This window comes from Arthrobacter sp. P4_H3 (assembly GCF_056400885.1).
This window is the reverse complement of the sequence record NZ_JBFUKK010000025.1, coordinates 1-50,564: the sequence shown is the minus strand read 5'-3', so window position 1 is coordinate 50,564 and position 50,564 is coordinate 1. Positions and strand designations below refer to the sequence as shown.

Genomic DNA, 50,564 nt, shown 5'->3' with positions numbered 1-50,564 from the left:
GGGCAATTGCTACGACAACGCCGTCATGGAGAACTTCTTCGGCCACCTCAAGGAAGAGCTCTTCCACCGCGTCCGATTCCTCAACACGGACGCACTGGCAGCTGCAATAGGGGAATACATCCACTGGTACAACACCAAAAGGATCTCCACAAAGCTCGAGGGCCTAAGCCCGGTGCAATACCGTGCCCAGGCCCTCGCAGCTTAGGATCCTATTTGGCAGTCCAACTTCCGGGGACCAGTTCAGTACCTGCGCGTATTTCCTGAACGCTCTCTCAGCTGAGTGAGAGGATGGCACAATGAGTGCCCCTATCGCGCAGCCGTGGCTGTTCAGCCAGTCCGACCAGGATCCCCGTTCCGCCACAGGACGCACTCTGAGGTGGGGCGTGGTAGCAACAGGCGGCATTGCCCAGTCGGTGGTGCAGGACCTCGTCCAACTCGCCGATGCGGAACTCTACGCGGTTAGCTCCCGCACGCAGGCTACGGCTGATGCGTTCGCAGCCAAGTACGGTTTCGCCAAAACGTATGGTGACGATGCCAGCGGCACAGGCTACCAGCGGCTGTTGGAGGACACCGCCGTGGATGTGGTCTATGTGGCCACTCCGCACGCCCAGCACTACGAAGTGGCCCTGGCCGCACTCAATGCAGGCAAGCACGTGCTGTGCGAAAAAGCCCTGACCATCAACGCGCGGGAAGCTGCCGAGCTCGTGGCCCTTGCACGGTCCAGGAAGCTCTTCCTGATGGAAGCCATGTGGAGCCGGTTCCTGCCCAGCATGCAGCGGGCGTTCGACATCGCGGCGTCCGGGGAACTCGGAGCCGTCCAGTGGGTCACCGCGGATCTCGGGTTCCCGGCGGTCTACTCCCCCACCGCACGCATCTGGGCCCTCAAGGACGGCGGCGGCGCGCTCCTCGACCTCACCGTTTACCCGCTGTTGTGGGCATTGGGAACCTTGGGCCTGCCCCAGTCCGTCAGTGCCACAGGCACTGTAAACGACGACGGCGTGGATGCCCAGAACGCGTTGACGCTCGGATACCACCACGGAGCGCAGGCCCAACTGACATCGTCCCTCACGGCCTACGGTCCGCGAACCGCCACCGTCGCTGGAAGCCTGGGGTATTTGCAGTCCATCGGTTCAATCAATAACCCTAGGGAACTACTGGTAAGAATCGGCATGGAGGAACCGCGGATTGAACGCTTCGACGTCGTCGGCCGTGGCTACACCTACGAACTCCGCGAGGTCACCCGATGCATCCAGCAGGAACTCACGGAGAGCCCGGTCATGCCGCTTGAGGATTCGCTGAATGTCATGCGGCTGTTCGACGGCGTCCGTGCGCAGCTCGGCGTGGCCTACCCGAACGATGCGCGCTAACCCGGCCCGACGGGCATCGGAAAATAATCAATTCGCCGGACTACTAACCGAAAACTCTGGACTCCTGCTCTTTGTCGTGCCTAGGCTGTAGGCAATCGTCGATTTTTCGAGGAGCATCGGGGGGTGTCGCGGATGGAATCAGCACGTTCGCCATGGCGCACGCTCCGTCCCTTGCTCCTTGCAGGGGCGGCAGCAACGGCGTGGCTGGCACTTTCAGCCCCTGCTGCCAACGCCGAGTCGACACCCGATTCCGGTTCGCTGTTGGGCACCATCAGCTCGTCTGTTTCATCGGTGGCTGGCACCGCCGCCACCCCCGTCAACGACATCCTGGCCTCCGTCGGGCCCGCCGTCGCCGGACCTCCAGCCCAACCCGCAGCTCCCGAACCGGCCGGCCTGCTTCAGCCTCTTACCGGCGCGGCAACGGGAACCGTGGACTACTTTATCGATGCAGTTCCGGCGGTGAACCAGATAGTGCCCAGCGGGACCAGCGGCACGGTTACGTCACCGGTAATCGCGGCGGTTGACACGTTTGCGGCCGACGCCGCTCACACCGTTTTGCCCGCCGCGGGCGAGGCCCTGCCCGTTCTTGAACCGGTCCTTGAGCCGGTGGACGAGCTGCTGACGGGCACGGATGCGCTGCCACTCCCTCTTCCGGCTAGTGAAGCCCTGGCCCCGGGACTTGCGGCTGTTACGGATTCCCCCGCTTTCGACGGCGGTTTCGGCACCGAAGTCGGGCCAGCCCCGGTCGTGCAGTTGAGCGCCATCCGCCTCAATTACCGGTTGTCGCTGACGCCGCAGTCCACGCTATCGTTGCCGGCCGCCAACCTTGGCTCGGCGCGTCCTTCCGCTGCGCCTGCTTGGAGCCCTGAATCCCCCGGTAACGGCGAGGGCACTGCGGGCCCTTATGAGCTTCCGGCTGTTCCAGGCTCCGGTTCAGGGGCCAGCCAATCGTCCGGCGCGGGCCCCGGTGGCTCCGCCTGGCTTTCAACTTTCCACCTGGACGTTCCACTGACCGGTGTATTCCCCGTCAGCGGCCCCCTGCAGAATTCCCCCGCGCCGGTGTCTTTCGACCCCGGTTCATCTCCTGACTAGTTGGGCCTCCCCCGCGCCTATGCGCGGAAAACGGTCATTTGGGCTGCCTTGCGCGTCCAACAACAACTTTCAGGAGAAATCACAATGCACGCACATATCCGCAGAGGGCTGCTCAGCACCCTCTTTGCCGGAGGGTTACTAGCCCTCGGCACCACCGCTGCCAGTGCAGCGGATACAACGAGCGGGTCGGATGGTCTCACATCCGGCACTACCGCCACGGTCTCAGCGGCGGTTGCCGCAAACTCGTCGTTGGGCCTACTGGGTGACTCAACGCCGGAAAACACCACCACTGATCTGGGCGCCGTTGTCGACGTCAATCTCGGCACGGGCAGCGTCGGACCTGCAGGTACCGACACCACCACCGCTGACGTCGCGGCAGTTGTAGATCTCGGCCTCGGTACCGGTGACGTCGGGACAGCAGGAACCGACACCACCACGGCCGATCTCGCCGCCGTCGTGGACGTCAACCTCGGCACGGGCAGCGGCACCACGGGTACCGACACCACCACGGCTGACGTCGCGGCAGTTGTCGACGCCAACCTCGCCGCCGGCACCGGCACCACGGGTACCGACACCACCACCGCCGACGTCGCGGCAGTCGTCGACGCCAACCTCGCCGCCGGCACCGGCACCACGGGTACCGACACCACCACGGCCGATCTCGCCGCCGTCGTAGATCTCGGCCTCGGTACCGGTGACGTCGGAACGGCAGGAACCGACACCACCACGGCCGATCTCGCCGCCGTCGTAGACCTTGGCCTCGGCACCAACACCGGCACGACCACGGCTGACGTCGCGGCAGTTGTAGATCTCGGCCTCGGTACCGGTGACGTCGGAACGGCAGGAACCGACACCACCACCGCCGATCTCGCCGCCGTCGTAGACCTAGGCCTTGGTACCAGTGACGTCGGAACGGCAGGAACCGACACCACCACCGCCGATGTCGCCGCCGTCGTAGACCTAGGCCTTGGTACCAGTGACGTCGGAACGGCAGGAACCGACACCACCACCGCCGATGTCGCCGCCGTCGTAGACCTTGGCCTCGGCACCACCACCGGCACCACCGGAACTGATTCTGCTGTGGATCTGGGTGTCGACCTCGGTGTGGGCGGCTCAACCGATACGGGCTCCGGCACCACGGGCGACCTTGGGGTCGACCTCGGCGTTGGCCTGGGCATCGGCGGAGCCGCCACCGGAGGTCCTTCCACCGGAGGTCCTTCCACCGGAGGTCCTTCAACCGGTGGCACTGTCCCCGGCGGCTCCGTCCCGGGTGCAACCACCCCCGGTGCTGCTGCTACAGGCGTTGAGCCGGGCGGCAACGTCCCAGGCACCAACGCCCCGGGCATCAGCAACCCCGGCGGTGCGGCTACCGGAACCGGCGTGACTCCCTCGGCTGCCACGGTGACCGGCGCGAGTGCCAACGCCACGGCAGCCATTAATGCACCGATGCTCGCCAACACGGGGGCCAGCGTTGGACTGTTGACGGCCGCCCTGCTTCTCGTCGCGGCAGGCATGATCATCATGTTCGTGCTGTACCGGCGGAAGAAGGCCTAGTCCGGCAACGGACAGGATGACGGGCGCCGCCCGTGTCCTGTCCGGCCAGGCCCTGGGAATACCCATTGGAATGGCCCGGGAGGCGCTCAAGGCCTCCCGGGCCAGGCCGCTGGCCGCTGAGATTCCGGCACACGCACCAGAATTACCAAGCACCCTTATGAAAATGATGGCAGTCCCCGTATCATTCTTGGAGTGCGTTCCGCCGGAACGCTGAAAAGGATGGGACATCGTGGAGAGTTCGCCCAGTGATACGGCAGAGGTCCTAGGCGGCCGCTATCGTCTCGGCGAGGTCATCGGACGCGGTGGCATGGCTTCGGTCTACACGGCCAGGGACGAGAACCTCGGCCGGGACGTTGCGCTGAAGCTCTTTGCCCCGCAATCCGCCGACGCCGACGAACTCAAGCGCCAAGAGGCGGAGATCGAACTCCTCGCCACGCTGAACCACCCGAGCCTCGTGACTCTGTTCGATGCGGGCATCGATTCCCGCGTGCCTGAGGAGCCCCGCCCGTTCCTCACCATGGAGCTGATTGAGGGGCAGGACCTCCGGACCCGGATCCGGCACAGTCCCGTGCCGCTGGATGAACTGGCGGTGATCGGAGCCGGTGTGGCCGACGCCCTGGCCTACATCCATAACCTGGGCATCATCCATCGCGACATCAAGCCGGCCAATATCCTGCTGGTACAGGTCCGGCCGGGCGAGCCCCTGCGTCCCAAACTGACGGATTTCGGCATCGCCAGGATCGTCGACGGCACACGGCTGACCGCGACCGGGACCATGGTGGGGACAGCCGCCTACCTGAGCCCGGAACAGGCACGGGGCGCCGACCTGGGCCCCGCCAGCGACATCTATTCCCTCGGCCTGGTATTGCTCGAATGCATCAAGGGCGCGGTGGAGTATCCGGGAGGCGCCATTGAATCCGCCGTGGCGCGCCTGCACCGTTCCCCGGAGATCCCCGGCAATGTTCCCGCCGAGTGGTCCAGGCTCATCAGCTCCATGACCGCACTGAACCCCCTGGACCGTCCGGCGGCCGCCGATCTTGAGACCGCCCTTCGGCAGGCCCTGGTCTCACCGGAGTCCGCTCCCGGCACCATGGCTGAGGAGCCCACGCGGGTACTTCCCGCACCGCCGTCGCGTCCGCCGCTTGCCGTCCCGGAAAACATCAGGACAGCGGATTCGGAGGCCGGCCCGCGCACCACCGCTCCCTTGAAGACCACGGGACGCAACCCGGTGCGCACCAGCACCGCCCGGCGCCTTCGAACGCCGGGCAGACGAGGCAAGCTGGCTACCGCGCTATCCGTGCTGGCGGCACTGGCAGTCGCCGCTGTGATCATCCTCTCCGTCAATACGCCCGAAACACCGGCACCTGTTCAATACCCGGCGGTCACCGGCCCCCTGGGTGAACACCTCGACCAGCTACAGAAAAGCGTGGAACCGTGAGTTCATCGTCGATGCCCCGCCACCAGTTGTCCCACAAGCCCTGGCGGACAGTCCTGGCTGCGGGTCTGATATCGGCTGTTCTGGCTGGCTGCGGCACAGCAGCCCCCGACCTCCAAGAGGATGCCGCCCAGCAATTGCAGGCCAAGGTCCTGACTGTTTCCGAGGCCGCCGCCGGCAGCGATCGGGCTGCAGCCCTGAAAGCCCTGGACGAGCTCGTCGCGCAGCTTGACGCCTCGGCGGCCGACGGAGGCGTCTCCTTCAAACGCCACCAGACCATCATGAAGGCCATAGAAGCAGTCCGGGCCGATCTGGCAGCGGCGCAGGCGCAAGCCGAAGCGGCCGCGGCGGAAGCTGCAGTGGCGGCAGAAGCCGCAGCCGCCGCGGCCGCCCAGGCCTCGCAGGCCGCCGCTCAGCCGCCGGCGCAGGTCCAGGCTCCAGCGCCCGCCAAGGGAAATCCCGGGCCGGGCAAAGGCGAAAAGGGCAAAGACAAGGACGACTGAAGCCGGCGCGCCCGCCGCCGGACTTCAACCGTCCCTGCCTTGATCTGCCAGCGCGGAACCGCGCCCACATTCAGTGGGGAATCAGGACCCGGACGCCGGGAACCGCTCCCATGCCCGGTGCGCCGCCAGCAGCTCCTGAAGCCGCGGAACAACCTCTGCCGGGCCGTCACCAAAGGCCAGGCCGGGAGCATCCTGCGGAATGCTCGCGGCGTCCACGACGGCGGCACCTGCGCCCCAGCCGCCGATCGCCTTCGCGTGGCGGAACGTCTCAGAAAGCAAGAGGACCACCCGCGGATCGAGGGTTGCCCCGGGCTCACCGGCCTTGGCATCCAACCCCTGGTCGGCCTCCGGGGCCGGGTCAGCGGACCCGGCGACCAGCACGGCGTCAAACTCCGTGGAGCGAGCGGTGAGGTACGTGCGCTGGACGGGGATCCCGCCGTCGGACTCCGCCCCCAGGAACCCTCCCGACGGTGCGACCACCAACGGCACGATGCCCGCGGCGTCCAAAGCGGTGCGCGCGGCACGCACAGCTGCCAGGTCGCTGGACGCATCGGCCACAATACCCACCACGCGGCCCTTCACTGGCCAGGTTCCGCCGATCTGGGATAGCGCGGGGCTGGGGTCAGCGTCGGCCACATCGACCGAAGCTGCGGGCGCCGGCATGCCCAGGCCCGCGGCGACGGCAGCGCAAAGTCCGGCGTCGACATTGGCCAGGTTCCGCAGCTGGCGTTCCCGGATGGCTTCCTCCCGGCATTTGCCGAGTTCGAAAGTGTAAGCCTGGATTAAATGGTCCTGCTCCACCGGGCTCAGGCTCCTGAAGAAGAGCCGCACCTGGCTGAAGTGATCATCGAACGACGCCGGCGACTTCCGTTCCTTGACGGCCGCCGCCAGGTGCTCGGGAACGTCAATGAACGCGCTGAGGTCCGCCCCGGCGAGGAAGGGGCAGCCGCCGTCGAGCGAATTCGGGTGGTACGGCGCCGCTCCCCCATGGACCGCCTGCTGATGCATTCCGTCCCGGAGCATGTCGTTGACGGGCGCCTGCGGCCGGTTGATCGGGATCTGTCCGAAGTTCGGGCCGCCCAGCCTTGAGATCTGCGTGTCGATGTAGGAGAAGAGCCGCACCTGCAGCAGCGGATCATTCGTGACGTCGATGCCCGGCACCAGGTGGCCGGGGTGGAAGGCAACCTGTTCGGTCTCGGCGAAGTAGTTCACCGGGTTGGCGTTGAGCGTCATGAGTCCGATGGGCTGCACCGGGGCGAGCTCTTCAGGCACGAACTTCGTGGGGTCCAGCAGGTCGATTCCTTCGAAGAATTCCTCCTCGGTGTCCGGGAACACCTGCACTCCCAACTCCCATTCCGGGTAGGCTCCGGACTCGATCGCGTCGGCAAGGTCGCGCCGGTGGAAGTCCGGGTCCATGCCGTTGATGAGCTGGGCTTCCTCCCAGACCAGCGAGTGCACGCCCTGCCTGGGCTTCCAGTGGAATTTGACGAGCACCGTTTCACCGGCGGCGTTCACGAAGCGGAAGGTATGGACGCCGAAGCCTTCCATGGTGCGGTAGGAGCGGGGCAGGGCCCGGTCGGACATGTTCCACATGGTGTGGGCCTGGGCCTCGGTGTGCAGAGAGACAAAGTCCCAGAAGGTGTCGTGGGCGCTCTGGGCCTGCGGAATTTCGCGGTCCGGGTGAGGTTTGCCGGCGTGGATGATGTCGGGGAACTTGATGCCGTCCTGGATGAAGAAGACCGGAATGTTGTTGCCGACCAGGTCGAAGGTGCCCTCGTCCGTGTAGAACTTCGTTGCAAAGCCGCGGGTATCGCGGACCGTATCGGCGGAGCCGCGGGACCCCAGCACCGTGGAGAACCTGACAAATACGGGCGTTTCGACGTCCTTGGCCAGGAAGCCCGCGCGGCTGATGTTGGCGGCGGAACCATAGGAGCGGAACGTGCCGTGCGCTCCGGCGCCGCGGGCATGCACCACCCGTTCCGGGATGCGCTCGTGGTCGAAGTGGGTGATCTTTTCCCGCAGGTGGTGGTCCTGGAGCAGCACGGGACCGCGCCGGCCCGCCTTCAGCGAGTGGTCCGTGTCCTGGAGCCTCAGGCCCTGCGCAGTGGTGAGGTAGGCGCCGGACTGCGCGCGGGAGTGGGCCGGGGCGCCGCTCGGGGTTCCGGTCGGTGAGACGGCTTCGGGGCCCTGCTGGTCCGGCTTGGGCGGGAGCGGCTCACGTGGTTCGGTCGGCTCAGCGACACTGGGCGGTTCGCTCGAGACGGCACCGGGAACCTGGATGTTGCGGTCTTCTGGCATGGACATTTCTCCTCGGTATCGACAGTCCGCTGCTGCAACCGGCCTCAGGTCGGAAGCTAAGCATGCTTAGTACTCTAGGGAAGATGCCCCACAACCACAATGGAACGGCAGAATATTCATCAGCAAACTTACTATTTGGCATGAATGTCGCTAGGTTTGATTAAGCGCGCCCACGAAGCCCGCAACGAGATCAGAACCGCGGGCCACCGGCCCGCCAGCTGAAGGAGTGATGTACGCATGGCAACTGTCCAGGAATCAATCAACGTAAACGTCCCGCTGAGCCAGGCCTACAACCAGTGGACCCAGTTCGAGGACTTTCCGCACTTCATGAGCGGCGTGGACTCTGTCCGGCAGCTCGATGACACCACCGTTCACTTCAAAACCAGCATCGCCGGCGTCAAGCGCGAATACGACGCCCGGATCACCGTCCAGCAGCCGGACCAGCGCGTGACCTGGGAAAGCCTGGACGAGCCGCACAACGCCGGAACTGTATGGTTCGAAGCACTCAACCCGACCGAAACCAGGGTGAGCGTTGAACTCGTCTGGGAGCCGGACTCCGCAGTGGAGAAGGTCGGGGCCGCCGTCGGGCTTGATTCGCACCAGGTGGCCTCCGACCTCAAACGGTTCAAGAAGTTTATTGAAGAACGCGAAGTGGAAACCGGCGCCTGGCGTGAACGCGTCAGCGACAGCGGGGTCAGCGGCGGTGCCGCCGGGACCGGCACGAACGAAATTCCGCTTGCTGCCACCACCGCGGTCCCGCTCGAAGAGGAAGTGGGCTACGACCCGGAGCCTACGGAGCGTCCCGTGAACACGGACCCCGACATGGCAACCGAACCGCCGTTCGGCAAGCACGTTCAGCGCTAAGGCCAGGGCGGCGCCAGGGCGCAGTCGCCGCGTGATGGCGCCGCCGAGTCGCCGCGGCACGGGCGTCGCGGCACCGCTGCGAAGGCCACGCAAAACGCCCCGCCTCCCGTGAAGGGAGGCGGGGCGTTTCGCGCTCTGCGGGTCTGGCTACTTGGCCAGTCCTGACAGCACTTCAGTGAATGTCGCGGACGGACGCATCACCGCGGCAACCTTGGCCACGTCCGGGTGGTAGTACCCGCCAATGTCCACCGGGGAGCCCTGGACTGCGAGCAGCTCGGCAATGATGGTGTCCTCGTTCGAGGTCAGCGCTGCGGAGACGGCTGCGAAGTCGGCGGCCAGTTCGGCGTCGTCGGTCTGCTGGGCCAGTTCCTGAGCCCAGTACTTGGCGAGGTAGAAGTGGCTTCCGCGGTTGTCCAGCTCTCCCACCTTGCGGCGCGGGGACTTGTTCTCGAGCAGGAACGTGCCGGTGGCGCGGTCCAAGGTGTCGGCGAGGACCTGGGCACGCTTGTTGCCCGTGGTGGTGGCGAGGTGCTCGAAGCTGACCGCGAGGGCCAGGAATTCACCCAGGCTGTCCCAGCGCAGGTGGTTTTCGTTCAGCAGCTGCTGGACGTGCTTCGGGGCGGACCCGCCGGCACCGGTTTCGAAGAGGCCACCGCCGTTGATCAGCGGGACTATGGAGAGCATCTTGGCACTGGTGCCCAGTTCCAGGATCGGGAACAGGTCCGTGAGGTAGTCGCGGAGCACGTTGCCGGTGACCGAGATGGTGTCCTCGCCCTTGCGGATGCGCTCCAGCGTGAAGGCCGTGGCCTTTTCCGGGGACATGATTTCGATCTGGAGGCCCTCGGTGTCGTATTCCTTGAGGTATTCCTTGACCTTGGCGATCAGGTTGGCGTCGTGGGCGCGCTCCTCGTCCAGCCAGAATACGGCGGGGGTTTCGGAGGCGCGGGCGCGGGTGACGGCCAGCTTGACCCAGTCGCGGATCGGCACGTCCTTGGCCTGGCAGGCGCGCCAGATGTCGCCCGGTGCCACCTGGTGTTCGATCAGGACGTTGCCCTTGCTGTCCACGAGCTGGACAGTTCCTGCGGACTGGATCTCGAAAGTCTTGTCGTGGCTGCCGTATTCCTCGGCGGCCTGCGCCATGAGGCCCACGTTCGGGACGGTGCCCATGGTGGTGGGGTCGAAGGCGCCGTTGGCGCGGCAGTCGTCGATGACAACCTGGTAGATGCCGGCGTAGCTGCTGTCCGGGAGGACTGCGAGCGTGTCGGCTTCCTTGCCGTCCGCGCCCCACATGTGGCCGGAGGAGCGGATCATGGCGGGCATCGAGGCGTCAACGATGACGTCGCTGGGAACGTGCAGGTTGGTGATGCCCTTGTCGGAGTCCACCATCGCCAATGCGGGGCCGCCTTCCAGGCCCTTCTTGATGGCAGCCTTGACGCCTTCGCGGACATCCTCGGGAAGCTCTTCGAGGCCGCCCAGGATGGAGGCCAGGCCGTTGTTGGGGCTCAGGCCTGCCGCGGCGAGCTGTACGCCGTACGTGTCGAACAGTTCGGTGAAGTAGGCCTTGACCACGTGTCCGAAGATGATGGGGTCGGAGACCTTCATCATGGTGGCCTTCAGGTGTGCGGAGAAGAGCACGCCTTCTTCCTTGGCACGGGCAACCTGGGCAGCCAGGAATTCATCCAGGGCGGCGGCGCGCATCACGGTGCCGTCAACCACTTCGCCGGCCAGGACGGGGAAGCCGCGCTTGAGGACCTTGACGGTGCCGTCTTCCTTGACCAGCTGGATCTTGATCGTGTCGTCAGCCTCGATGACCACGGACTTCTCGTTGGAGCGGAAGTCTTCGGCACCCATGGTGGCCACGTTGGTCTTCGACTCCGGGCTCCACGCACCCATGGAGTGCGGGTTCTGGCGGGCGTAGTTCTTCACGGACAGCGGCGCGCGGCGGTCCGAGTTGCCTTCGCGCAGGACCGGGTTGACGGCCGAGCCCTTGATCTTGTCGTAGCGGGAGCGGATGTCCGTCTCGGTGTCGGAGGACGGATTGTCCGGGTAGTCCGGAAGGTCGTAGCCCTGGCCCTGGAGCTCGGCGATGGCCGCCTTCAGCTGCGGAATGGACGCGCTGATGTTGGGGAGCTTGATGATGTTGGCTTCCGGCTTCTTCGCCAGGTCGCCGAGTTCGGCCAGGGCATCGCTGATCCGCTGCTCTTCGGTGAGGTAGTCACCGAACACGGAGATGATGCGGCCAGAGAGGGAGATGTCGCGCGTCTCCACTTCCACACCGGCAGTCGACGCGTAGGCTTCGACGATCGGCAAGAACGAATAGGTGGCCAGCATGGGCGCTTCGTCAGTGTGGGTATAGATAATCTTGGCCATTGCTTGGGCGTCTCCTGAAGGTATATACATCTGGAACTCTCGCGTTATTTCAACATGCTTAACTTACCCGAGTAGGGCGGGTCGACGCCCATCGGGACGCGTAGAAGCCCGTAGCATGACCCCGCCCGCTGCGGTGAGGGGACGGGGCAGCCCGCCCGTTAAACAGGAAATACAAGAGTTGTGTATCTCTTTACAAAGTTGTCACGGCTGGGTAGGTTCATCTCCACTAGCGGCGGCCACCATCTGAGGCCGCCGCATCACGACTGGTTAGGACAACCATGACGAAATCGAAGACTCTGGCTACCAGCCTCTTGAGCCTCACCGCCGCGGCACTGCTTGCGGTCTGCGCAGCCGGCGGGGCGACTGCCTCACCCGCATTAGCCCGGGACGGCGAGCAGGTCGCCAGCCAGCCGGTGGACAGCGCGAACGTCGCCGGCTACTGGACAGCGGACCGGATGCGCGCGGCGGTTCCCGGCGACGTGTTGGCCAGCAAGGCCCTCCAGCGCGGCAACGCTTCGTCCGCCGCTGCGGTGGAAAAGGGCTCAAGCACCAGGATTGCCGGCAAGGCAGGCAAGGGCAAGACGCCGCTGCACGCCGATGAGAATCCGGTGTCCCACATTGGCAAAGTCTTCTTCACCATGGCCGGTGGGAACTACGTCTGCTCAGGCAACTCCGTGGTTTCCAACAACAAGAACACCGTGTCCACGGCCGGCCACTGCCTCAACGAGGGACCGGGTGCGTTTGCCACCAACTTCATCTTCGTCCCCGCGTACCTGGACGGTGCCGCGCCGTACGGCAAGTGGGCCGCCAAGGGCCTGTACACCCCCACCCAGTGGAGCTCGTCCGGGGATATGCAGTACGACACGGGCTTCGCCGTGGTGTCCCAGCTCAACGGCCAGAACCTGGCCGACGTTGTAGGCGCATCGGGCGTCCAGTTCAACGCTGCCCGCGGCCTGGCCTACAAGTCCTACGGCTACCCCGCCGCCGCCCCGTTCGACGGCGCATCACTGGTGAGCTGCACCGGGCAGGCAAGCAATGATCCGTACAGCCCGCAGTTCCAGACCCAGGGCATCCCGTGCGACATGACCGGCGGTTCCTCGGGCGGTCCGTGGTTCATCGGCACCGGCTCCAGCGGCTACCAGAACTCCATCAACAGCTACGGCTACGGCAGCCGGTCCGACGTTATGTACGGACCGTACTGGGGCTCAGTCATCCAGCAGGCGTACTCGAGTGCATCGTCAGCGAACTGACAACCCGGAGCCTGCTGACCAGGGCGTGAGCCACAGCAGCACCAGCCAGGCCCCGGAGGAGATCCTCGCCTACTGGACGCCGGAACGGATGGCCGGAGCGAAGCCCCGGGAGATCCGGCTCGCAGAGCCGGCCGCCAGCCCGGACGGTGACACGGAAGCCGCTGTGGACTAACTGAATGAACGACGACGGCGACCGTCCCCTTTTCGGGGGCGGTCGCCGTCGTACGTGGTGGTGCGGTGGGCCCACGCCGCCCGGGTTCCCTGACCGAGCGCAACGAGGTTAGGGAGGCGGTGGGGACTAGTGGAAGAAGTGGCGGGCGCCCGTGAAGTACATGGTGATGCCGGCGGCGTTGGCCGCGGCAATGACCTCGTCGTCCCGGACGGAACCGCCGGGCTGGACCACGGCGCGGACACCGGCGTCGATCAGGATCTGCAGTCCGTCGGCGAACGGGAAGAACGCATCGGAGGCTGCCACGGCACCGCGGGCGCGTTGCGGGGCGGTGCTGGCGCCTGTTGCTGTCGTTCCGACGTTAGTGGCACCGCCGGCGCCCTCAACGTCGGACTCCACCGACACCCCCAGCGTGTTGGCGCGTTCCACGGCCAGCTTGCAGGAGTCCAGGCGGTTGACCTGGCCCATGCCGATGCCGACGGCGGCACCGTGATCGGCCAGCAGGATGGCGTTGGACTTGGCCGCGCGGCAGGCAGTCCAGGCGAACGCGAGGTCGGCCAGCGTGGCGGCGTCAGCGGCTTCGCCGGCTGCGAGGGTCCAGTTGGCGGGGTTGTCGCCGTCGGCGTCCACCTTGTCGGAAATCTGGACGAGCACGCCGCCCGAGACCTGGCGGATTTCAGCCGGGTAGCGGCCGTAACCCTCCGGCAGGGACAGGAGGCGGATGTTCTTCTTCTTGGAAAGGATCTCCACGGCTTCCGGTTCGAAGCCGGGCGCGATGACCACTTCGGTGAAGATGCCGGCCACGGTGCTGGCCATGCCGGCGGTGACCGTGCGGTTGGCTGCGATGACGCCGCCGAACGCGGAGACAGGATCGCAGGCGTGCGCCTTGGCGTGGGCGTCGGCGATCGGGTCGGCGGCATCCGCGGCTCCGACGGCCACGCCGCACGGGTTGGCGTGCTTGATGATGGCCACGGCGGGCTCGGCGAAGTCGAACGCGGCGCGGAGGGCGGCGTCGGCGTCAACGAAGTTGTTGTAGCTCATCGCCTTGCCGTGGATCTGGTCGGCCTGGGCGATGCCCGCGGGAGCTGCCTTGTCGACGTACAGTGCGGCCTGCTGGTGCGGGTTTTCGCCATAGCGGAGGACCTCGGAGCGCTCCAGCGCGAGGCCGGCGTAGGCGGGCCAGTCGATCACGCCGTCGCCGTCCTCATCGAGGAACTGGCTGGCGGTCCAGGTGGCCACGGCGTTGTCGTAGGTGGCGGTGTGCGCGAAGGCCTTGGCAGCCAGGCGCTGGCGGGTCTTCAGGTCGAAGCCGCCTTCAGCCGCGGCGCGGACAACGTTGCCGTAGAACGTGGGATCCACCACAATGCTGACGGCAGCGTGGTTCTTCGCTGCGGAGCGCACCATGGCGGGGCCTCCGATGTCGATCTGCTCCACGACGTCGTCCTGCGCGGCACCGGACTTCACGGTCTCGACGAACGGGTACAGGTTCACCACGACGAGGTCGAAGGCCTCGATCTCCATGCCGGCCAGCGTTTCCATGTGGGCCGGGACGCGGCGGTCGGCCAGGATGCCGCCGTGCACGCGCGGGTGCAGGGTCTTGACGCGGCCGTCCAGCATCTCCGGCGAACCGGTGACTTCCTCGACTTCCTGCACCGGGATGCCTGCGGCGGCGATCTTCTTGGCGGTGGAGCCGGTGGAGACGATCTTGACGCCTGCTTCGTGCAGGCCCTTCGCGAGCTCCTCCAGACCGGTCTTGTCGTAGACCGAGATCAGGGCTCGGCGGATGGGAACACGGTCTAGCTGCGTAAAGCTCACAAAGGTCTCCGTCTTTTGACACGGTGGGTGCCGCGGTTGGTGGGGATGTGGTCAGTTTATCGTGTCCGGCGGGCTGCCCTCCCTGCGCGCCCGACTGTGAAGGCTCCGCCCGGACCCCGGAGGCCTGCGCCCGGACCCCGGAGGCCTGCGCAAGGACCCTTCCGTGCAACGTAGAGTTTTCTCAGGAGGCCGAGATGAATACTTACACCACTGTGCCCAGCGGCGAACAGGTGGTCCAGGAACTGCCGTGGCGATGGAAAGTCCAGGGGCGGATCTTCCTGATCGGCGGCCTGGGCTTTATGTTCGACGCGTGGGACGTGACGCTCAACGGGATCCTCATTCCGCTGCTGTCCACCCACTGGGCGCTCGCCCCCGGCGATGCCGCGTGGATCGGCACGGCGAACCTCATCGGCATGGCCCTCGGCGCGTTCGCGTGGGGCACCATCGCGGACACCATCGGGCGCAAGAAGGCCTTCACGGCGACCCTGCTGATCTTTTCCCTGTTCACGGTCCTGGGCGCCTTCTCCCCCGATTTCATCTGGTTCTGTGTGTTCCGCTTCATGGCCGGTTTCGGCCTGGGCGGGTGCATCCCGGTGGACTATGCCCTGGTGGGTGAATTCACACCCCGGAAGCAGCGCGGAAAAGTACTGACGGCGATGGACGGCTGGTGGCCGGTGGGCGCCGCGCTGTGCGGCTTTGTCTCCGCCTGGCTGGTTGCAGCGTTCGCGGACTGGCGGCTGACCATGCTGGTGATGGTGCTGCCGGCGCTGCTGGTGTTCTGGGTGCGGCGCAGCGTGCCGGAGTCGCCGCTGTTCCTCATCCGCAAGGGCCGCCGAGACGAGGCCGCCAAGGTCATTGACGACCTGGTCAAAGCCACGGGCGCTGAGCCCCGTGCCTACAGCCTCCCGGACGCGCAGGATGCGCCGCGGCTTTCCGCCGGCAGCGCCTGGCTCCAACTGGCACGCGTCTGGCGGTTCAACTGGAAGATCACCGCGGCGGCCTGGTCCCTGTTCTTCAGCATCCTGCTGGTCTATTACCTGTCCCTGACGTGGATGCCGCGGATTCTGATCGGCGCCGGATTCGAGGACTACAAGGCGTTCCTCACCACGGCGTCCATGGCCGCCGTCGGGCTCCTGGGCGTGGTGGTGGCAGCGGTGCTTGTGGAGCGGGTGGGCCGCAAGTGGATCCTGGCGATCACTGGGCCGCTGTCCGCGCTGACGCTGGTGATCGTGGCGTTCGTGGTGGACATCCCGTCCGCCGCCGTGTTCTGGCTGCTGGTGTTCGGGTTCATCGTACAGGTGGCGATTCCGGTGCTGTACACCTATGTCTCCGAGCTGTATCCCACGGATCTTCGCGGCACGGGCTTCGGCTGGGCGTCCACGTTCTCCCGGCTCGGCGCAGGATTCGGGCCGCTGATTTTCGCCTCGGTCCTGTGGCCGCAGCTGGGACTGGCGACGTCCTTCGCCATTGCCGGCGGGCTGGTCCTGCTGTCGGTGCTGTGGATGGCGTTCTTCTCCCCCGAGACGAAGCAGCGCACGCTGACGTAAGCGCGGCTCGCCCCGCCCCTCCCCCTTCCCATCCCCCAACTAGGTAGCAGCAGGTGTCGTTTTGAGGGCTCAAAACGACACCTGCTGCTACCTACTTGGGCAACCAGCCGCTGCTGACCAGCGCCGTACGGACCTTCGCCACCGCGGAGCGTGCACCGTTGACCATATGCCGCTTGGAGATCCGGACGAGGGTCCACCCGGCACGGCTGAAGTCCTCTTCACGGGCGATGTCCCGGATGATCTGTGCGGCCTCGGAATGGCCCTCGCCTTCGTACTCCACCGCCACTTTGTGTTCCGGATAGGCAAGGTCCGGTTGACGCACGACGCCGGGACTCAGCTCAGTGGGCGCGTTCAGTTGCGGTTCGGGGAGGCCGTCGTTCTCCAGCGCCAACCGGAGGCGCGTTTCCGGCGCCGAATCGGCTCCTACCCGTGCCTGGTCAAGGGCGAGTCGGGCCTTCCGGATCCCGGGCGTTCCCTTGTGCCGGTCCAGCATGTCCGCGAGTTCCGCCAGCGTGGCGTGCGGCTCCGTCCTACCCTCGAATTCGGGGCGCGGAATCCTCAGCAGGTGGTCTGCCACAACCGTCAGTTCATCGATGCTCATCTTCCGCGAGCAATCCAGCCAGGTCCGCGTCCGAGAGGTAATGAGCAGCCCGTCGAGAGCGACAATTTCGTCCCCAAAGAACTGGCCGCGGTGGCCCCGCACGCCGGTTCGCCTGGGGATGGCCATAGTGTCCGGACGGAAAACGTGAATGATCGGATCGTCAGCGCCCGGCAGGAACCCCGGAAACGACCAAAGTGTGAACGCCGTGGCGTGGGACGCGGCCGAGAATTCCGTGACCAAGGTAACGGGCCGGACCTGCCGCAGCAGTTCGGTGCCGTCGCTTTGCCAGGGTTGCCTGATCCCCCGGCTTGGCATGATCAGCGAGCGGTGCCGCAAGCGGCGGCGGGTCACACCGGCGTCGACCGCTTCTTGATACGTGAACGCTGCGGAACTGAGAGGTTCCGGAAGCGCTTGCGGGGTCTTCATGGCCCCATGGTGGCAAAGATTGCGCGACGGCGCGGAAGTTATCCACAGGCCCAATCCATGCAGCCCAACTAGGTAGCAGCAGGTGTCGTTTTGAGCCGCCAAAACGACACCTGCTGCTACCTAGTTGGGCAGGGCCGGCGGTGCCTACGCGGCGGCGAGCTGCGCCAGGGTCGAGACCAGGAGCCTGCGCTCCACCACCTTGATGCGTTCGTGCAGGGTGTCCTCGGTGTCGTCGTCGCGGATGGCAACGGCTTCCTGGGCGATGATGGGGCCGGTGTCCACGCCGGCGTCGGCCCAGTGCACCGTGCAGCCGGTGACCTTCACGCCGTACGCCATGGCATCGCGGACGCCGTGCGCGCCGGGGAAGGCCGGCAGCAGGGCGGGGTGGGTGTTGAGGTATTTGCCGTCGAACGCGTCGATGAAGTCCGGGCTGACGATCCGCATGAAGCCGGAGGACACCACCACATCCGGCTCATACGCGGCCACGGCCTCCGTCAGCGCCGCGTTCCAGTCCGCGCGGTCGGCGTAGGCCTTGAAATCCACCACGAACGTCGGGATTCCGGCGGCCGCCGAGCGTTCCACACCATAGGTCCCCGGCCGGTCAGCGCCGACGGCGGCGATCTCGACGTCCAGCTCGCCCGCCTTGACGGCGTCAATGACAGCCTGGAGGTTGGAGCCGGTACCGGACACGAGGACTACGATGCGCATGGCTCTAGCTTATGGGGCCGCTCGCGTAGGCTGGAAAACATGAACCCCCCGAAGGACCCCGCAAGTACCCAGCCGGCACGGCAGCCCCTCAGCGATGCTGCGAAGGCGTCACTGCTGAAGACCCACAACCTGTTCCGCACTTTCATTGTTACCGTCCTGGGCTCCTTCTTCGTCTACCAGGTGGACGTCACCTATCTGTGGCTGACGGCCATCCTCACGACGGCAAGCATCGTGCTCGGCATCGTGGTGCTGGTCCGCGCCATCAAGCTCAAGGAATCCAAGCTGGTGCTGTTCGGGACCATCTCGGGGCTGGTGGTCTCTGCAGTGATGGTGCTGCTGATCCTGGCCTCGGCGGTGTTCTTCAACCAGGTCCGGGACTTCCAGCAGTGCTCCCGCAGTGCGCTCACCCAGCAGGCCATGGCCCAGTGCCAGACGCAGCTGGAGAAGTCACTCCCCACCCAGCTTCGCTGAGCCGCCGGCAGGTCAGCCGGCTAATCATCCGAAGGTAGCGCCCGACGGCGGGACCTCCTAGGGCTGTGTCGCTTCCAGGTCCGCTTCGCGCAGCTTCTGCTGGCGTTCCAGCCAGGGTCCCGCGGCGTAACCGATGACGACGCCGATCCCCACCTCCGCGGCCAGCCACAACGAAGTGCCCAGCGGGTCCGGGCCGATGTCCGTGAGGCGGCCCAGCCCGGCCGATCCACGCGCCACCCAGGCCATGCCACCGGCCATCAGTCCCGCCGCAGCGCCGATGATCGCACCGAGCGCCAGGGTTGAGGCCGATGCTGTGAACCAGCGGGCCCGGACCTTGATGGACAGCCATTCGTCGAAGTGGTTTTCGCCTTCGCGCAGGAACCACCAGCCGGCCAGTGCACCGGCGAGGACCGGCACCACCAGCGCCACGAAGCCGTAGTCCAGCGGTCCGGCGGGCAGCGCCGCGAACACCGGGATGGAGGGCAGCGGGCCAACCGCTGTTCCGAGCGGGCCCGCCTGCGAGCCGACGCCCAGGGCGAAGCCGGAGCCGGAGGTCCACGCGAGCGCGAAGACGGCCAGGTTGGGGAGGAAGCCGAGCTGCGCAATGGTGAGCACGGCACCGCCCATGGCACCGGCGTCGAGCCCTTCGTAGACCGCAATCACAAGGTCCCAGTGGATGAACAGGTCCACGGCGAGCAGCGCCGCGGACATGGTGAACGCGGCCATCAGCGCCACGAATCCGGCTTTGATCGAGGACCCAAGGTAGGACCCGGCCCAGCGGGAATGCTGGCTGGTCCGGGCGATCCAGTTCGCGGCGTCGACACCGATGAGCCGGCTCCAGGACCCTGCTTCGCGCCGGGCACCCACCACCATGCCCAGCCCGAACGGAATCAGCGGCACGAGGCCGGCGAACCACAGGAAGATGGCGACGTCGTCCGTGCGGCACACGAAACCCGTGGCCATGCCGAACCCGCCATAGACCAGCCACGAACCCAGCAGCGCCTGCCACAGCTGGTCCGTATAGGAAGCCCGGGCCAGGCGCCGGCCGGCTCGCCACGCGAGCAGGAACGGGATGAGGGTGAGGCCCAGCGGGATCAGCGATAGCGTGCCCGACTCGGTCTGTGCCGCAGCATCCCCCGCCACCATCGTCAGGTGCAGCGGCACGCCGTGGATCAGGAGCCAGGCCTGCCCGCCAAGCCGTGCCAGTGAATCGAAATTATTGTTCTGGAATCCGGCCGTGGCCCACACTGCCACGATGGGTGCCAGCACCACCAGCGCGGAGATGACCGCCGCCTGCGCCGATTCAAGCGCTCCCTGCAGCCACAAGGGCATGGGAATGCCACGGTCTCCGGTCTGATCAGCGCGCAGTTTCATCGTGTTCCATGGTGTCACGGGAGGCGCCCGGGGCCCGGCCACGACAGGCTCAAACGACGGAGTTACCAGAGCTGTTACCAGAGCTCGTAGTTGTCCTTGCTGATCATGAAGCCGTGCCCGGTCCGAAGATGCGCGCAGGTCATGGCGCCCGGCGCCCGTTCGCACACCATATTGCCCAGCCGCACGGTCTGGCCGTCCTGGATCCACGGCCCCGGGAATGCCGGCCCGGCCACGGCCTCCGCCTCCATGGGGGACGTTCCGTTGCCGCACAGCCCGTACTGGGCGCCGCCGTCGAGCGTTACCACCGCATAACCGCCGTAGTACTCGCTGAGTCCGGTGCACTGGCCCCTGATATCACCGGGCCGGGGTGCGACGTCAGTGAGCAGGTGGCACGCCGCGCCGTCCGCGTCGATGGAGCACTGCATGTCCTTGCTCGCCGACTGGACCACAACGGGCAGCGGCGCCGCCCACGGTTGCGCGTTAACCTTGGGCAGGAGCTGCTCGGCCCTGTTCAGCGGACGGGCGTTGGCCTTGGGGGCAGCCGGCGGAACCGCTTGGGAAGCAGCCCCGTCCGACGGCGGCTCCCCCGCCCCTGCCCCGTCCTCCAACGTCTCGCTCATTCTCAACGCACCGACAGCGGGGGCGTTGCCGGCAGGGACGGCCACGCTGCAGCCGGCGGCAGCCAGCAGCACAACGGCGGCCACAAGGGTTCGGAGAATCACGGTTACAGGGCGCATGGTCCTGCCAGTTCAGCAGAACGGGGCGGTTCTGTCGCTGGGCAGAAGTCCCCATGCCCCAAGCGCTTTTTTCATTACTCAGCCGTAAGATTGGTATGTCCGCAAACAGTGGTTGGAGGCAGAAAAATGACTACCGCATCCCCACATGCACACGGCGTTCACTTTGGTCGTACGGATGTCCAGAACGTTGGCATGGGTGTAGGTATTGTCCTGATGTTGGTGGGTGTTCTGGGGTTCATCCCGGGCATTACCCAGCAGTACAGCGAACTGAGGTTCCTTGGACCTGATTCGCACGCCATGTTCCTTAGCCTGTTCCAGGTATCCATGCTGCTGAACATTGTGCAGCTGGTCATCGGTGCAACGGGCTGGGCGATGTCCCGCAGTGGAATGGGCGCCCGGAACTTCCTCATGGGCTTTGGTGCGCTGTACATCGTCCTCAGCATCTTCGGGCTCAGTGTCGGAGTGGGATCGGCAGCCAATTTCCTGTCGCTGAACACTATGGATAACTGGACCCACATGGTGCTGGGCGTGCTCATGATTGGCGCCGGCTGGATCCTCTCGAGGCATCTGGCCGAGGACCGCAGGTAGCCCGGATCGCGTAACCCGGGACATAAGGAGCCGCTAATGAGGAACGATTCATAGCAATCTGAAATGTTTTAACCACCGGTTGGTGCAGTTGCCCTGCGTAGACGCAGGCGGCTGCACCAGCTTTTTGCGTTTAAGGGCCTTGCTGCGGGGGGATCAGCCGACGGCGGGTCGTCGGGGTGGGCCTGGAGCTCGCGGGCGGGCCCAGAATCTTCATTCCTGTAAAGATTTTCACTTTAATCAAGGAAAAAACATTGACTCGCTAAAAATCTTCACTATAGTTATGTGAGTCAGGTCACCCAATGAAGGAATCCCAATGACCACCGAGACTACGAACGGTGCACCGGCCGCCACAAGCGCGCTGCTTGCCACTGTCGGCAACAAGGTCCGCACCATGCGCAAGGAAAAAGGCATGACGCTGGCCAAGCTCTCGGAGATCACCGGACTCAGCCAGGCGATCGTCAGCCAGATCGAACGCGGCATGGCCAATCCTTCCTTCACCACCCTGGCGCAACTGGCCCACGGCCTGGACATTCCGGTGGGGAAATTCTTTATCGGGCAGGAAGCTTCCAAGTCCCCCGTGGTCCGTAAATCCGAACGGCGCAACCTCAAGGGCGTCACCCGCGAATCCGTCGGCGAAGCAGTGCACGAACTGCTCACCCCCGGCCTCAACGGCGGCATTGAAGCCCAGTGGATCATGACGCCGCCCGGACACGACACCAGCTCGAACCCCTTCAGCCACAGCGGCGAGGAGTTCTGCTACATCGTCTCAGGCCGGAAGGACGTCTACCTTGACGGCGTCTGCCACAGCCTGAGCGAGGGCGATTCGATCACCTATTCCTCGGAGATCCCTCACTGGTACAAAAACAGCTACGAAGAGGTATGCGTAGCGATCTGGGTTAACGCACCGCACGCGTGGTAGATCCGCCGACCCCAACCGGCCGTTACCGTCTTACACCCACTGTCCGGGCCTGAACCGTGCCCGCCGACAGTCCTTGCATCCTTCGCATCTTCCGTCCTGCCCCCAAGACATCGATGCGTCATACCCTCCCACGCCCTTTGTGGCGTAAGCGTAAGGACACTTCCATGCTCGACACACAAACGACAGACCCCCGAGGGACCGACAAAGCAGTCGCGTCCCCCTCCCGCACCCGCTCCTCCGAAAAGTTCTCCCCCGAGGTCCGCAAAGGCCTGCTGGGACTGGGCCTGGGCAACGCCCTCGAGTGGTACGACTGGATGGTCTTCGGCCTCCTCTCGGCCTTCATCGGCCCCAATTTCTTCCCCAACACCGATCCGCTCTCCGCCACCCTGAACGCCCTGGCCGTGTTCGCCGTCGGCTTCGCTTTCCGTCCGCTGGGCGGCATCCTGCTGGGCACCCTGGCGGACCGCGTCGGCCGCCGCCGCGTGATGCTGCTGTCCATCATGCTGATGGCCGGCACCACGCTGATCATCGCCGTCACGCCGAGCTACCAGCAGATCGGCGCCTGGGCCGGCATCATCCTCCTGGTCTGCCGCGTCCTGCAGGGCATCTCCACGGGCATCGAAGCCCCGCTCTCCACCTCCCACGCCGTTGAGCTGGTGCCGGAAGGCCGCGAAGGCTACGTGGCCGGCATCATGTCCTTCTACGTCAACATCGGCATCCTGCTGGCCTCGCTGGTCAGCTTCCTCTGCAGCCTCACCCTCGGCGGGGCCGTGATGGCCGACTGGGGCTGGCGCGTGCCGTTCATCATCGGCGCCCTCTTCGGCTTCGTGGTGCTCTACCTCCGCCGGTCCCTGCCGGAAACCCTCAGGCCCGAGGAAATGGCCACCAACACCCCCGGCGCCGTCTGGACCGGAGTCCGCAAGCACTGGCTCTCCGTCCTGGCCATCATCTTCGTGGTGGGCGCCGCCCAGGCCTACAACTACGCCTGGAACGTCGGCCTTCCCAGCGCAGCACGCAGCGGGTTCAAGGAAGATCCCACCGCGGTGTTCGCCCTGACCACCATCCTGGGCCTCATCCTGGTGGTGGGCAGCTGGATCATCGGCAAGCTGGCCGACGGCCGGTCCATGTCCCGCTGGTTCCTGATCACCCGCATCCTGGCCATCCCCTCCGTGTTCCTCATGCTCATGTACGTCCAGCCCGGCATCGGCGGCTTCGCTGCAGTCCTCCTCGGCGGCTCCCTGGTCCTGGTCCTGAACATGACCCTCTACAACGTGGTCAGCTCGTCCCTGATGCCCAAGAACTGCCGCGGCGCCGGAGTGGCCCTCGGCTACGGCATCGGCGTCGCCCTCTTCGGCGGCACTGCTTCCTACCTGCTGGTGTGGCTCCAGTCCATGAACCTGAGCTGGGTCTTCCCGGTTTACGTGGCCGTCCTGTCCATCCTCAGCATCATCTTCTACCTCGCCGCCCGCCGCACCAACGGCCTCTTCGTCGGAAACTAAGGATCCCTCCCATGACCTCCCCCGCAACATTCAGCTCACTGGACCTCGCCACCACGACGGCGGACCTCACCGCCCCCGTCATCTCCCGCTCCAACGTCCTCGTGGTGGGTGGTGGTCCCGCAGGTGTGGCCGCTGCCGTCACCGCGGCCCGGTCGGGCGCCAAGGTCACCCTGCTGGAACGCTACTCAGCACTCGGCGGCCTGGCCTCCGGCGGCATGGTCCTGGTGCTGGACGACATGATCAACGGCCAGGAAATCACGGTCGCCGGCATTGTGTCCGAATACGTCGAGCGCCTGCAGAAACTGGGCCTCGCCATCGTCCCGCCGGCTGATGACCGCAAGACCTCCGAGGAACTCTGGAACAAGTGGGGCCGCTACGGCACCTTCGACTTCCACTCCCACACCAACCCCAAGCCCATCTGCTACGCCGCGGCGTTTGACCCGGACGGCTGGAAGCGCGTCTCCAACGACCTGGTCCGCGAGGCCGGCGTGGACCTGCGCCTGCACTCCTGGTTCTCCCGCCCCATCGTGGACAACGGCGTGATCAAGGGTGTCATCTGCGAGACCAAGCTGGGCCCGCAGGCCTTCATATCAGACGTCGTCATCGACACCACCGGCGACATCGACGTCGCCTCCCGGGCCGGCGCCAGCTACGCCAAGGACAACTACCTCACCACGCTCGTCTTCCGCCTGGGCAACGTCAACACGGATGCCGCCGAGGCGTTCGAACAGGCCAACCCGAAGGAAGCCCGCGCCATCAACCGCAAGATCAAGCGCCTCCTCGGCGGCGCCTGGGAACTGTGGTGGCTCAAGACTCCCATCGACGGTGTGGTCTGGTGCAACGCCCCGCACATGACCGGCTTCGACGGCACGGACCCGGCGGACATGACGGCCGCCGAATTCGCCGCCCGCGACCGGATCTCCGAGGCCGTGGACTACGTCCGCGCCAACCTGCCCGGCTTCGAGAACTGCTACATGCTGGACGTCGCCTCCCAGATGGGCGTCCGGCAGACCCGGCTCCTGCAGGGCGAGTACGTCATGACCAAGGACGACGTCACCCAGCGCCGGCACTTCGCCGACACCGTGGCCCGCGGCCGCGACTACTACTACCCGTACCGCTCGCTGCTGCCCAAGGAAGTGGACCAGCTCCTGGTGGCCGGCCGCCACTATTCCGCCACCCCCGAGGCGCAGAAGATGTCCCGCGAGATCCCGCCCTGCATGGCCATGGGCCAGGCCGTCGGCGTTGCCGCAGCCCTCGCCGTCGAGAACGGCGTCCTCGTCCGCGACGTGTCCGCGCTGGACATCCAGCAGGGCATGCGCCGGCACGGCGCCGACCCGGGCGACGTCCCGTCGTCGAACGCCACCGTGGACACCGACGCGGCGGTGGCAGTATGAGCACCTTGACTTTGGAAACGACAGAGCCGGAACGCACGACGGCGGCACCCGCCGCCGCTGCTCCGGCACCGACGCCGCTCCCGCTCGACGGCATCAAGATCGTGGACTTCACCCAGGTGTTCATGGGCCCGTCCTGCACCCAGCTCCTGGGCGACTACGGCGCGGACATCATCAAGGTGGAGCGCCCCGGCGCCGGCGACATCTCGCGCAACTCGTTCCCGGACAAGGACGGCCAGGACAACCCGATCTTCCTGTCGATCAACCGCAACAAGCGCAGCGTCTCCATCGACACCCGCACCGAGGAAGGCCGGAACGTCCTGCACGCCATCATGGCGGACGCGGACGTGGTGGTCAGCAACTTCCGCTCCGGCGTGATGGAGCGGATGGGCTTCGGCTACGAGGACCTCAAGGCGGAAAACCCCGGCATCATCTGGGCCTCCGGCACGGGCTTCGGCCCCGTAGGCCCGTACTCGCACAAGGGCGGCCAGGACGCGATCGCGCAGGCCTACTCGGGTGTGATGTGGCGGCGGGAATCGGACGACCAGAAGCCCTCCATCTACCCCACCACCCTGTGCGACTACATCACCGGCATGCACCTGATGCAGGGCATCCTGCTGGCGCTTCGGACCCGCGAGACGTCCGGTGTCGGGCAGAAGGTAGAGGTGACCATGTACGACTCCATGCTGCACCTGCAGATGCAGGAGGCGTGCATGCAGCTCAACCGCGGCTACGAGGTCAACTGGGGCGCCATGCCGCTGAGCGGCGTCTTCGAAACCACCGACGGCGCCGTGTGCATGGTGGGCGGTTTCACCCCGGACCCGCTGGCCCGCATCTCCGAGGCTCTCGGCCTGGAGGAGGACCTCACGCTCCGGCCCGAGTTCGCCAACCTGGAGCAGCAGTTCGCGCACAAGCCGGCGCTGCAGGCGATCTTCCGCGAGCGCATCGCCACCAACACCACCGAGCACTGGACCGGCAAGCTCGAGGACCAGGGGCTGCTCAACGCCCCGGTCCACACCCTGGAACAGGCCCTGGCCGACGCCCAGACCGAAGCCAACGGCATGATCGTCGAGGCCGAACACCCCGGCGTCGGAACGGTGCGCATGCTCAACGCGCCCATCCGGCTCTCCGCCACGCCGCCCACCGTCCGGCGCGTGGCGCCGCGGCTGGGCGAGCACAACGTGGAGGTCCTGCTGGAGAACGGCTTCGATGAAGAGACCATCGATCGCCTGCAGCAGCTGGGGGTCCTGCGGTGACGGCAGTTGTGGAACAGGCAGTCGTGGAACAGACGCCGGTGGACCAGGTCACCCTGACCATCGACAACCACGTGGCCACGGTGGTGATCGACCGGCAGCACGTGCTCAACGCCGTCGACGGCACCGCCCAAGCCCGGCTCAACGAAATCTGGGAACAGCTGGAACAGGACGCCGACGTCCGCGCCGTCGTCATCACCGGTGCCGGCACCCGGGCGTTCTGCGTCGGGGCGGACATGTCCGCTTCCGCCGTGGACAAGACCGGCCTGGAGTACTGGGCAGGCCTGGACCCGAACGGGTTCGGCGGGCTGAGCCTGCGCACGTCGTTGGATGTACCGGTGATCGCCCGGGTCAACGGCTACGCGCTGGGCGGCGGCATGGAGATCGTGCTCGGCGCGGACATCGTGGTGGCGTCGGAAAACGCGAAGTTCGGGCTGACGGAACCGCGGGTGGGCCGTTTGGCGCTCGACGGCGGCATCCACCAGCTGGTGCGGCGCATCCCCCACACGCAGGCGATGGGAATGCTGCTTACCGGACGGAAGGCGGACGCCGCGGAACTGCAGTCCATGGGACTGGTCAACGAGGTGGTCCCGGCAGACGAGCTCGACGCCGCGGTCCAGCGCTGGGTGGACCAGATCCTGGCGTGCGCCCCCACCTCCGTCCGGGCGGTGAAGCAGATGGTCACACAAACGGGCCATCTGACCGCCAAGGAGGCCCGCGGTCTCCGCCTGCCGGCGCTCATGGCGGCACTGGACAGCGAGGACTCCGCAGAGGGCGTGCGCGCCTTCCAGGAAAAGCGGCTGCCGGTCTGGCCGGGCCGCTGATGCCCAACAACTTCGAGGAGGATTCAATGACTGGATCACTGAACGACGGCACAGCGAAGGATACCCGCGAGTCCCTGGCCCGCGAACCACAGGCCCGCGAGGCCTCCGCCCGCGAGTCACTGGCGCCCGGTGTCTGGGGCGTCGTGGCCACACCGTTCCAGGGCAGCACGCTCGACGTGGACCTGGACAGCCTGTCCGGGCTGGTGGAGCACTACGAAGCCATCGGTGTCACGGGACTGACCGTCCTGGGCGTGTTCGGCGAGGCTGCAGCACTGACCGTGGAGGAACGCCGCCAGGTGCTGGAAATTACGGTCGAATGCACGGACCTCCCGCTGGTCGTGGGCATCACCGCGATGGCCACCCGGCCGGCCATCGACGAAATCAAGGCGGCGCAGGCGGCTGCCGGCGAGCGCCTGGCTGCCGTGATGGTGCAGGCCAACTCCGCCCGGCCCGAGGTGGTAATCGCACACCTGGATGCCATCCACCGGGCCACCGGCGCGAAGGTGGTGCTGCAGGATTACCCGCTGGCCAGCGGCGTCAGCATCAGCACCCCGGCACTCATTTCCGTGGTGAAGTGGTGCAGCTTCGTGGTCGCGGTGAAGGCGGAAGCGCCGCCCACCAGCGTGGCCATCGCGGAGCTGACGGCCGCCGTCGGGGTTTCCGTCTTCGGAGGGCTCGGCGGGCAGGGGCTGCTGGACGAGCTCATGGCCGGAGCGGCCGGCGCCATGACCGGTTTCTCCTACCCGGAGGCGCTGATCGCCTGTGTCCGGGCCTGGCAGCGCGACGGCTATGAGGCCGCCCGCGACCAGCTGCTGCCATACCTGCCGCTGATCAACTTCGAGCAGCAGGCAAAGATCGCCCTCGCCGTCCGCAAGGAATGCCTGCGGAAGCGCGGCCTCATCAAGGACTCGGGCGTCCGGGCGCCGGCCGCGGTGTTCCCGGAGAAGCTGCGGTACAGCATGCTCACGCACCTGCGGGAAGCTGCGGCCGCGCTGGAAGCACGCACAGACTCACCCGCCGCCACCAACCACACATCTGTAGGGAGTTTCTGATGGACCTGGGAATCGCAGGCAAGACCGCCCTGGTGGCAGCCTCCACCGGAGGCCTGGGCCTGGCCGTGGCCCGCGCGCTGTCCGCCGAGGGCGTCCGCGTGGCCGTCACCGGCCGCCGCCGCGACCGCGCCAAGGAGATCGCCGCGGACCTGCACACCGCGTACGGCACCGGTGCCATCGCCATCGAGGCGGACCTGACCACCCCCGAAGGAATCGGGTCCGCCGTCGAACAGACCGTGGCGGACCTCGGTCCCATCGACATCCTGGTGCTCAACGGCCCCGGCCCCAAGCCCGGCGCCGCCGCGACGCTCAGCTCCGAGGACATCGCCGCCGCCTTCGAGCTGCTGGTCAAGCCGCACCACGCGCTGGTCTCCCAGGTCCTTCCGGGCATGCGGGAACGGCGCTGGGGCCGCATCCTCGCCATCGGCTCCAGCGGAGTGGTGGCACCGCTGCCCAACCTGGCCGTGTCCAACACCGGCCGTGCCGCACTGGCCGGCTACCTCAAGACCCTCGCGGCCGAAGTGGCCCTGGATGCGGTGACCGTCAACATGCTCCTCCCCGGCCGGATCGCCACGGACCGGGTGGCCGAACTCGACCATGCCGCCGCCAAGCGCCGCGGCACCACGCTGGAGGAGATCCAGCTGGAATCCCGCAAGACCATCCCCGCCCGCCGCTACGGCGAACCCGAGGAATTCGGCGCCGCCGCCGCCTTCCTGTGCAGCACCCCGGCGTCGTACATCACCGGCGTTGCGCTGCGGTGCGACGGCGGCCTGATCCGCAGCCTGTAGCTCCCCCTCACACTTCAGAAGGAACCCCATGACTTCCACAGCACTGCCCGAGACCGCGACCGACCGCGACCTCATCACCGCCCGGCACCTCATCAACGGCGAATGGCTGGGCGAAGCCGGCACCGAACGGATGAACCCGGCCCGCCCGGGCGAACTCGCAGCCCTCGCCCCCAGCGGCACCGCAGCGGATGTGGACGCAGCCATCACCGCCGCCGCGGCAGCGCAGCCCGGTTGGGCCGCCATGCCCGCACCGTCCCGCGGCGCCATCCTCATCGCCGCCGGCAACCTGCTGATCGACCGCCAGGCCGCCATCGCCGAGGACCTGGTCCGGGAGGAAGGCAAGACCCTCGCCGAAGCCAAGGGAGAGGTCAAGCGCGCCTCGGACGTACTGCGCTTCTTCGGCTCCCTCGGCTGGGCCGCCACCGGCGAAGTCCTGCCCAGCGGCCTTCCGGACACCACCATCACCACCCGGCGCGAACCGCTCGGCGTCGTCGGACTCATCACGCCGTGGAACTTCCCCATCGCCATCCCGGCCTGGAAGACTGCCCCCGCCCTGATCAGCGGCAACGCCGTGGTGATCAAGCCGGCCGAGCTCACCCCGCTCTCCGCCACACACCTGGCCCGTGCGCTGCAGGACGCCGGACTCCCCGCCGGCGTGTTCAACGTGGTGCACGGCAAGGGCCGCGTGGTGGGCGACGCACTGGCCCGCGACCCGCGCATCGCCGGCCTTTCCTTCACGGGTTCCACGAACGTGGGGCTGGGCCTGCAGGAGATCCTGAACGCCCGCCGCGCCCGCGTCCAGCTGGAGATGGGCGGCAAGAACGGCGTCCTGGTCCTGGACGACGCCGATGCACGCAAGGCAGCCCACGTGGTGGCCGCCGGGGCGTTCGGCCTCACCGGCCAGGCCTGCACCGCGACGTCCCGCGTCTATGTCACCCCGGGCATCCGCTCCGCCTTCCTCGACGCCCTCACCGAGGAAGCCGCCGCCTACACTCCCGGCGACGGCATGGACACTGACGGTCCGGACGCTGTCCGGATGGGGGCCGTGGTGAGCAGCCAGCAGCACGCACAGAACACCGCGGCGGTGCGGTCCGCCGTCGAACGCGGCGCCACGCTCCTGTCCGGTTCCGGGATCCTGGACGGAACGCACGACGGCGACGCGGACCGTCCGCTGTTCTTCCCGGCCGCCGTGCTCACCGGACTGCCGTTCGACGACGCCGCCGTGACCGAGGAGATCTTTGGCCCGGTGGTGGCCGTCCTCGAAGTGGCCGACTACGAGGCCGGTCTCGCCGCGATCAACGATTCCCCTTACGGCCTCACCGCAGGCATCTGCACCGATTCGCTGGCGCTCGCCACGGACTTCGCCGCGCGGGCCCAGGCCGGCGTGGTGAAGGTCAACCGGCCGACGGCGGGCCTGGACCTGAACGTGCCGTTCGGCGGTGTGAAGGACTCCTCCACCAACACGTTCCGCGAACAGGGCAAGTCCGCACTGGACTTCTTCACCTGGGGCAAGACCGTTTACACCGGTGTGTAGCGCGCCGTGACCTACGTGATCGCGCAGCCGTGCGTGGATGTGAAGGACAAGGCCTGCATCGAAGAATGCCCGGTGGACTGCATCTACGAGGGCGAACGGTCGCTCTACATCCACCCGTCCGAATGCGTGGACTGCGGCGCGTGCGATCCGGTGTGCCCGGTGGAGGCCATTTACTACTCCGACGACGTCCCGGACGAGTGGGTGGATTACGTCCGGGCCAACGTGGAGTTCTTCGAGGAACTCGGGTCGCCCCAAGGTGCCTCGCCCCTCGGGAACCTGGGCCGCGACCATCCGGTGATCGCAGCCCACCCCGTGGCCGAACCCGCCCACTAGTTGAGCGCGAACGGACACTTGAGGCCCGCTCCGCAAGCGCGAACGGACACTTGAGCCCCGCTCCGCAAGCGCGAACGGACACTTGAGCCCCGCTCCGCAAGCGCGAACGGACACTTGAGCCCCACCCGAAAGGACCGCCGCTCCCTCAGACCCCAACTGAGGGAGCGGCTTTTTCGTGCGCCGGCGACGAGTGATGCCAACCGTGCCCGACGACGTGAGCCAAGTGCCGCCGTCGTGCGTCAATGCCGTTGCCGCAGGCAAATATCGCCCAGACTCTGGACTCTTGGGCGGGGGCCAATCAGACTGTCTACAACAGCTGGCCCGGCAGGCCGGAATTACCCGTATTCAAGCCGGCAGGGAATGTGCAGCTGCATCAATTGGGACTTTACCGCGATGCCTGTTCCATAACCCTGAAAGGACCTGGCCATGCCGGACTTGTCAGCATTCTTCCCGCTAATTGCCGCCCTCATTGGCGCGATTGTCGTCATAGGCTTTATATGGGTGGCAATAAAACTGATGTGGAAAGTGGCTGAACCCAACGAGGCCCTCATCATCTCGGGCCTGACCCGCGGAACCCTTGAAACCCGGGCCGGAATGGACTTCAAGATCGTCACCGGCAAGGGTGCACTGGTATTTCCTGGGCTTCAGACGGTGCGCACCTTGTCGCTCACCTTGAATGAAACAGAGCTCAAGGTTTCCTGTGTTACCTCGCAGGGCATCCAGGTGATTGTTGAAGGTGTGGTGATTTACAAAATCGGCGACGCCCCGCCGTTCATTGCAAATGCGGCCAGGCGTTTCCTGGGTCAGCAGCCCAAAATGGAAAGCCAGGTGTACAACGTTTTTGAGGGCCACCTGCGGTCGATCATCGGCAGCATGACGATGGAGGAAATCATCCGCGAGCGGGACAAGCTTGGCTCGCAGGTCCGCAGCGCCAGCGGCGTGGAGATGGAGAAGCTGGGCCTGGTCGTGGATTCGCTCCAGATCAAGGACCTGCAGGACCCCACCGGGTACATCCAGAACATCGCCAAGCCCCATATTGCCCAGGTGAAGATGGAAGCCCGCATTGCCGAGGCCACCAGGAACCGCGAGGCCGCCGAGAAGGAAGCGGAGGCGGCTGCCCTCATCGCCGACGCCCAGAGCGTATCGGCCATCCGGCAGTCGGTGGCGCAGGCCAATGCCGAGCGGGCAAAGGCCAATGCCGCCCAGGCCGGTCCGTTGGCCGACGCAACCGCGCGCCAGCAGGTGGTGGTCCAGGAAACCGAAGTGGCCAAGCTTGAGGCGGACCGCGAGGAGCAAAAGCTTCAGACCACCATCCGCAAGCCCGCCGACGCCAAGGCCTATGCCAAGCGGACGGATGCGGAAGGCCAGAAGGCTGCCGACATCAGTGCCGCCGAGGCGCTGGCCCGCCGCACCGAACTCGAAGCCCAGGTGAACGCCCGGCGGACGGAACTCCAGGCCCAGGCCAATGCCACGGCTGCCGCGGCCGCTGCCGGCGCCACGAAGGTCACCGGCGAGGCGGAAGCCGCGGCCACCAGGGCACGCGGTGATGCTGCCGCGTCGGCCATCAAGGCCAAGGCACTCGCGGAGGCTGAGGGTATCAAGGCCCGCGCCGAGGCACTCGGGACCAACCAGGACGCCGTCATTTCGCAGCAGCTGGCCGAGAACATGCCGGCCATCATCGCCGCGGCAGCCGAACCGTTCTCGCATGTGGGCCAGATGACGGTGCTGAACGGCGGCGAAGGGGTCAACAAGATGCTCGGCGGGATCCTCGCCCAGGTGGGCGACTACCTTCCGGCCCTCTCCTCCGCGCTGAAGAACTCCCGGAAGAGCTCCGCCCAGGGCGACGGCAGGCCAGCGAAAGCCCCCGATGCATAAAAACGTCGACCGCAGCCTTACCGGAAAGATCGGACGGGTGACCGGGCGCATCGGCCCGGGCACCATCGGCGAGGTCATGCTGCCGTATCTTGGCGGCATCATGGCCTTCCACGCCCACCCGTTCGACAAGGCCAGTGTGTTTCCGGTGGGCGAGGAAGTGCTGGTCATCTACTTTGATCCGCCGCAGACGGTCTACGTGGACGAACTGCCGGAGGTGTTGAGGCACGACGGCGGGCGCTGAGTGAGGGCGGCAGCGGGCTACTGCGATCATGCCTGTTGCAGTCAGAACCGCCACACCGAGTACGGAACGCTGGGCAGGTTTCCGGCCATCCACGGGCGGTCGGACTGCTCCCGCGGGAGCTGTCCGCGGCCGTCGCGGACGACCACCACCACCGTGCCGATGACCCCTACGAGGGCAACAACGGCAAGGAAAAGAAGGACGACGACGATTGGCCCGGACATTTCTGGAACACCTCTTGCTTCCAATTTTACGGCGATCTGATCCGGCTGCCGATGGACCCGCGCGCCCAGATCTGCACTCTGGTTCCCCGACGGTTTAATCCCGCAAGCCCGGACGTCTAGACGGCTGACAACACCGGGCGTATCCTGATTTTCCATCGCCACTGGGGGGTGATTCGGATGGGCGGCACTTTGCGTGATCGTTGCCTCGCTACCTCGCGCCCATTCCTGCTCGCCGTCCTGCTGACCGTTACCTGGTTGGCGTGGGCCGCTGGCTCCGCGAATGCCGCATCCGAAGACCCGAACCTGCTGGGCGCGATCGAGCAGGCAACCGTTTCAGTGCTTCAGGACGCCGGGAACACGCCCGCACCGGCGCTCCAGGATTCTCCAGCCCAGGCCGCCGCTGTGCCGTTTCCGGTCTCCGGCACGGCGGCGGCCGTGGTCGACGGCACGGCGGCGGCCGTGGTCGACGGCACGGATCCGGTGCCCGGCGAGGCAACAGAAGCTGTGACAGTTGGGGTGAACAGGGCCGCCCCGCCGCTCACGGACTCACTCGCCGACACGGTGGTTGGCGACACGGTGGTTGTCGACACAACCACGGAAACGGTGGCCGGCACTGTCGACACAGTGGGCGGCACAGTCGTCTCGGTGGTCGACTCGCTGGCGCCGGCTTTGCCGGGCGTTCAGGTTCCCACGCTTACAGTTCCGGCGCTGCCGGTCCCCACGCTGCCTTTACCCACGCTGCCGCTTCCCACCGTGACTTTTCCAACCGTTCCGGTACCGCAGATTCCGTTGCCGGAACTACCGGTGTATTTGCCGGAAGTGACTGTTCCCGGGCGTTCACCCGTTACCACCGTGCCGCCGTCGGGCTTCCACCCGGCGCTGGCCACACCTGCCGGCGTCGGCCTTGAGGCAACTGCCCATGCCGGTTCGCAGGCGGCCAAGGACACCGCCGCCGCTCCGCAGCAGGCCCGGCGCGCGGTTTCGCCGTTGGAGTTCCTGGCGAATACGCAGGCGCTGCGGGCGTTGGCGGCAACCATTGGCTACGTTGTTTCGGCAGCGCCCGCGCCGGCAAACGCGCCGGAGCCCGAACAGGTGTTCCGCTTCGCTGCCCTGCAGAACCAGTCCGGTTCCGCGTCCGCAGGTACGGGCAGTGCCGGCGCCGAGGCTTCGGCCGATGTCGCGGCGTTCTGGAACATTCGGCACGATGCCCGCAGCGGCTTGATGCCGGACAGAGCTCTGATCCCCGTCGCGGGCCCGACGTTTGATCCGGGGTCTTCCCCCGACTGAGCAGGCCACCTCTGCGCTTTTCAGGCAGAGCATGGCCATCCACGCCGTCGTCGGCGTAAAGGAATCAACACTCAGTCAGGAGAAAAGTCATGTCCATCTACACCCAGCTCTTCAGCGCCGCCCCGATCGTCCGTTCCGCGCCCGCCCGTGCTTCCATCGGCAACTGGCCCGACCCCATGAACGCGAGCATCGGGTGGTGGCCCAACACCATGAAAGCCCGCATCGGTAACTGGCCCGACCCCATGAACCCGATGGTCCGGGCCGGTTCGGCGGCCAGCCGCTGACCCGCAGCTGGTCCGGATGTTGTCCCGCGCCCGTCTGGGGGTGGTACGGGGCAGCATCCGGGCCCTGCAATGCTCTCGAGCTGGTCCTTGAGGACGAGCTACGGCACCCCCGGCGGCGAGCGCCGCCGTCGTCGTGCTTCAACTCAGCCCGGCTGTTAACCCAACCTTCTACTCCCCGTCATTCCCGCTCCCCCGGTAGGCAACACGCCCCGCGCACCGTGGAGGGGTGAGGATCGCAATCGTTGCTGAATCATTCCTGCCACTGATGAACGGGGTTACGCACTCCATCCTTCGGGTGCTAGAGCATCTGCAGGAACGGGGCGATGACGTTATGGTGATCGCCCCGTCGACTCAGGACACAGAGGTCCTGGATGTGGTGCACGGCGCGTTCGTGCACCGGCTTCCATCGGTTCCGCTGGCCGGGTACACGAACGTGCGGGTGGCGTTGGGCGGTGTGAACCGGGTCAAGAGAATCCTTGCCGATTACGCGCCGGACGTTGTCCACCTCGCGTCACCGTTCGTGCTCGGCTGGCGGGCGGTGCAGGCGGCTCACCAGCTGGGGATCCCCACTGTGGCCATCTACCAGACCGAGGTTCCCAGTTACGCGGCGCGCTACGGGGTGCCGTTCATGGAGAACTGGGCCTGGAACCGGGTGGAGAACATCCATCTGCTGGCGTCCCGGACGCTGGTGCCGTCCACTTTCGCGCTGAACCAGCTGCGCGGCCGCGGTGTACTGCGGGTGGACATGTGGCGGCGCGGTGTGGATACCGCGCGCTTTGCGCCGGGAAAGCGCGACGACGCGTGGCGGGCCTCCGTGGCCCCGGGCGGCGAGCGGATCATCGGCTACGTGGGCCGGCTCGCCGTGGAAAAGCAGGTGGAGGATCTGGCCGTGCTGGCCGATGTGCCAGGCACCAGGCTAGTGATCGTCGGCGACGGCCCGCAGCGGGAGGCGCTGCAGGAAGCCCTGCCGAACGCCGTATTTGCGGGCTTCCTCGGCGGCGAGCAGCTGGCCAGGGCGGTGGCCTCCTTCGACCTTTTCGTGCATCCCGGCGAGTTCGAGACCTTCTGCCAGACCATCCAGGAGGCCATGGCATCGGGCGTGCCGGTGGTGGCCACGGGACGCGGCGGCCCGCTGGACCTGGTGGAGAATTCGCGCACGGGCTGGCTGTACAAGCCCGGCGACCTGGCCGGCCTGCGTGCGCACGTCATGGACCTGATGGGCGACGACGCCAAACGCCGCGCGTTCGCAGCGGCAGCGCACGCCTCGGTCCAGGGGCGGACGTGGCCGGCGCTGAGCGCGGAGTTGGTGCGGCATTACCGGGCTGTGATGGCCGGCGAACGGGTGGCCGAGCCCGTGCCCGCGCCTGTGCCCGCATCGGTGCCCGCCGCAAGCCGCCGCGTTCCGGTGGCCGCGCCTGTCCAAACCAAAAGAGGAGTGTCCCTGTGAGAATTTCCGTGATCGGCTGCGGCTACCTCGGTGCCGTGCACGCAGCAACCCTGGCGTCGATGGGCCACACCGTGGTGGGCATCGACGTCGACGCGGCCAAGGTGGACCAACTGGCCCGCGGCTTCGCCCCCTTCTTCGAACCGGGCCTGGACGAGCTCCTGCAGGACGGCCGCGCCACCGGCCGCCTCACGTTCTCCACGGATATCGCTGCCGCGGCCGGCGCGCAGGTGCACTTCCTCTGCGTGGGTACGCCGCAGTCCAAAACGTCCGACGGCGCCGACCTCAGCTACCTGGTGTCCGCCACCGAAAGCCTCCTTGCGCACCTGGCCCCGCGCTCCGCCGTCGTGGGTAAGTCAACGGTCCCGGTGGGGACGGTCGAGATGCTGGCCGGCATCCTGTCCGGGCGCCCGGACGTGCTGCTCGGCTGGAACCCGGAGTTCCTGCGGCAGGGCACCGCGGTGAAGGACTCCCTGGTGCCGGACCGTCTGGTTTACGGCGTTCCGGGAGGAAAGGCCGCGGCGTTTGAACCCACAAGCGGGGCGGGCCGCGGCGTGACGGCGGCGATGGACGCCGTCTACGAGCCGCTGCTGCGCGCCGGGATTCCGCGGCTCGTGTGCAACTTCGCCACAGCGGAACTGATCAAATCGGCCTCGAATGCGTACCTTGCCACGAAAGTCAGCTTCATCAATGCGATGGCCGAGCTGTGCGACGCGTCCGGCGCGGACGTTACCGAACTGGGTGAGGCGATGGGCCTGGATCCGCGGATCGGCAGCCGGTACCTGCATGCCGGGCTGGGGTTCGGCGGCGGCTGCCTGCCCAAGGACATCCGCAGCTTCCGGGCACAGGCCGCGGCTCTCGGAGTGGCTTCGGTGGACGAATGGATGGGGGTGGTGGACGCCATCAACCTGGGCCAGCGGCACCGGACGGTGGAGATCGCCGCGGAGCTGTGCGGCGGCTACCTGGCCGGCCGAACGGTGACGGTGCTGGGTGCTGCGTTCAAGCCGGCAACGGACGACATCCGAGACTCCCCCGCCCTGGACGTCGCCCTGCAGCTCGCCGCGGCCGGCGCCCACGTGACGGTGACGGATCCGAAGGCCGTCAACAATGCGTGGATGCGGTACCCGCAACTGCGGTTCGAGAAGTGCACGGACCGGGCGCTCGAGGACGCCGAGCTGGTGCTGCTGCTGACTGAGTGGGACGAATACCGTTCGCTGTCGCCGCTGGTTGCAGGCGCGCTGGTACGACGGCGGACGGTGCTGGACGCACGCAATGTGCTGGACGTTGCGGAGTGGCAGGCGGCGGGCTGGACCGTCCGCGGGCTGGGGACGGGGGCCAACCCGGCCGTCGAACCTGCAGAATTCGGACATCCAGAGGTGCAAATCCCCTACCTACGAGATTGACAAGGTGGGGTGAATCGGCGGCTCCTATATCCTTTCGGGGCGTAGCTGAGTTCTGCCTCGTGAGTAAAGCATTGCGCGTAACTACACGGCAGCTGGACCGACATTGTCGCCCCTCCCCTGTACCTTAAAGGCGTGAGTACACTCAGTGCCGCCTATGCCGCCGACCGTCTGGCCAGAGACAGCCCTGCGTGGTCACTGTTGCGCGGGCGAAACGCCGCAGCTGCTGTCGCGCTCCTTGGCAGCCATCTGGCGGGCGACGTTCGCCGCCGGCCGGCGCCGGAGGTCTTCGAGCTCATCGACGGCGACCTGCAGGAGCTGAGGGATCATGGCTTTGATCTCCCTCAGACAGCACAGGCCTACTGCGCAGAATGGCGCACCGAGGGCATCCTGATCCGCCGAGCGTCGGAGGAATTCCGCGAGGAAACTTTGGAGCTGTCCCAGGGGGCGCTCTCCGCAATCCACTTCGTCACCCAGCTTGCCGAACCCAGGCAAGCTGTTACGGAGTCACGACTATCCAACATCTTCGCAGCGCTTCGGCAGCTTGCGCAGGATACAGATCCGAGCGTCACGTCCCGGCTCGCCGCCCTCAAGGCGCAGCAGGATCGGATAGCGGCTGAAATTGAACGGGTCCATGCCGGGGATTTCGAGGTGCTCAGCGCAGACCGGGCGCTTGAACGCGCGCGGGAACTGCTCGCTCTGGCGGATGAGATTCCCAGCGATTTCGCCAGGGTCAGGGCTGAGCTGGAATCAATCAACAGGGATCTGCGCGAACGGCTCATCAGCCAGGAGGGTTCGCGGGGCACCGTGCTGGAGGACATATTTCGCGGCGTTGACCACCTCTCCGAGTCCGAGGCGGGCCGCAGCTTCAATGCCTTCTTCTCCATGATCCTGGATGCCGAACAGAGCACCGAGTTTGAAGATTCCGTCGCCAGCGTCCTCGAGCGCGACTTCGCTGGAAACCTGACGGCACGCCAAACCCGCTTCCTGCGCCGTATGCTGCCCCAGCTGCAGGATCTCAGCGGCGAAATCCACGAGGTCATGACAAACCTGTCCCGTAGCCTGCGCCGTTTTGTTCAGAGCCAGGACTTCCTGGAGGACCGGCGCATCAACGAGCTGCTTCGGGCCTCACTGCGCGACGGCGTGGAGCTCGGCAGCCAGATCCGCGTCTGGCAGCCGACGGGGCTCAGCCTCGATCTGACCTCGGTGCCGCTGGGTTCCGTCGCGGCGTTCAGCCTGCACAACCCAGCGGATTCGGAAACTGTGACGCTGGTGGAGAGCCGGCCGCCAGAGCCTGTGGACCTGCGCGAGCTGCGCGAACTCGCCCGGGCCTCGGAAATCGACATGAAGGAGCTGGTCACGAACGTCAACGACGTCTTCCTGCGTCGCGGAGCCGTCACCATCCCCGAAGTCCTGGAAGATCATCCGGCCACCCAGGGGGTGGCTAGCGTGGTAGGCCTGCTCGTGCTGGCGGAGGCCCATGCCAAGGCGCTCGATGGCGATGAGCCGGTCCGCTGGCAATCCTCCCGTGGCGTGGCTAGGCACGGTACGGTTCCCCGGTACCTGTTTACGAAGAAGGTGTCATGACATCAATGGTGGACCAACCAGTGCTGGGCAGTTCCGTATTGTGGGAAACGGACACCGGCACCTTGCGCGCCGATTCGCGTCGCGCACTGGTGCAGCTGCTGCGCGGGCCTTACCTTTCCGCGGCCCGACACGGTAATCTGTGGGCTGCCCTGCTGAACGATGAAGCAGAAATCAGATCGCGGCTGGCAGACGCCTACCTCGAGCTGGTGGTCGACGCCGAAAGCCAGCTGGCGTTCGCAAGGAACGTCAGCTCGCCGGATGCCGACGCACCCAAAGTCATGCGAAGCCATCCGCTGACATTCATGGACACGGCCGTTCTCCTGCATCTGAGGCAGGAGTTGCTGCACGGCAACGGAAGTGAGCGCGTGATCGTCGGCAAGGACGAGGTTGCCGACCAATTGCAGGTGTACCGCGGCGCGGACGACTCGGATCCCGCAGGCTTCGCCAAGAGGATTAACGGCTCGTGGACGAAGATGGTTGGCTACGGCATTCTTGCCCCGACCACCACCGAAGACCGCTTTGAGGTTTCCCCGGTCCTACGACTAATTTTCGGTGCCGACGAGATCGCCGCAGTACAGGCCGAGTACCGGCGGCTCGCCGGACGGGCCGAAGATGCCGGTAGTCCAGGGCCTGCATCTGCTGGGCGCATGGAAGAAGGATCACCATGACCACTGAGGCGCTCCCGGGCCTGGACTTCGGCGGCGACGCGGCCGCTCTTCCAACGCTGGAACCGCTGCCGGCCGGTTCAATGCAGGCGGGCCAGTGGCGTTTGGACAGCGTGGAGCTGATCAACTGGGGGACATTCCAAGGTCACCACCGAGTGGATGTCTCCCGCGAGGGCTTCCTAATCACCGGGCACTCCGGCTCTGGAAAATCGTCCATGCTGGACGGGATTGCCGCGGTACTAACTCCCCGGAAGTGGCTCAGGTTCAATGCTGCCGCGCAAGACGCATCAAGCCGCGGAGAAGACCGGTCCATCGTCAGCTACATCCGCGGTGCGTGGCGGCGGCAGGCGGATGAGGTCACCGGCGAAGTAGCCAGCGATCATCTGCGTGCCGGCGCCACCTGGAGCGGCATCCTGCTCCGCTACCGGAACGGACTCTCCCCGGAGCCTGTCGTCCTCGTGAAGCTGTACCACCTCAAGCGGGGCAGCAACTCTCCCTCCGAGGTCAGCGAACTGCACGTCCTGTTGCAGGAGGACGTCTTACTGACCGCCTTCCAGGAGTATGCCCGGAACGGCCTGGAGACCCGCAAGATCAAGTCCCGCTGGCCAGAGGCTGCCGCTGTGACAGACCAGCACTCCGCGTTCTCCAGAAAGTTCCGGAACCTCCTGGGAATCGCCAGCGACAATGCCTTGCTTCTGCTGCACAAAACACAGTCGGCCAAGAGCCTGGGCAACCTGGACGAATTGTTTCGCAATTTCATGCTGGATGAACCGGCCACATTCAAACTGGCCAAAACCGCCGTCGACCAGTTCTCCGAGCTCGCCGAGGCACATCGGCTGGTGGTGGAGGCCCGGCGGCAGGTGGAGCATCTTGAGCCGCTCGCTGCCCTCTGTGAGAACTACGAGCAAGGCACTGAGACCATCGCGCGGGCCGAGGGACTGCGCCAGGCCCTTTCGCCGTTCAAGGATGACTGGAAGCTGAGCCTCGCCCGGCAGGAAACCGAGGCGGCGGAGCTGAAGCTGAAAATCGCGGAGGGCGAGCTCGCCGCCGCCACGGCAGCCATCGCCGAAGCCGACAAGATGTACTCGCTGGCACGGGCGCAAGTGGAAAGTAGCGGCGGCCAGGCTCTGGCCCAGCAACGCGAGTGGCTGAACCTTGCAGAAGCCCGAGAGCAGGACGTACGGGACCGGCAGTCCGAACTGGCCGGCGACCTCGCTTCGGTGGGCGTAGCCTTTCCCTCCGCCCTTGAGGAATTCGAAGAGCTGCGGGCAACTGCCCGGCGCGAGCGTGAGCAACTGGAAACGGCGCAGGCTGAGGGCAATGGCGAACTGCTGAAGCTGCAGGACTCGCGCTCGGACTTGGCCCGCCGCCGGGAGACCCTGACCGGTGACATCCGGACCTTAAGCCAGCAGTCCTCCAACATGGACAGCCGCTTCCTGAATGCCCGGCAAATAATCTCGGCCGCCACGGGACTGCCGGTGTCTTCTTTGCCCTTCGTGGCCGAGCTGCTGCAGGTCAAGGGCGAGTATTCGGACTGGACCGGCGCCCTTGAGCGCGTTCTGCGTCCGTTGGCCACGATCATGCTGGTGCCTGCGGTGCACGAATCCGCTGTGTCCGCTGCCATGGACAGCCACGACCTGGGAACTCGGCTCGTCGCTGAGGCTGTCGGCGGCCAGGCGGAAGCCCCGCGGACCGCCCGGTCGGCCCGGTCCCTGATCCACCGGGTGGAGGTGCAGGAAGGTCCGATGGCCGGCTGGATCCACAGCCAGCTTTCCCGGCTGTATGACTACGAATGCGTCGACGAGCCTTCCGAGCTGAAGCCCTTGGAGCGGGCAGTGACCAAGGCCGGGCAGGTAAAGCGTACCCGGACGCGCTACGAGAAGGATGACCGCCGGCACGTCGGTGACCGGGAGTTCTGGGTCTTAGGCTTTGATAACCAGGCCAAGGTGGACCATCTCATGGGTCTGCTCAAGGCGGCGTCGGCGGCCTGGGAGGCCGTTACGGCCAAGATCACCCGGGCCGAGCGTATGCGCGAAGCCGCCAGACGCCGGGTTGAGGCGCTCAAAGTCCTGGACCGCCGCGACTGGGCGGACCTGGATGTTGCTGCCGCAGAGGACGCCCGGAAGCATCAGCAGCAGCGCCTTGACTCCCTGCGTGCTGCCAGCACCGACCTCCGTCTGGCCGAAAAGGCTGAAAAGGAAGCAGCCGCAGACCTGCGGGCGGCGAAGGAGCATGAAACCGTCAGACGGGCCGCCGTTGCAGGGCATCGGAGCGAAGTCGAGGGCCTTTCCGCGGTCATCAAGGCACTCACGACGGCGGACCGCCCGGCGGTCACTGAGGCTGACGCAGCGGAGTTGGAACAGCGCTTCCACGCCGTCCGCCGAAGCATCACGCACTCATTGATTGACGACGTCGCGCTGAAAGTCAGCGGCAGGCTAACTGAGGAGGAGAACGCGGCCCGCGGGGCAGCCCAAGCCGCCGAGCGGCACATCGTATCCATCCAGAACGCCTTTCTCACGTCCTGGCCCTCGGCAGCCGCGAACCTGACTGCGGAGATCGGCGACCGCGGCGGTTACCTTGCCATTCTGACGAAGCTTCGCGCTGACCGCCTGCCTGATTTCGAGGAGAAGTTCTTTGAGCTGCTCCAGAACCAAGCGCAGCGGAATGTCGGCCAGCTGCATAACGAGATCCGGCGGGCACCGGCCCAGATCCGGGAGAGGATTGATCCCGTCAACCGGTCGCTGCAGCGTTCCCCCTTTGACCAGGGCCGATTTTTGAAGATTATGGTCAAGGACAATGCCTCCTCGGCCAAGGCGCAGTTCATGCAGGACCTCCAGACCATTTCCGCCGGCTCATGGGCTGACGAGGACCGGTCGGTGGCTGAGCAGAGATTCGAGGTCATGAACCGACTGATGAAGCGGCTATCCTCCAGCGAAGCCGGGGACCTGAGCTGGCAGAAACTTTGCCTCGACACCCGCCTGCACGTGCGGTTCACCGGCATCGAACTCGACGAATCCGGAACCACCGTGAACATCCACGATTCGAGCGCAGGACTGTCGGGGGGCCAGCGTCAGAAGCTGGTAATCTTCTGCCTGGCCGCGGCCCTCCGTTACCAGTTGGCCGAGGATGAGGACGACACTCCTCGCTTCGGAACGGTGATCCTGGACGAGGCCTTCGACAAGGCGGACAGCGCCTTCACCAAGATGGCTATGAACGTTTTTCTCGAGTTCGGATTCCACATGGTCCTTGCCACGCCGCTGAAACTCCTCCAGACGCTGGAGGATTATGTAGGCGGGATTGCCCTCGTCGTCTGCCGAGACTTCAAGGACTCCCGCGTCGGGGTCGTCTCCATCAACGACGGTGAGTTACGTATGGCCATCGATGAAGATGCCGGCTGATGGCACGCATTGCGGGGACAGCTAAACTGTCGCATCGGTGGGTCTCCGTGGACGCAGCGCGATCGACGATTGCGGCCAAGTATGAGCGGAACTTTGGTGAGTGGGCGGTTGGTGCCGCCACAGCGCTTGTTGACCTGCCGTTGCATCCTCCCACCGAGGCGGAGGCTCTTGCTGACCAGTCCAACGCCATTGACTGGGTCAAGTCCTGGCGTGAGGCCGGATCGGGAGCCGCCGCGGCCGGTGGCGCCGGACTCAGAGATTTCGTGGTGTGGGCAGAACGCCGTTGGACCAGCCTAGGCACGCAGAAGGTTCCCGACCGGGTGCGCCTGGAGGGCGCACCCGCTGTGGCGGCCTTTGCTCGGAAAGGCCAACACTGGGCAAGGATCGAACGGCGGGCCGCCGCACTCCTTTCCGCGTTTAGCACCGGCGAGCCGTTCGCGGACTGTGTGCGCAGGAATGCCAGGGCGATCTCCGAATTGGCCGACAAGGATTTCGACCGCCTGCTGCGGGTGCTGCGATGGCTTGAGCGGAACCCGGACTCTGGCCTATACATCCGACAACTGCCGGTCCGTGGAGTGGACACAAAATGGGTGTCCAAGAACCACCAACTGGTCGAACGGCTCTTTGGGGCCATCAGCGGAAGGGAATCACTAGGCCTTGCCAAGCCGCCGGTTCTAGTGCGCGTCAGGTTTCTCGACCCGGCTTTGCGCCCGGGCGGGCTTATGGATGTGTCGGCTCCGGTAGCGGAGTTGGCCGCAATGGACGCTTCACCCCAAACGGTATTTGTGTTTGAAAATCTGGAGTCGGTAGTTGCCATGCCTCCGGTCGCGGGGTCTGTTGTGATCCACGGTTCCGGGTATGCCGTTGACAGGCTTGCCAGGGTCCCATGGATCCGCGAAGGCAGGGTTATCTATTGGGGAGACCTCGATTCGCACGGCTTCGGAATTCTCAACCGCGTCCGGGCTGCGTGCATGGACGTCTCCACTGTGATGATGGATTTTGCGACGCTGACCGAGTTTGAAGACCTTTGCGTGGATGAACCAGTCCCCAATAGCGGCTCGTTGAGCCATTTGTTGCCCGATGAACTCGACGTCCTTGAGCATCTCCGAGTGAGGGGAAACATTCGGCTTGAGCAGGAACGAATCAGCTGGGCTTACGCATTACAGAAGTTGCTGGAAGTCGCCGACACGGAGGATTGAACAATCTTAATGGATTGATGGCCTTGGCCGTCCAGGTCCGTCATCGTAACTACGGGGGCCGTTCCGTATGACCGACGTTTTGGGCGTGGCAGCCAAAGTTTTGTTGCCGTGAATTCTTTGTTGCCATTTGCATGCGCTTTTTCATGTGACAAGCGGTCCTGATATTCGCACTCTATGATGTGCGGAGAGGAGGACATTCTATGAAGAAACGGCGGTCTCACGTGTTCTTTAGGGTGCTGTGATGGCGGTGCAGGAAAGCCAGGAACCAAGGGCATTTTCGGGCACTGATTATCAGGCGATCATCGATTCACTTCCGGACGCCCTTTTGGTGCTTGCCCGGAATGGCACCATCGTCCTCGTGAATGCCGCGGCCGAGCATTTGTTCGGGTACTCCCGGCAGGAACTTGTCGGCCGGGACCACCAGGGCATTCTTGCCGAGGGTTACCGCATGAGTTTCCAGCGCCTGTTCAAGGTCCTCCGCTCGGATCAGGAATCCGCAAACAGCTCACCGTTCGAGGCATACGGTCTCAGGAAAGACGGTACGGAGTTCAAGGGTGAGATCGCATGCGCGCTCCTGGATACGGGGGCTGGCCTGTGCATGTCTGTGTCGGTCCGGGCCATGCAGCATCGTGAGGAACCCGACGACGGGCTGCGCGAGGCCATGTCCCTGCTCAGCGCCACGCTCGAGTCCACGGCTGACGGCATCCTTGTTGTCGGTACTGACGGCCAGATCGCCGGTGTCAACGAGCAGTTCGTGTCCATGTGGGGCATTCCGCGCGAGTTGCTGGCCACGCACGACGACCAAGCGGTGATCAACTTCGTGCTGGGGCTCCTGGAGGATCCTCAAGGCTTCCTGGACAAGGTCCGCGACCTCTACTCCCACCCCCTGGCCGAGAGCAATGACATTCTGAAATTCATCGACGGGCGGACCTTCGAACGGTACTCGCGCCCACAGAAAGTGGCGGACAAGGTGGTGGGCCGCGTGTGGAGCTTCCGCGACGTTACGCCGCGGCTGACTGCCCAGGATCAGGCGAAGCGGGCCATGGCCGATCTCGCCGAGCAGGCAGCACAGCTCAAGGCGCTGGCATTCCAGGACCCATTGACCGGTCTTGCCAACCGCAAGCTGTTCAACGACCAGCTTGCCGAAGCACTCCGCGGCGACCGGGCCATCTCGGTGGATGTCCTGTTGCTGGATCTGGACGACTTCAAAGAGGTCAACGACATCCTCGGTCACCATGCGGGCGATGAAATGCTGACGGAGGTGGCGCGCAGGCTCCGTTCGTGTGTCCGTCCCGACGACACCGTTGCCCGTTTGGGCGGAGACGAATTCGTGGTGCTGCTGACAGCGTCGCCGGAACCGGATGCCGTCGCGGAACGCATCGTGGCGTCGCTGAATGTGCCGATGTGGATTGACGGGACCATGCTGCGCCCCAGCCTCAGCTTGGGCCTGGCCTCGGTGGGCCGCGATACTGTGGCGGGTTCCGAGCTGCTCCGGCAGGCCGACGTCGCCATGTACGCCGCCAAGGCCGCCGGCAAGAACCGGTACATGCGGTTCGAGGCGGACATGATGACGGCGCTGGTGCAGCGCACGGACATGGAAGCCGGGCTGCGCATGGCTGTAGACGGCGGTCAAATCTTCGTGCACTATCAGCCGGTCATTTCGCCGCGGCACGGTGAGGTGGTCCAGTTTGAGGCACTGGCCCGCTGGAAACGGGACGGGGAGCTGATTGCGCCCGGGCAGTTCATTCCGACAGCTGAGCGCAGCGGGTTGATCTCCGCCATTGGCCTGCAGGTTTTGCGGCACAGTTTCACCGAGCTGCAGCCCTGGCTGGCTGCGGACGCTTCACGCTCCGTAGCCGTCAACGTGTCGGGTGTGCAGCTGAAGGAATGCAAGTTCGCCGACAGCGTGTTGCAGCTGGCAGCCTCTTGCGGCGCCGATCCCCGGCAGCTGGTGCTGGAAGTGACGGAGAGCGTCTTCTTTGATCCGGATGCGCATGTGATCCTGCAGTTGGACCTGCTCCGTGACGCTGGTGTGCGCGTGGCGCTGGACGACTTTGGCACCGGATACTCCTCGCTGGGGCGGCTGCAGGATCTTCCCGTGGACGCCGTGAAGATCGACCGATCCTTTGTGTCCATGGTCCGCACCGGCGCGGAGAAACTGCCCATCCTGAACTCCATGATCAATATGGCCCACAGCTTGGGCCTCACGGTTACGGCGGAAGGCATCGAGACCACGGCGCAGGCGACCTACCTGACTAACCTGGATTGCGATTCCCTGCAGGGTTATCTGTTCTCCCACCCTGAACCCGAGTCCGGCCTGGAACTCGCGCTGCTCCGCTCGGCCGACGCCATCGACGAGATGCGGGGCGTCCGCCTCGAAGGCTGACCGGGGCGACGGTCCGACGGCTGCCTAGGGCGACGGCCGCCTGGGGCGACGGGGCCCGCACTAACCGTCGAGTCCCTCGACCACATCGATTCCGGTCAGGTCGTAACATGCCTGGCGCAGGGCTGCGAGGTATCCCATGGTCTCCGCCGATGCGGGCTGATTACTGGGATGCAGGATCTGACCCCACAGGATCCGCGTCGCGATGCCGGATTGGACCCGGATTTCCGGAGGGGCCGCTGCAGTGACCTTCTCCAAGGTCGCCATAGCTTCCTTCGGGGGAACGGTTCCCTCGTTGAGAACCTTGAAGCCTTGTTTCCACACACTGCAGACTTCGTCGGCGCTCATTGAGGGAACCGGCTCGGACTCCTGAGCATCCAGATCCGGCTTTTGAACAATAATGGACGGTAGATCCGAAGACGCGGCGGTGGGGTGCTCAAGAGCCTCGGCCAGAGCGGGGGCCGGACCGGACGCGTGTCCGGATGCCGCCGCGGAGGAAACCGGAGCGGAGCCTGGAGCGGTGGACGCCGCGGGCGCCGCGGGCGCTGCCACAGGCAGCGAGCACCCAACCAGCCCCAGCGCGATAGCAATGGCCAGCGCAGCGATGAACTTCTTCATGGTTCCCCCTCGTAGCGAATGTCACCACGCTATGAGGGCACGGGGGCAAGCGGAACGGAGGCCAAGCGATATGTGGATAACCGGGCCTAGGAATCCTGGGCTCGGCCCGTGAGCCTTGGGGGCGCGGCTAACCCTGAGTCAGCTTCGCTGGTCGATCTTGTCCGTGCTGACCAGAGCTTCACTTCTATCCCACAGTTTCCGCGCCAGCTGGGCGTCATAGGCCTGCTTGCTGGCTTTGGCCAGCGCCCGTTTGGCATAGTAGGCGCCGGGAACCCAGTCCTGCCCGGGCGTGGTGGTGGCGAGCCACACGAGCGTGTCTGCCCCCTGCTCCGGGGTCAGCATGAACCGCTTGATGAATGTCTTGTAGGCGAACCGGAACCAGCTCGTCGACTCCGCCGCGAAGTTGGTGGCCACGCCGCCCGGGTGGAACGCGGCCGTGGAAATGCCGGCTGCGTTGTACCGGTGGTGCAGCTCGGTGGTGAACAGGATGTTTTCGAGCTTGGCGGTGCCGTAGGCCTTGCTGGTGGAGTACTTGCCCGCGGCGTCAAGGTCATCGATATCCACGTACCCGAAGGCGTTCGCCGCGCTCGATGTGTTGATCACCGTCGCCTTGCTCGCCGTCAACACGTCCATCAGCGCGTTGGTCAGCAGGAACGGCGCCAGGTGGTTCACCTGGAACGTCTTTTCGTGGCCGTCCACGGTCAGTTCACGCTTGCCCATGATCCCGCCGGCATTGTTCGCCAGGACGTCGATCCGCGGATACTTGTCCCTCAACTCTGCAGAAAGCGTGCGCACCTGGGACAGGTCAGCGAAGTCGCACACGAAATAGTCAGCGCCTATCTCTTCCGCCACCGCCCGGGTCTTTTCAGCAGACCGCCCTACGACGACGACCCGCTCCCCTGCCTTCGCCAGAGTCCGCGCCGCGGAGGCTCCGATGCCGTCGCTCGCTCCGGTAATGACGATGGTCCGTGCAGCCATGAAGTGTCTCCCAATCGATGGTGGAGCGTGCCGCTAGCCGGCGTCCCGAGCCCAGTCAGTACAACGAGGGTGGCGCCGCTGGTGTTCCGGGACTGTCTGAATAACGGTGTGTGGGGTCCGGCCTGATCCGAAAGGAGACGGCCGTGTCAGAGTCCACGACCGAGATGACAGGGGTGATGATCGATCCTGTGACGGGAGAGATCATCGATCAGAAGGAGCTTGCGGAGCGGTTGCTCGCGCAGGCCAAGGAGCAGGGCGTGAGCCTGGTAGGCCCGGGCGGGCTGTTGAACCAGCTCACGAGGAATGTACTGGAGACCGCGCTGGAAGCGGAGCTGACCGAGCACCTCGGGCACGAGCATGGCCAGACGCCGATCGCAGCCAACATGGGCAACGGCACCAGGTCAAAGACCGTGCTGACCGAGATCGGTCCGGTCGAGATTGAGGTGCCCCGGGATCGGGACGGCTCGTTCGAGCCGGTGATCGTGCCCAAGCGGAAACGGCGTCTGGACGGGATCGACCAGATCGTCCTGTCGCTGTCCGCCCGGGGGCTGACCACCGGGGAAATCGCCGCACATTTCGAGGAGGTCTATGGGGCCAGGGTCTCTAAAGACACCATCAGCCGGATCACGGAGAAGGTTGCCGGGGAACTGGCCGAATGGTCGGCCCGGCCTTTGGATCCGATCTATCCGGTGCTCTTCGTTGACGCGGTCGTGGTCAAGGTCCGTGACGGGCAGGTGCGCAACACCGCGTTCTACGTGGTCATGGGCGTCACCGTGAACGGGGAGCGGGAGATCCTGGGCATACTGGGCCGGCGACGGCGGTGAGGGTGCCCGGTTCTGGCTGCAGGTGTTCTCCGAGCTGAAGAACCGGGGCGTGGAAGATGTGTTGATCGCTGTCTGCGATGGGCTCAAGGGCCTGCCGGAGGCGATCACGACCACGTGGGAGCGAACTGTCGTGCAGCAGTGCATCGTGCATCTGATCCGCAACAGCTTCCGCTACGCCGGACGCCAGCACCGCGACGGCATCGTCAAGGCGCTCAAGCCCGTCTACACGGCCCCGTCCGAGCAAGCGGCGAAGGACCGGTTCGCCGAGTTCACGGCCGAGTGGGGTCAGCGATATCCGGCGATCGTGCGGCTCTGGGAGTCCTCCTGGGCTGAGTTCGTGCCGTTCCTGGAGTACGACGTGGAGATACGGCGGGTGATCTGCACAACGAACGCGATCGAGTCGATCAATGCCCGCTACCGGAGGGCTGTGAGGGCTCGCGGGCACTTTCCGAACGAGGCTGCGGCGCTGAAATGCCTGTATCTGGTCACCAGGGCTCTTGATCCTACCGGCGGCGGTCGGGCACGCTGGGTGATGAGGTGGAAGCCTGCGCTAAACGCGTTCGCGATTACCTTTGCCGGCCGGTTCGAAAGAACCACTCAATAATGAAAACCGGCCGGACCCACACACCGTTTATCGGACAGTCCCGGTGTTCCGGCGACGCTCTCTCACTTTTTGCGGGAAATTCGCGGATGCTCTCTCAGTTTTCGGGGGATATTTCGTGGATGCTCTCTCAGTTTCCGTTGATTGACGACGGCGGTGGTCACCTTGGGTGCCCGGCCGGCCTGTGGAGGAGGTGAGAGGGGGTTGCCCGGAAGGGGCCCGGGATGTGCGGGAGGGTCCTGGTTTTTGGTGCAGGATGTGCGAGAGGGTCCTGGTGTTCCGTGGCCCGGGGTGTGGGTGGTTGAACGGGGTTTTGGGTTTGGCGGGGTGGTTAAAGTGGGAGAGCCTCCAGACTGTGTCTGGAGGCTCTCGACCTAATGGTTGTCCGGCGGTGACCTACTCTCCCACACCCTCCCGGGTGCAGTACCATCGGCGCTGTGGGTCTTAGCTTCCGGGTTCGGAATGGGACCGGGCGTTTCCCCCACGCTATGACCGCCGTAACCCTTCTACCCGGACCCCCGGCAGGTGCGGGGGTTGGGAAATCTGTGGTTACAACATTAGTGGTGTTGTTATTTAGTTGTGGTTGTGTTCCCTGCAACGAAACCGTGTGACGGGTTTGTTGTTTGGGAACCACATAGTGGACGCAAGCAGTCTTGTTTCTTTTTACCACCCCGGGGTGCGAACCCCTTTTGAAACGGGTTTGCGGGGGTGGTGTGTGGTGTAAGTTATCGGCCTATTAGTACCGGTCAGCTTCACGAGTCGTTAGTCCTCGCTTCCACATCCGGCCTATCAATCAA

General features: G+C 65.7%; 42 protein-coding genes, 1 rRNA gene and 1 pseudogene. 33 read left to right on the top strand and 11 right to left on the bottom strand.

Annotated elements, in window-relative coordinates:
• The 6 genes from AC1DRE_RS22650 to AC1DRE_RS22625 form a co-directional block, all read left to right on the top strand.
• Positions 1-205, top strand: a 205-nt coding sequence (locus AC1DRE_RS22650; protein ID WP_476986738.1) for an IS3 family transposase, incomplete at its 5' end; no start/stop codon positions are given.
• Between the two features lie 91 nt (positions 206-296).
• Positions 297-1,367 carry a Gfo/Idh/MocA family protein gene (locus AC1DRE_RS22645; RefSeq protein WP_476986737.1) on the top strand — a complete coding sequence of 357 codons (1,071 nt, stop codon included), beginning with the start codon at positions 297-299 and terminating at the stop codon, positions 1,365-1,367.
• A gap of 132 nt (positions 1,368-1,499) precedes the next feature.
• Positions 1,500-2,459, top strand: coding sequence for a hypothetical protein (locus AC1DRE_RS22640; RefSeq protein WP_476986736.1), 960 nt, complete (start codon positions 1,500-1,502; stop codon positions 2,457-2,459).
• Between the two features lie 84 nt (positions 2,460-2,543).
• Complete coding sequence (locus AC1DRE_RS22635; RefSeq protein WP_476986735.1) at positions 2,544-4,013, top strand: hypothetical protein; 1,470 nt, start codon at positions 2,544-2,546, stop codon at positions 4,011-4,013.
• Between the two features lie 226 nt (positions 4,014-4,239).
• Complete coding sequence (locus tag AC1DRE_RS22630) at positions 4,240-5,451, top strand: serine/threonine-protein kinase (RefSeq protein WP_476986739.1); 1,212 nt, start codon at positions 4,240-4,242, stop codon at positions 5,449-5,451.
• Positions 5,448-5,951: a mucin-associated surface protein gene (locus AC1DRE_RS22625; RefSeq protein WP_476986734.1), complete on the top strand. Its 504-nt coding sequence runs from the start codon at positions 5,448-5,450 to the stop codon at positions 5,949-5,951. Before AC1DRE_RS22630 ends, AC1DRE_RS22625 begins: the two co-directional genes overlap by 4 nt.
• 81 nt (positions 5,952-6,032) lie before the next feature.
• Here the strand turns inward: AC1DRE_RS22625 and AC1DRE_RS22620 are convergent, their stop codons facing one another.
• Positions 6,033-8,249 (bottom strand): catalase, encoded by a 2,217-nt coding sequence (locus AC1DRE_RS22620; protein WP_476986733.1) that lies wholly within the window; start codon positions 8,247-8,249, stop codon positions 6,033-6,035.
• A 237-nt stretch (positions 8,250-8,486) separates the two neighbouring features.
• Between AC1DRE_RS22620 and AC1DRE_RS22615 the strand changes: the two genes are divergently transcribed.
• Positions 8,487-9,113, top strand: a complete 627-nt coding sequence (locus AC1DRE_RS22615; protein WP_476986732.1) for an SRPBCC family protein — start codon at positions 8,487-8,489, stop codon at positions 9,111-9,113.
• A gap of 147 nt (positions 9,114-9,260) precedes the next feature.
• On the opposite strand, the gene AC1DRE_RS22610 is transcribed toward AC1DRE_RS22615, so the two are convergent.
• Positions 9,261-11,483 carry an NADP-dependent isocitrate dehydrogenase gene (locus tag AC1DRE_RS22610; protein WP_476986731.1) on the bottom strand — a complete coding sequence of 741 codons (2,223 nt, stop codon included), beginning with the start codon at positions 11,481-11,483 and terminating at the stop codon, positions 9,261-9,263.
• 278 nt (positions 11,484-11,761) lie between these two features.
• On the opposite strand from AC1DRE_RS22610, the gene AC1DRE_RS22605 reads away from it, so the two are divergent.
• On the top strand, positions 11,762-12,733 hold the full coding sequence (locus AC1DRE_RS22605) for a trypsin-like serine peptidase (RefSeq protein ID WP_476986730.1): 972 nt from the start codon (positions 11,762-11,764) through the stop codon (positions 12,731-12,733).
• A gap of 25 nt (positions 12,734-12,758) precedes the next feature.
• Complete coding sequence (locus AC1DRE_RS22600; protein WP_476986729.1) at positions 12,759-12,905, top strand: hypothetical protein; 147 nt, start codon at positions 12,759-12,761, stop codon at positions 12,903-12,905.
• Between the two features lie 126 nt (positions 12,906-13,031).
• Here the strand turns inward: AC1DRE_RS22600 and purH are convergent, their stop codons facing one another.
• Entirely contained in the window at positions 13,032-14,717 is a 1,686-nt protein-coding gene (gene purH, locus AC1DRE_RS22595; protein WP_476986728.1) for a bifunctional phosphoribosylaminoimidazolecarboxamide formyltransferase/IMP cyclohydrolase, read from the bottom strand.
• Between the two features lie 194 nt (positions 14,718-14,911).
• Between purH and AC1DRE_RS22590 the strand changes: the two genes are divergently transcribed.
• On the top strand, positions 14,912-16,264 hold the full coding sequence (locus AC1DRE_RS22590) for an MFS transporter (protein ID WP_476986727.1): 1,353 nt from the start codon (positions 14,912-14,914) through the stop codon (positions 16,262-16,264).
• Between the two features lie 91 nt (positions 16,265-16,355).
• On the opposite strand, the gene AC1DRE_RS22585 is transcribed toward AC1DRE_RS22590, so the two are convergent.
• Positions 16,356-17,291: a hypothetical protein gene (locus tag AC1DRE_RS22585; protein ID WP_476986726.1), complete on the bottom strand. Its 936-nt coding sequence runs from the start codon at positions 17,289-17,291 to the stop codon at positions 16,356-16,358.
• A gap of 144 nt (positions 17,292-17,435) precedes the next feature.
• Positions 17,436-17,999, bottom strand: a complete 564-nt coding sequence (gene purN / locus AC1DRE_RS22580; protein WP_104172803.1) for a phosphoribosylglycinamide formyltransferase — start codon at positions 17,997-17,999, stop codon at positions 17,436-17,438.
• 39 nt (positions 18,000-18,038) lie between these two features.
• On the opposite strand from purN, the gene AC1DRE_RS22575 reads away from it, so the two are divergent.
• Positions 18,039-18,470 carry a hypothetical protein gene (locus AC1DRE_RS22575; protein ID WP_476986725.1) on the top strand — a complete coding sequence of 144 codons (432 nt, stop codon included), beginning with the start codon at positions 18,039-18,041 and terminating at the stop codon, positions 18,468-18,470.
• Between the two features lie 57 nt (positions 18,471-18,527).
• On the opposite strand, the gene AC1DRE_RS22570 is transcribed toward AC1DRE_RS22575, so the two are convergent.
• Positions 18,528-19,844, bottom strand: a complete 1,317-nt coding sequence (locus tag AC1DRE_RS22570; protein WP_476986724.1) for a cell division protein PerM — start codon at positions 19,842-19,844, stop codon at positions 18,528-18,530.
• Between the two features lie 74 nt (positions 19,845-19,918).
• On the bottom strand, positions 19,919-20,566 hold the full coding sequence (locus tag AC1DRE_RS22565; protein WP_476986723.1) for a hypothetical protein: 648 nt from the start codon (positions 20,564-20,566) through the stop codon (positions 19,919-19,921).
• A gap of 141 nt (positions 20,567-20,707) precedes the next feature.
• On the opposite strand from AC1DRE_RS22565, the gene AC1DRE_RS22560 reads away from it, so the two are divergent.
• The 12 genes from AC1DRE_RS22560 to AC1DRE_RS22505 all read left to right on the top strand — a co-directional run bounded on the left by AC1DRE_RS22560 (position 20,708) and on the right by AC1DRE_RS22505 (position 32,878).
• A complete protein-coding gene (locus AC1DRE_RS22560) occupies positions 20,708-21,169 on the top strand; it encodes a DUF4383 domain-containing protein (RefSeq protein WP_364119798.1) in 462 nt (153 codons plus the stop codon).
• Positions 21,170-21,482: 313 nt separating this feature from the next.
• A complete protein-coding gene (locus AC1DRE_RS22555) occupies positions 21,483-22,088 on the top strand; it encodes a helix-turn-helix domain-containing protein (protein WP_476986722.1) in 606 nt (201 codons plus the stop codon).
• Positions 22,089-22,252: 164 nt separating this feature from the next.
• The gene (locus AC1DRE_RS22550; RefSeq protein WP_476986721.1) at positions 22,253-23,587 is read left to right on the top strand and encodes an MFS transporter; all 1,335 of its coding nucleotides are present in this window, start codon (positions 22,253-22,255) and stop codon (positions 23,585-23,587) included.
• 11 nt (positions 23,588-23,598) lie between these two features.
• Entirely contained in the window at positions 23,599-24,981 is a 1,383-nt protein-coding gene (locus tag AC1DRE_RS22545) for an FAD-dependent oxidoreductase (RefSeq protein WP_476986720.1), read from the top strand.
• Complete coding sequence (locus tag AC1DRE_RS22540) at positions 24,978-26,234, top strand: CaiB/BaiF CoA transferase family protein (protein WP_476986719.1); 1,257 nt, start codon at positions 24,978-24,980, stop codon at positions 26,232-26,234. The genes AC1DRE_RS22545 and AC1DRE_RS22540 overlap by 4 nt, the downstream gene beginning before the upstream one ends.
• Entirely contained in the window at positions 26,231-27,055 is an 825-nt protein-coding gene (locus tag AC1DRE_RS22535) for an enoyl-CoA hydratase-related protein (protein ID WP_476986718.1), read from the top strand. Before AC1DRE_RS22540 ends, AC1DRE_RS22535 begins: the two co-directional genes overlap by 4 nt.
• 26 nt (positions 27,056-27,081) lie before the next feature.
• A complete protein-coding gene (locus AC1DRE_RS22530) occupies positions 27,082-28,107 on the top strand; it encodes a dihydrodipicolinate synthase family protein (RefSeq protein ID WP_476986717.1) in 1,026 nt (341 codons plus the stop codon).
• The gene (locus AC1DRE_RS22525; protein WP_476986716.1) at positions 28,107-28,895 is read left to right on the top strand and encodes an SDR family oxidoreductase; all 789 of its coding nucleotides are present in this window, start codon (positions 28,107-28,109) and stop codon (positions 28,893-28,895) included. Before AC1DRE_RS22530 ends, AC1DRE_RS22525 begins: the two co-directional genes overlap by 1 nt.
• Before the next feature lie 28 nt (positions 28,896-28,923).
• Positions 28,924-30,429 (top strand): aldehyde dehydrogenase family protein, encoded by a 1,506-nt coding sequence (locus tag AC1DRE_RS22520; protein WP_476986715.1) that lies wholly within the window; start codon positions 28,924-28,926, stop codon positions 30,427-30,429.
• A gap of 6 nt (positions 30,430-30,435) precedes the next feature.
• Positions 30,436-30,762: a ferredoxin gene (fdxA, locus tag AC1DRE_RS22515; RefSeq protein ID WP_476986714.1), complete on the top strand. Its 327-nt coding sequence runs from the start codon at positions 30,436-30,438 to the stop codon at positions 30,760-30,762.
• 426 nt (positions 30,763-31,188) lie between these two features.
• Positions 31,189-32,637, top strand: a complete 1,449-nt coding sequence (locus AC1DRE_RS22510; RefSeq protein WP_476986713.1) for a flotillin family protein — start codon at positions 31,189-31,191, stop codon at positions 32,635-32,637.
• On the top strand, positions 32,630-32,878 hold the full coding sequence (locus AC1DRE_RS22505; protein WP_476986712.1) for a hypothetical protein: 249 nt from the start codon (positions 32,630-32,632) through the stop codon (positions 32,876-32,878). Before AC1DRE_RS22510 ends, AC1DRE_RS22505 begins: the two co-directional genes overlap by 8 nt.
• A 41-nt stretch (positions 32,879-32,919) precedes the next feature.
• On the opposite strand, the gene AC1DRE_RS22500 is transcribed toward AC1DRE_RS22505, so the two are convergent.
• Positions 32,920-33,099, bottom strand: coding sequence for a hypothetical protein (locus AC1DRE_RS22500; protein ID WP_476986711.1), 180 nt, complete (start codon positions 33,097-33,099; stop codon positions 32,920-32,922).
• A gap of 177 nt (positions 33,100-33,276) precedes the next feature.
• Between AC1DRE_RS22500 and AC1DRE_RS22495 the strand changes: the two genes are divergently transcribed.
• From AC1DRE_RS22495 to AC1DRE_RS22455, 9 genes are all read left to right on the top strand, one after another.
• The gene (locus AC1DRE_RS22495; protein ID WP_476986710.1) at positions 33,277-34,386 is read left to right on the top strand and encodes a hypothetical protein; all 1,110 of its coding nucleotides are present in this window, start codon (positions 33,277-33,279) and stop codon (positions 34,384-34,386) included.
• A gap of 89 nt (positions 34,387-34,475) precedes the next feature.
• Complete coding sequence (locus AC1DRE_RS22490) at positions 34,476-34,670, top strand: hypothetical protein (protein ID WP_476986709.1); 195 nt, start codon at positions 34,476-34,478, stop codon at positions 34,668-34,670.
• 226 nt (positions 34,671-34,896) lie between these two features.
• Positions 34,897-36,117, top strand: a complete 1,221-nt coding sequence (locus tag AC1DRE_RS22485) for a glycosyltransferase family 4 protein (protein WP_476986708.1) — start codon at positions 34,897-34,899, stop codon at positions 36,115-36,117.
• On the top strand, positions 36,114-37,517 hold the full coding sequence (locus tag AC1DRE_RS22480; RefSeq protein WP_476986707.1) for a UDP-glucose dehydrogenase family protein: 1,404 nt from the start codon (positions 36,114-36,116) through the stop codon (positions 37,515-37,517). Before AC1DRE_RS22485 ends, AC1DRE_RS22480 begins: the two co-directional genes overlap by 4 nt.
• Positions 37,518-37,649: 132 nt before the next feature.
• On the top strand, positions 37,650-39,101 hold the full coding sequence (locus AC1DRE_RS22475; RefSeq protein WP_476986706.1) for a DUF3375 domain-containing protein: 1,452 nt from the start codon (positions 37,650-37,652) through the stop codon (positions 39,099-39,101).
• Positions 39,098-39,769, top strand: coding sequence for a DUF4194 domain-containing protein (locus AC1DRE_RS22470; protein WP_476986705.1), 672 nt, complete (start codon positions 39,098-39,100; stop codon positions 39,767-39,769). Before AC1DRE_RS22475 ends, AC1DRE_RS22470 begins: the two co-directional genes overlap by 4 nt.
• Entirely contained in the window at positions 39,766-43,164 is a 3,399-nt protein-coding gene (locus tag AC1DRE_RS22465; RefSeq protein WP_476986704.1) for an ATP-binding protein, read from the top strand. Before AC1DRE_RS22470 ends, AC1DRE_RS22465 begins: the two co-directional genes overlap by 4 nt.
• Positions 43,164-44,363 carry a Wadjet anti-phage system protein JetD domain-containing protein gene (locus AC1DRE_RS22460; protein WP_476986703.1) on the top strand — a complete coding sequence of 400 codons (1,200 nt, stop codon included), beginning with the start codon at positions 43,164-43,166 and terminating at the stop codon, positions 44,361-44,363. The genes AC1DRE_RS22465 and AC1DRE_RS22460 overlap by 1 nt, the downstream gene beginning before the upstream one ends.
• 241 nt (positions 44,364-44,604) lie before the next feature.
• Entirely contained in the window at positions 44,605-46,749 is a 2,145-nt protein-coding gene (locus tag AC1DRE_RS22455; protein ID WP_476986702.1) for a putative bifunctional diguanylate cyclase/phosphodiesterase, read from the top strand.
• A gap of 60 nt (positions 46,750-46,809) precedes the next feature.
• On the opposite strand, the gene AC1DRE_RS22450 is transcribed toward AC1DRE_RS22455, so the two are convergent.
• Together AC1DRE_RS22450 and AC1DRE_RS22445 are read right to left on the bottom strand one after the other, a co-directional pair.
• Complete coding sequence (locus tag AC1DRE_RS22450) at positions 46,810-47,364, bottom strand: hypothetical protein (protein ID WP_476986701.1); 555 nt, start codon at positions 47,362-47,364, stop codon at positions 46,810-46,812.
• 138 nt (positions 47,365-47,502) lie between these two features.
• Positions 47,503-48,342 carry an SDR family NAD(P)-dependent oxidoreductase gene (locus AC1DRE_RS22445; protein WP_476986700.1) on the bottom strand — a complete coding sequence of 280 codons (840 nt, stop codon included), beginning with the start codon at positions 48,340-48,342 and terminating at the stop codon, positions 47,503-47,505.
• Positions 48,343-48,518: 176 nt separating this feature from the next.
• Between AC1DRE_RS22445 and AC1DRE_RS22440 the strand changes: the two are divergent.
• A pseudogene (locus AC1DRE_RS22440) lies at positions 48,519-49,770 on the top strand (IS256 family transposase).
• Between the two features lie 380 nt (positions 49,771-50,150).
• Here AC1DRE_RS22440 and rrf read toward each other — a convergent pair.
• Positions 50,151-50,267: ribosomal RNA gene (gene rrf, locus AC1DRE_RS22435) — 5S ribosomal RNA — on the bottom strand.
• Between the last annotated feature and the right edge of the window lie 297 nt (positions 50,268-50,564).

What these genes read in the sequence shown, in the direction of transcription:
- AC1DRE_RS22450 (WP_476986701.1), bottom strand. Translation starts at nt 47,364, where the DNA reads ATGAAGAAGTTCATCGCTGCGCTGGCCATTGCTATCGCGCTGGGGCTG.
- AC1DRE_RS22530 (WP_476986717.1), top strand. Translation starts at nt 27,082, where the DNA reads ATGACTGGATCACTGAACGACGGCACAGCGAAGGATACCCGCGAGTCC.
- AC1DRE_RS22585 (WP_476986726.1), bottom strand. Translation starts at nt 17,291, where the DNA reads ATGAAGACCCCGCAAGCGCTTCCGGAACCTCTCAGTTCCGCAGCGTTC.
- AC1DRE_RS22550 (WP_476986721.1), top strand. Translation starts at nt 22,253, where the DNA reads ATGCTCGACACACAAACGACAGACCCCCGAGGGACCGACAAAGCAGTC.
- AC1DRE_RS22495 (WP_476986710.1), top strand. Translation starts at nt 33,277, where the DNA reads ATGGGCGGCACTTTGCGTGATCGTTGCCTCGCTACCTCGCGCCCATTC.
- AC1DRE_RS22525 (WP_476986716.1), top strand. Translation starts at nt 28,107, where the DNA reads ATGGACCTGGGAATCGCAGGCAAGACCGCCCTGGTGGCAGCCTCCACC.
- AC1DRE_RS22635 (WP_476986735.1), top strand. Translation starts at nt 2,544, where the DNA reads ATGCACGCACATATCCGCAGAGGGCTGCTCAGCACCCTCTTTGCCGGA.
- AC1DRE_RS22610 (WP_476986731.1), bottom strand. Translation starts at nt 11,483, where the DNA reads ATGGCCAAGATTATCTATACCCACACTGACGAAGCGCCCATGCTGGCC.
- AC1DRE_RS22500 (WP_476986711.1), bottom strand. Translation starts at nt 33,099, where the DNA reads ATGTCCGGGCCAATCGTCGTCGTCCTTCTTTTCCTTGCCGTTGTTGCC.
- AC1DRE_RS22575 (WP_476986725.1), top strand. Translation starts at nt 18,039, where the DNA reads ATGAACCCCCCGAAGGACCCCGCAAGTACCCAGCCGGCACGGCAGCCC.
- AC1DRE_RS22505 (WP_476986712.1), top strand. Translation starts at nt 32,630, where the DNA reads ATGCATAAAAACGTCGACCGCAGCCTTACCGGAAAGATCGGACGGGTG.
- AC1DRE_RS22640 (WP_476986736.1), top strand. Translation starts at nt 1,500, where the DNA reads ATGGAATCAGCACGTTCGCCATGGCGCACGCTCCGTCCCTTGCTCCTT.
- AC1DRE_RS22520 (WP_476986715.1), top strand. Translation starts at nt 28,924, where the DNA reads ATGACTTCCACAGCACTGCCCGAGACCGCGACCGACCGCGACCTCATC.
- AC1DRE_RS22570 (WP_476986724.1), bottom strand. Translation starts at nt 19,844, where the DNA reads ATGAAACTGCGCGCTGATCAGACCGGAGACCGTGGCATTCCCATGCCC.
- AC1DRE_RS22620 (WP_476986733.1), bottom strand. Translation starts at nt 8,249, where the DNA reads ATGCCAGAAGACCGCAACATCCAGGTTCCCGGTGCCGTCTCGAGCGAA.
- purN (WP_104172803.1), bottom strand. Translation starts at nt 17,999, where the DNA reads ATGCGCATCGTAGTCCTCGTGTCCGGTACCGGCTCCAACCTCCAGGCT.
- AC1DRE_RS22560 (WP_364119798.1), top strand. Translation starts at nt 20,708, where the DNA reads ATGACTACCGCATCCCCACATGCACACGGCGTTCACTTTGGTCGTACG.
- AC1DRE_RS22490 (WP_476986709.1), top strand. Translation starts at nt 34,476, where the DNA reads ATGTCCATCTACACCCAGCTCTTCAGCGCCGCCCCGATCGTCCGTTCC.
- AC1DRE_RS22645 (WP_476986737.1), top strand. Translation starts at nt 297, where the DNA reads ATGAGTGCCCCTATCGCGCAGCCGTGGCTGTTCAGCCAGTCCGACCAG.
- AC1DRE_RS22455 (WP_476986702.1), top strand. Translation starts at nt 44,605, where the DNA reads ATGGCGGTGCAGGAAAGCCAGGAACCAAGGGCATTTTCGGGCACTGAT.
- AC1DRE_RS22615 (WP_476986732.1), top strand. Translation starts at nt 8,487, where the DNA reads ATGGCAACTGTCCAGGAATCAATCAACGTAAACGTCCCGCTGAGCCAG.
- AC1DRE_RS22605 (WP_476986730.1), top strand. Translation starts at nt 11,762, where the DNA reads ATGACGAAATCGAAGACTCTGGCTACCAGCCTCTTGAGCCTCACCGCC.
- AC1DRE_RS22540 (WP_476986719.1), top strand. Translation starts at nt 24,978, where the DNA reads ATGAGCACCTTGACTTTGGAAACGACAGAGCCGGAACGCACGACGGCG.
- AC1DRE_RS22460 (WP_476986703.1), top strand. Translation starts at nt 43,164, where the DNA reads ATGGCACGCATTGCGGGGACAGCTAAACTGTCGCATCGGTGGGTCTCC.
- AC1DRE_RS22555 (WP_476986722.1), top strand. Translation starts at nt 21,483, where the DNA reads ATGACCACCGAGACTACGAACGGTGCACCGGCCGCCACAAGCGCGCTG.
- AC1DRE_RS22510 (WP_476986713.1), top strand. Translation starts at nt 31,189, where the DNA reads ATGCCGGACTTGTCAGCATTCTTCCCGCTAATTGCCGCCCTCATTGGC.
- AC1DRE_RS22470 (WP_476986705.1), top strand. Translation starts at nt 39,098, where the DNA reads ATGACATCAATGGTGGACCAACCAGTGCTGGGCAGTTCCGTATTGTGG.
- AC1DRE_RS22465 (WP_476986704.1), top strand. Translation starts at nt 39,766, where the DNA reads ATGACCACTGAGGCGCTCCCGGGCCTGGACTTCGGCGGCGACGCGGCC.
- AC1DRE_RS22545 (WP_476986720.1), top strand. Translation starts at nt 23,599, where the DNA reads ATGACCTCCCCCGCAACATTCAGCTCACTGGACCTCGCCACCACGACG.
- AC1DRE_RS22445 (WP_476986700.1), bottom strand. Translation starts at nt 48,342, where the DNA reads ATGGCTGCACGGACCATCGTCATTACCGGAGCGAGCGACGGCATCGGA.
- AC1DRE_RS22590 (WP_476986727.1), top strand. Translation starts at nt 14,912, where the DNA reads ATGAATACTTACACCACTGTGCCCAGCGGCGAACAGGTGGTCCAGGAA.